General features: G+C 68.3%; 49 protein-coding genes (2 of these 49 cut by a window edge). 18 read left to right on the forward strand and 31 right to left on the reverse strand.

Features of this window, described 5'->3' with window-relative positions; translation table 11 throughout:
* Positions 1-370, reverse strand: the 5' portion of a protein-coding gene (locus tag AB0F41_RS15280) for an NUDIX domain-containing protein (protein ID WP_357424059.1). 104 nt of this gene lie to the left of the window's left edge; the window shows 370 of its 474 coding nt (coding positions 1-370); the start codon lies at positions 368-370; its stop codon lies off the left edge, out of view.
* Complete coding sequence (locus AB0F41_RS15285; RefSeq protein ID WP_357424061.1) at positions 354-1,118, reverse strand: hypothetical protein; 765 nt, start codon at positions 1,116-1,118, stop codon at positions 354-356. Before AB0F41_RS15285 ends, AB0F41_RS15280 begins: the two co-directional genes overlap by 17 nt.
* Before the next feature lie 203 nt (positions 1,119-1,321).
* On the opposite strand from AB0F41_RS15285, the gene AB0F41_RS15290 reads away from it, so the two are divergent.
* From AB0F41_RS15290 to AB0F41_RS15300, 3 genes are all read left to right on the forward strand, one after another.
* Positions 1,322-1,585 carry a hypothetical protein gene (locus AB0F41_RS15290; protein WP_357424063.1) on the forward strand — a complete coding sequence of 88 codons (264 nt, stop codon included), beginning with the start codon at positions 1,322-1,324 and terminating at the stop codon, positions 1,583-1,585.
* A 49-nt stretch (positions 1,586-1,634) separates the two neighbouring features.
* Positions 1,635-2,678, forward strand: a complete 1,044-nt coding sequence (locus AB0F41_RS15295) for an aminoglycoside phosphotransferase family protein (RefSeq protein ID WP_357424065.1) — start codon at positions 1,635-1,637, stop codon at positions 2,676-2,678.
* A 375-nt stretch (positions 2,679-3,053) separates the two neighbouring features.
* A complete protein-coding gene (locus tag AB0F41_RS15300; RefSeq protein ID WP_357424067.1) occupies positions 3,054-4,526 on the forward strand; it encodes an ATP-binding protein in 1,473 nt (490 codons plus the stop codon).
* Between the two features lie 7 nt (positions 4,527-4,533).
* Here AB0F41_RS15300 and AB0F41_RS15305 read toward each other — a convergent pair whose 3' ends face one another.
* From AB0F41_RS15305 to AB0F41_RS15325, 5 genes are read right to left on the reverse strand one after another with little or no spacing between them, the layout of a single operon-like run.
* On the reverse strand, positions 4,534-6,228 hold the full coding sequence (locus AB0F41_RS15305; protein ID WP_357424069.1) for an AMP-binding protein: 1,695 nt from the start codon (positions 6,226-6,228) through the stop codon (positions 4,534-4,536).
* The gene (locus AB0F41_RS15310; RefSeq protein WP_357424071.1) at positions 6,225-7,574 is read right to left on the reverse strand and encodes an MFS transporter; all 1,350 of its coding nucleotides are present in this window, start codon (positions 7,572-7,574) and stop codon (positions 6,225-6,227) included. The genes AB0F41_RS15305 and AB0F41_RS15310 overlap by 4 nt, the downstream gene beginning before the upstream one ends.
* Entirely contained in the window at positions 7,571-8,104 is a 534-nt protein-coding gene (locus AB0F41_RS15315) for a 3-isopropylmalate dehydratase (RefSeq protein WP_357424073.1), read from the reverse strand. Before AB0F41_RS15315 ends, AB0F41_RS15310 begins: the two co-directional genes overlap by 4 nt.
* Positions 8,101-9,345, reverse strand: coding sequence for an aconitase family protein (locus AB0F41_RS15320; protein WP_357424156.1), 1,245 nt, complete (start codon positions 9,343-9,345; stop codon positions 8,101-8,103). The genes AB0F41_RS15315 and AB0F41_RS15320 overlap by 4 nt, the downstream gene beginning before the upstream one ends.
* A gap of 17 nt (positions 9,346-9,362) precedes the next feature.
* Positions 9,363-10,229, reverse strand: a complete 867-nt coding sequence (locus tag AB0F41_RS15325; RefSeq protein ID WP_357424075.1) for an isocitrate lyase/PEP mutase family protein — start codon at positions 10,227-10,229, stop codon at positions 9,363-9,365.
* Between the two features lie 159 nt (positions 10,230-10,388).
* On the opposite strand from AB0F41_RS15325, the gene AB0F41_RS15330 reads away from it, so the two are divergent.
* Complete coding sequence (locus AB0F41_RS15330; RefSeq protein ID WP_357424077.1) at positions 10,389-11,177, forward strand: IclR family transcriptional regulator; 789 nt, start codon at positions 10,389-10,391, stop codon at positions 11,175-11,177.
* Positions 11,178-11,222: 45 nt separating this feature from the next.
* On the opposite strand, the gene AB0F41_RS15335 is transcribed toward AB0F41_RS15330, so the two are convergent.
* The 4 genes from AB0F41_RS15335 to AB0F41_RS15350 form a co-directional block, all read right to left on the reverse strand.
* A complete protein-coding gene (locus AB0F41_RS15335) occupies positions 11,223-12,248 on the reverse strand; it encodes a ketoacyl-ACP synthase III (protein WP_357424079.1) in 1,026 nt (341 codons plus the stop codon).
* A complete protein-coding gene (locus AB0F41_RS15340) occupies positions 12,245-14,122 on the reverse strand; it encodes a ThiF family adenylyltransferase (protein ID WP_357424081.1) in 1,878 nt (625 codons plus the stop codon). Before AB0F41_RS15340 ends, AB0F41_RS15335 begins: the two co-directional genes overlap by 4 nt.
* A gap of 234 nt (positions 14,123-14,356) precedes the next feature.
* Complete coding sequence (locus AB0F41_RS15345) at positions 14,357-22,450, reverse strand: amidase family protein (RefSeq protein WP_357424083.1); 8,094 nt, start codon at positions 22,448-22,450, stop codon at positions 14,357-14,359.
* Between the two features lie 280 nt (positions 22,451-22,730).
* The gene (locus AB0F41_RS15350; protein ID WP_357424085.1) at positions 22,731-23,636 is read right to left on the reverse strand and encodes a helix-turn-helix transcriptional regulator; all 906 of its coding nucleotides are present in this window, start codon (positions 23,634-23,636) and stop codon (positions 22,731-22,733) included.
* Between the two features lie 136 nt (positions 23,637-23,772).
* Between AB0F41_RS15350 and AB0F41_RS15355 the strand changes: the two genes are divergently transcribed.
* The 3 genes from AB0F41_RS15355 to AB0F41_RS15365 all read left to right on the forward strand — a co-directional run bounded on the left by AB0F41_RS15355 (position 23,773) and on the right by AB0F41_RS15365 (position 28,545).
* Entirely contained in the window at positions 23,773-24,678 is a 906-nt protein-coding gene (locus AB0F41_RS15355; RefSeq protein WP_357424087.1) for an MBL fold metallo-hydrolase, read from the forward strand.
* Positions 24,679-24,701: 23 nt separating this feature from the next.
* Positions 24,702-26,147, forward strand: a complete 1,446-nt coding sequence (locus AB0F41_RS15360) for a carboxylesterase family protein (RefSeq protein ID WP_357424089.1) — start codon at positions 24,702-24,704, stop codon at positions 26,145-26,147.
* Positions 26,148-27,000: 853 nt separating this feature from the next.
* Positions 27,001-28,545, forward strand: a complete 1,545-nt coding sequence (locus tag AB0F41_RS15365) for an alanine/glycine:cation symporter family protein (RefSeq protein ID WP_357424091.1) — start codon at positions 27,001-27,003, stop codon at positions 28,543-28,545.
* A gap of 126 nt (positions 28,546-28,671) precedes the next feature.
* Here AB0F41_RS15365 and AB0F41_RS15370 read toward each other — a convergent pair whose 3' ends face one another.
* From AB0F41_RS15370 to AB0F41_RS15385, 4 genes are all read right to left on the reverse strand, one after another.
* Entirely contained in the window at positions 28,672-29,358 is a 687-nt protein-coding gene (locus AB0F41_RS15370) for a hypothetical protein (RefSeq protein ID WP_357424093.1), read from the reverse strand.
* A gap of 78 nt (positions 29,359-29,436) precedes the next feature.
* On the reverse strand, positions 29,437-30,246 hold the full coding sequence (locus tag AB0F41_RS15375; protein WP_357424095.1) for a hypothetical protein: 810 nt from the start codon (positions 30,244-30,246) through the stop codon (positions 29,437-29,439).
* Positions 30,247-30,393: 147 nt separating this feature from the next.
* The gene (locus tag AB0F41_RS15380; protein WP_357424096.1) at positions 30,394-31,626 is read right to left on the reverse strand and encodes a cytochrome P450; all 1,233 of its coding nucleotides are present in this window, start codon (positions 31,624-31,626) and stop codon (positions 30,394-30,396) included.
* Positions 31,627-31,642: 16 nt separating this feature from the next.
* The gene (locus AB0F41_RS15385; protein ID WP_357424098.1) at positions 31,643-32,875 is read right to left on the reverse strand and encodes a cytochrome P450; all 1,233 of its coding nucleotides are present in this window, start codon (positions 32,873-32,875) and stop codon (positions 31,643-31,645) included.
* A gap of 330 nt (positions 32,876-33,205) precedes the next feature.
* Here AB0F41_RS15385 and AB0F41_RS15390 point away from each other — a divergent pair, with 330 nt between their 5' ends.
* From AB0F41_RS15390 to AB0F41_RS15400, 3 genes are all read left to right on the forward strand, one after another.
* Positions 33,206-33,454 carry a DM13 domain-containing protein gene (locus AB0F41_RS15390; protein ID WP_357424158.1) on the forward strand — a complete coding sequence of 83 codons (249 nt, stop codon included), beginning with the start codon at positions 33,206-33,208 and terminating at the stop codon, positions 33,452-33,454.
* Between the two features lie 173 nt (positions 33,455-33,627).
* The gene (locus tag AB0F41_RS15395) at positions 33,628-34,638 is read left to right on the forward strand and encodes a zinc-binding dehydrogenase (protein ID WP_357424100.1); all 1,011 of its coding nucleotides are present in this window, start codon (positions 33,628-33,630) and stop codon (positions 34,636-34,638) included.
* Positions 34,639-34,797: 159 nt separating this feature from the next.
* Positions 34,798-35,574, forward strand: coding sequence for an alpha/beta fold hydrolase (locus AB0F41_RS15400; RefSeq protein ID WP_357424102.1), 777 nt, complete (start codon positions 34,798-34,800; stop codon positions 35,572-35,574).
* A gap of 132 nt (positions 35,575-35,706) precedes the next feature.
* Here the strand turns inward: AB0F41_RS15400 and AB0F41_RS15405 are convergent, their stop codons facing one another.
* Positions 35,707-36,732, reverse strand: coding sequence for a zf-HC2 domain-containing protein (locus tag AB0F41_RS15405; RefSeq protein ID WP_357424104.1), 1,026 nt, complete (start codon positions 36,730-36,732; stop codon positions 35,707-35,709).
* Between the two features lie 138 nt (positions 36,733-36,870).
* On the opposite strand from AB0F41_RS15405, the gene AB0F41_RS15410 reads away from it, so the two are divergent.
* Positions 36,871-37,704 carry a response regulator transcription factor gene (locus AB0F41_RS15410; protein ID WP_357424106.1) on the forward strand — a complete coding sequence of 278 codons (834 nt, stop codon included), beginning with the start codon at positions 36,871-36,873 and terminating at the stop codon, positions 37,702-37,704.
* On the opposite strand, the gene AB0F41_RS15415 is transcribed toward AB0F41_RS15410, so the two are convergent.
* The 5 genes from AB0F41_RS15415 to AB0F41_RS15435 form a co-directional block, all read right to left on the reverse strand.
* Positions 37,633-37,860, reverse strand: coding sequence for a zf-HC2 domain-containing protein (locus AB0F41_RS15415; RefSeq protein ID WP_357424108.1), 228 nt, complete (start codon positions 37,858-37,860; stop codon positions 37,633-37,635). The genes AB0F41_RS15410 and AB0F41_RS15415 overlap by 72 nt on opposite strands.
* Entirely contained in the window at positions 37,857-38,513 is a 657-nt protein-coding gene (locus AB0F41_RS15420) for a sigma-70 family RNA polymerase sigma factor (RefSeq protein ID WP_357424110.1), read from the reverse strand. The genes AB0F41_RS15415 and AB0F41_RS15420 overlap by 4 nt, the downstream gene beginning before the upstream one ends.
* Before the next feature lie 101 nt (positions 38,514-38,614).
* On the reverse strand, positions 38,615-39,319 hold the full coding sequence (locus AB0F41_RS15425) for a flavodoxin family protein (protein ID WP_357424112.1): 705 nt from the start codon (positions 39,317-39,319) through the stop codon (positions 38,615-38,617).
* Entirely contained in the window at positions 39,316-39,771 is a 456-nt protein-coding gene (locus tag AB0F41_RS15430) for a hypothetical protein (protein WP_357424114.1), read from the reverse strand. Before AB0F41_RS15430 ends, AB0F41_RS15425 begins: the two co-directional genes overlap by 4 nt.
* Positions 39,768-41,000 carry a molybdopterin-dependent oxidoreductase gene (locus tag AB0F41_RS15435; protein WP_357424116.1) on the reverse strand — a complete coding sequence of 411 codons (1,233 nt, stop codon included), beginning with the start codon at positions 40,998-41,000 and terminating at the stop codon, positions 39,768-39,770. The genes AB0F41_RS15430 and AB0F41_RS15435 overlap by 4 nt, the downstream gene beginning before the upstream one ends.
* A 445-nt stretch (positions 41,001-41,445) precedes the next feature.
* Between AB0F41_RS15435 and AB0F41_RS15440 the strand changes: the two genes are divergently transcribed.
* Entirely contained in the window at positions 41,446-43,170 is a 1,725-nt protein-coding gene (locus AB0F41_RS15440) for an NAD(P)/FAD-dependent oxidoreductase (RefSeq protein WP_357424118.1), read from the forward strand.
* Complete coding sequence (locus AB0F41_RS15445; protein WP_357424119.1) at positions 43,163-44,644, forward strand: hypothetical protein; 1,482 nt, start codon at positions 43,163-43,165, stop codon at positions 44,642-44,644. Before AB0F41_RS15440 ends, AB0F41_RS15445 begins: the two co-directional genes overlap by 8 nt.
* Before the next feature lie 173 nt (positions 44,645-44,817).
* On the opposite strand, the gene AB0F41_RS15450 is transcribed toward AB0F41_RS15445, so the two are convergent.
* The 4 genes from AB0F41_RS15450 to AB0F41_RS15465 form a co-directional block, all read right to left on the reverse strand.
* A complete protein-coding gene (locus tag AB0F41_RS15450; protein ID WP_357424121.1) occupies positions 44,818-46,110 on the reverse strand; it encodes an MFS transporter in 1,293 nt (430 codons plus the stop codon).
* Positions 46,110-47,261 carry a PLP-dependent cysteine synthase family protein gene (locus AB0F41_RS15455; protein WP_357424123.1) on the reverse strand — a complete coding sequence of 384 codons (1,152 nt, stop codon included), beginning with the start codon at positions 47,259-47,261 and terminating at the stop codon, positions 46,110-46,112. The genes AB0F41_RS15450 and AB0F41_RS15455 overlap by 1 nt, the downstream gene beginning before the upstream one ends.
* Positions 47,262-47,366: 105 nt before the next feature.
* A complete protein-coding gene (locus AB0F41_RS15460) occupies positions 47,367-47,813 on the reverse strand; it encodes a hypothetical protein (RefSeq protein ID WP_357424125.1) in 447 nt (148 codons plus the stop codon).
* Positions 47,814-47,951: 138 nt separating this feature from the next.
* Positions 47,952-48,584, reverse strand: coding sequence for a TetR/AcrR family transcriptional regulator (locus AB0F41_RS15465; RefSeq protein ID WP_357424127.1), 633 nt, complete (start codon positions 48,582-48,584; stop codon positions 47,952-47,954).
* A 105-nt stretch (positions 48,585-48,689) separates the two neighbouring features.
* On the opposite strand from AB0F41_RS15465, the gene AB0F41_RS15470 reads away from it, so the two are divergent.
* The gene (locus AB0F41_RS15470) at positions 48,690-49,745 is read left to right on the forward strand and encodes a medium chain dehydrogenase/reductase family protein (protein ID WP_357424128.1); all 1,056 of its coding nucleotides are present in this window, start codon (positions 48,690-48,692) and stop codon (positions 49,743-49,745) included.
* Positions 49,746-49,809: 64 nt separating this feature from the next.
* Positions 49,810-50,403 (forward strand): ABC transporter permease, encoded by a 594-nt coding sequence (locus tag AB0F41_RS15475; RefSeq protein WP_357424130.1) that lies wholly within the window; start codon positions 49,810-49,812, stop codon positions 50,401-50,403.
* A gap of 149 nt (positions 50,404-50,552) precedes the next feature.
* Here the strand turns inward: AB0F41_RS15475 and AB0F41_RS15480 are convergent, their stop codons facing one another.
* Together AB0F41_RS15480 and AB0F41_RS15485 are read right to left on the reverse strand one after the other, a co-directional pair.
* The gene (locus tag AB0F41_RS15480) at positions 50,553-51,002 is read right to left on the reverse strand and encodes a VOC family protein (protein ID WP_357424132.1); all 450 of its coding nucleotides are present in this window, start codon (positions 51,000-51,002) and stop codon (positions 50,553-50,555) included.
* A 26-nt stretch (positions 51,003-51,028) separates the two neighbouring features.
* The gene (locus AB0F41_RS15485; protein ID WP_357424134.1) at positions 51,029-52,255 is read right to left on the reverse strand and encodes an FAD-dependent monooxygenase; all 1,227 of its coding nucleotides are present in this window, start codon (positions 52,253-52,255) and stop codon (positions 51,029-51,031) included.
* A 222-nt stretch (positions 52,256-52,477) separates the two neighbouring features.
* On the opposite strand from AB0F41_RS15485, the gene AB0F41_RS15490 reads away from it, so the two are divergent.
* A complete protein-coding gene (locus AB0F41_RS15490; protein ID WP_357424136.1) occupies positions 52,478-53,455 on the forward strand; it encodes a TetR/AcrR family transcriptional regulator C-terminal domain-containing protein in 978 nt (325 codons plus the stop codon).
* Between the two features lie 63 nt (positions 53,456-53,518).
* On the opposite strand, the gene AB0F41_RS15495 is transcribed toward AB0F41_RS15490, so the two are convergent.
* Entirely contained in the window at positions 53,519-53,836 is a 318-nt protein-coding gene (locus AB0F41_RS15495) for a DUF222 domain-containing protein (RefSeq protein WP_357424138.1), read from the reverse strand.
* Between the two features lie 530 nt (positions 53,837-54,366).
* Between AB0F41_RS15495 and AB0F41_RS15500 the strand changes: the two genes are divergently transcribed.
* Positions 54,367-55,266, forward strand: a complete 900-nt coding sequence (locus AB0F41_RS15500; RefSeq protein WP_357424140.1) for a dihydrodipicolinate synthase family protein — start codon at positions 54,367-54,369, stop codon at positions 55,264-55,266.
* A 130-nt stretch (positions 55,267-55,396) separates the two neighbouring features.
* Here the strand turns inward: AB0F41_RS15500 and AB0F41_RS15505 are convergent, their stop codons facing one another.
* The 3 genes from AB0F41_RS15505 to AB0F41_RS15515 all read right to left on the reverse strand — a co-directional run bounded on the left by AB0F41_RS15505 (position 55,397) and on the right by AB0F41_RS15515 (position 56,901).
* A complete protein-coding gene (locus AB0F41_RS15505; RefSeq protein ID WP_357424142.1) occupies positions 55,397-55,936 on the reverse strand; it encodes a hypothetical protein in 540 nt (179 codons plus the stop codon).
* Between the two features lie 13 nt (positions 55,937-55,949).
* Entirely contained in the window at positions 55,950-56,273 is a 324-nt protein-coding gene (locus AB0F41_RS15510) for a WXG100 family type VII secretion target (protein ID WP_357424144.1), read from the reverse strand.
* 187 nt (positions 56,274-56,460) lie between these two features.
* The gene (locus tag AB0F41_RS15515; RefSeq protein WP_357424146.1) at positions 56,461-56,901 is read right to left on the reverse strand and encodes a hypothetical protein; all 441 of its coding nucleotides are present in this window, start codon (positions 56,899-56,901) and stop codon (positions 56,461-56,463) included.
* Positions 56,902-57,245: 344 nt separating this feature from the next.
* Between AB0F41_RS15515 and AB0F41_RS15520 the strand changes: the two genes are divergently transcribed.
* Positions 57,246-57,671 carry the 5' portion of a recombinase family protein gene (locus AB0F41_RS15520; RefSeq protein ID WP_357424160.1) on the forward strand. It continues 153 nt past the right edge of the window, so the window shows 426 of its 579 coding nt (coding positions 1-426); it begins with the start codon at positions 57,246-57,248; its stop codon lies off the right edge, out of view.

The following is a 57,671-nucleotide window of genomic DNA, read 5'->3' on the forward strand; positions in this document are numbered from 1 at the left end:
CGACTTCGGTCGATTCCGCGCTGACCCTGATGGCGCCCCCCGTGACCCGCCCGTAGAACGTGATGTTGAATTCTTGCCTGATCTCGCCGTCGGCGTAGGCGATCACATGGTCAGGATCGGTGTATATCCCCAGGAGACCGGTTATTTCGATATCGAGGCCGGTCTCTTCCTTCGTTTCCCGGATCACGCACTGCTCCAGCGTTTCGCCGATCTCCATGGTGCCGCCGGGAAACGACCAGTTCCCCGAGTCTCTGCGGCGTTGCATCAGAACCGCGCCGTTGTCGTCGACTATCAGTGCCGAGCCTCCGGGAACCAGGCTGTTCGCCTCGGGCGCATCCGGGTCTCGGTAGTAGTCACGCCGTGATGCCATCGGGACCTACCTCTTGCAGGTACGGGGTCACTACTCCCCAGATTTGTTCGGTTTGGTCTTCGAACGAGGCGAACATACCGTGCGGCGACAGTTTGCGCAGATGCAGCGCCGGGTGCTGGTACCCACGGGCCCGCACCAGGTACGGGGTCACGATCATCTGATCATCGAACCTGAATACCGAGTTGTACAGGTGCGTCGTGTGCAATCCGATCCGGCATCCCGGCGCTGTGGCCAGCGGGCCGAGCATGCTCAACGCGTTCCGGATGCGGCCGGGTAGCGTCCCCTGCATCTGCTCGAGCGCATCACGTTCCGCGACGTGCGTACAATCCGGATCGGCGAACGCGAGTCGGACGGTGGCACCGTCGCGGCACTTGCCGGCGATCAGGTCGGAGGCATCCGGCATCAACTCGAGTACGAACGGATAGGCGTATCCGATGATGTCTATCCGCTGAGTCGCGCTCGTCAGCAGGGAGATCCAGACGTCATTCGGGATATCGGCACGGTGCGCGTAAGCGGCTACGACCTCGGCTGTAGCAGGTGCTCCCGCGCTGAGGTCCGGCCGAGTTTGCGGCCACAGGGTGGACTCGGATTCGTGCAGCACACGGGCAACGTCGGCCCTGGTCCGCTTGTGCGGCACCCGCCCGGCCAGCCACCGATTCACGGTCTTGGCGTCGACGCCGACCGCGGCGGCGAGTGTGGCCGAATCAATCTGTGCCCGAAGCATTGCCGATTCGAGGCGCTGGCTCATGCCCGAACCATACCGGGACATTCAGATGGTTTGAAGTGTCCGGAGAAACGTCCCGGACGTAGTTCAGATGTCCGGCCAGTGTCCATACGTTGATTCGCGACCCCCGTGGTGTGTGTCGGCGCCGCGCCACGGGGAGTCCGCCAACGATATGAACCGAAGGGGAAACGATGCGGCCAGCCGCGTTCGGATGGGTGGATGACGATGTGAGTACCGCGCCCGAATGGGACCGGGCGCAGGTTCGGCGATTGGCCGACCGTCTCGGCTATCGGATCATCTGGCCCGATGTGCGTTCGGTGCTATCGGTCGTGGACCAGGTGCGGAACGCGGGGGTCGACGCGGTGATACTGCCCGCGCCGGATCACCTCGGCGCGCTCGAACTGAACCGGGTGATGGACGTGGCCGACGTGGAGACGGTCCTACCCCGGTTGTCGTTCGCACGGTGGTACGCGGCCGGGACTCCGCGGTGACAATGTTCGGCTTGGCGGTGGCTGTCGGGCTGCCGGTCGCAGTGATCGTGTGGTCGGTGTTCTGGCCGGTGAACCGCCGGTAGCGCAGCCATTGAAGCCTCCCGACACCACCACGACCTCTAGCGCTTGCCTGCTGCAGTCAAGGAGGTACCCCAAGGTGACAGTGCCTCTCGTTCCCGAACGGCTCGAAAGGGCGATCATCTTTCTCCGGGGTGAAGACGACGGCCGGGTGTGGCTCGACGCGTTGCCCGAACGGATCGCGAGCTATGCCGATCGATGGCGTCTGAGATTGGAGAGCATCGCCGATAGCGGAGCCATGTCGTGCTGCGTGTATTCGAGCACCGAAGACGGAACGGCTACGGTACTGAAAATTCCCGTCGACCAGGAATCCGGGGCCACCGAGATGGCGATGCTCGATCGCTGGTCGGCTTCGGGTGTGACACCGGAAATTCTGTACTTCGACCAAGACTCGGGCGTCTTCCTGATGACCCGGATAGTGCCGGGTGAAATTGCCTGGCCCGTGCACGGCGCCGGCGATTCGGCGCAATTCGGTGAGCTGCTGAGCAGGCTCAACACTCCCGGTCTGCCCGAACCGCCCGAGCTCAAGGACCTCGCCGATATAGCTTGGATGCGGATCGACTGGGCGCGGGAACGTTTCGCGGACGAGCGCTATGCCGACGCCATGGAACGTTTCGGTGCTGCAACTCATCTCGCAAGGGCAGAGAAGCTGCTGGAGGTACTGCTCAGCACTACTACCGAGCGTCATGTGCTACATGCGGACCTGCAGGCGAAGAACATTCTCCAAGGCCCGGGTCGGTGGTACACGATCGATCCACTCGGCGCGGTCGGGGATATCAATGCCGAGGCGGGGTTATGGGTTGCGATCCAAGACGGGCCGGAGTCGATTCCGCAGCGGCTGAGCGCGCTTTGCGATCACCACCTGCTCGACGAAAACCGGCTGTACGCCTGGACATACGTGTTGGCTGTCGCCGAGTATCGCTCTTACCTCCCGGCGTGCGGCGATCGGATCGAGTCGTTCGTCCAAGCGGTGGATCCCGCGGAGCTGACACATCGTGTTCAGCCGGCTCGGTGAAGCCGCGGTTTCGGTGTTGGCGAGCCGACTCGCCATGTGAATTCTGATCGACCGGTGGTTCTGGGTTCGTCGAGGAATCGTTTCAGATCGCGGATCGCATCGTGGAAGGTCTCGCGGCTGCCGGCAGTTCCGTTCAGGCCGCGAGTGCTGCAGTGCGCGATCCTGCGGCCGGGGAAACGCAACGCCGAACCTCCCGCAGTGCTGGTCGACGAGGTGCGGGCCGCAGTGGAGAAGCAGATTCCATCCCGGGTGCCGCCGAGGCAATCAGCGGGTGGTGTGAATCGGGTGAGATCCTGCCGCAGCGACGCGAGCTGATCCACGACAGTCCGGACTACTATAACTCCACCTATAATAGATCGAGTTATAATAGATCTCATGCTGAAGCCCGAGACCATGTTCGATCGCGAGCACGAGTGGTCAGAGCTGACCCGATTTGCCACCTACCCTGGGCCGCAGCCAGCGCTGGGTATCGTTTCGGGGCGTCGCCGGCAAGGAAAGACCTTCCTCCTCGACGCGGTATGCGAGGCAACCGGCGGGTTCTACTTCGCGGCCACCGAGGCCACCGAACCCGAGTCGCTGCACCAGCTCGGTAGCGCTCTGGCGCGGTATCTCGGCGAGCCGGTGCCGCGCCGGTTCGCCGGGTGGCCGGAGGCAATCGAGACAATCATGACCCTGGGCGCTGGTGACCGGCCCCGGACAGTGGTCCTCGACGAGTTTCCCTACCTGGCCAAGGCGTCACCCGAACTGCCGTCGTTGATCCAACGCGCATTCGATCCGGCCGGTCGGCGCCACGCCGGTGCCATCCGCCTGTTGCTGTGCGGTTCGGCCCAGTCGTTCATGAGCAAACTGCTCGTCGGAAGCGCCCCGTTGCGGGGACGCGCAAGCCTGGAGCTTGTCGTGCCGACCCTCGACTACCGGCTGGCGCGGGAGTTCTGGGAGATCGGCGACCTGTCGCTGGCGTTCCTGGTGAACGCCGTGGTGGGGGGTACGCCAGCGTACCGGCGCGAATATACGCTCGGTGACACACCGGCCGACCGCGAGGATTTCGGACCGTGGGTGGTCCGTAATGTGCTCAACTCGTCGAGGCCGCTGTTCCGGGAAGCGCGGTTCCTGTTGGCGGAAGAGCCCGAACTACGGGAAAGCGCGCTCTATCACGGTGTTCTCGCGGCGATTGCCGAGGGCAACAACACTCGGGGCGGCATTGCGAGCTTCCTCGGCCGCAAGTCCACCGACCTCGGGCACCCGCTTACCGTCCTGGAAGACGTCGGCATGGTCGCCCGCGAACAGGACGCCTTCCACGCCCGCCGGTCCACTTACCGGATCACCGAGCCGCTGCTGACGTTCTATTACGCGATCATGCGCTCGGAATGGAGCGACCTCGAACGCCCGGGGCACGCCACTGAGGTATGGGAACGCTCGTGGCCCACCTTCACAAGTCAAGTACTCGGTCCGCATTTCGAGCAGTTGTCGCGTGCGTGGTGCCGGTGGTACGCAGCCCCAGGCACCGTGGGAGGCAGGCGCACGCATGTGCTTTCCGGAGTTCTGCCCGACCCCGCGGGTAAGACCGGCCATCAGTTGGACGTCGTAGTGTTCGGGCGGGACGCCGGTGGTGCGGAACGGATCCTCGCGATCGGTGAGGCGAAGAACCATGCGGTCGTCGGGGAGAAACAGGTCAACCGGCTCGACCGGATCCGGGATCTGCTGGTTCAGCGCGATCCCCGCGCGTCGCGGCAGACCAAACTGCTGCTCTTCACCGGATACGACTTCACCCCCGAACTGCGCGCCGTGGCGGATTCCCGCGACGATGTGGAATTGATCGACCTCGAGCGGCTGTACCGGGGCGACTGACAGCATTTCATTGCGTTGTCCGAATGTCCTGCAGGTTCTCGCGCAGCGCTCGTCGGCGGATCTTGCCGGTTTGTGTTTTGGGTAGGTCGGCGAGTATTCCCACGGACCTGGGCCGTTTGTAGGGCGCGAGGCGTTCCCGGGCGAACGCGATCAGCGCGTCGGCGTCGGCGGTGTGGCCGTCTTTCAGAGAGACATAGGCGGCTACCGACTCGCCTCGGTATTCGTCAGCAACGCCCACGACAGCAGCTTCGAGTACGGCCGGGTGTTCGTAGAGAACATCCTCGACCTCGCGCGGCCATACCTTGTACCCGGACACGTTGATCTGGTCTTTGATCCGGTCGACCAGGTACACCCAGCCCTGTTGGTCGACGATCGCGCTGTCACCGGTTCGGAGGCGGCCTTCGGGTAGGGCGGCTTCGGATTCTTCTGGTTTGCGCCAGTATCCACGGATGACCTGTGGGCCGGTGACGACGAGTTCGCCTTGGCTGCCGGGTGGGAGAGGGTGACCTTCGGGGGCGACCACCTCGACATTCACTCCCGGGAGCGGTAGTCCGATGGAGAGAGTGCCGCTGTCCGGGTCGACCGGTGCGCTCGTTCCGGGCGGGACTGCGGTGACTGCCGAGGAGGTTTCGGTCATGCCATAGGCGTTGTGGATGTAGTGGCCGAAGCGTTCCCGGAATCGCTCGACCGTGCTCGGTGGCACCGGCGCACCCCCGCTGTACAGCGTCTTGATCGACCTCAGGTGTTCCGCCGAAGCGTATTCCGAGTTCATCATCGCGTTGAAGGCGGTGATGGAACCGATCGTGTACGTGACCCCGTGCTCGCGGATCGCATCGACCGCGACCTCGGTGTGGAAGCGGCCCGTGAAGACCAGGGAGGTGCGTTCGGTGAGAGCGAGGGCGCCGATAACTACCGCGCCCGTGATGTGGAAGAGCGGGGCGAGGGCGTAGACGACGTCGCCGGGGGTGATGCCGGCGAGTTCGGCGAAGCTGGTGGTTACCGCGCGGACGTTGGCGTGCGAGTTCATGGCGCCCTTGGGCGGGCCGGTGGTGCCGGAGGTGTAGGCGAGGAAAGCGAGGTCGTCGCCGTGTACCTGGATCGTCGGGGGTTTCCGGCCGGCGTACTCGTGCGCCAAAGTGAGTAGGTCCGCGGACTTCTCGCCGGCAGGGGTGGTTTCGGGTTTGAAGACGCGGGGGTCGTTGCGGGACTGGAGGTCCGATTCGGCGGTGCCGAGTACCCACCCGACTGTGGTGCCCTCGACGTCCTCCCGGACCTGCCGCACATCGCGGTCGGTGGTGATGATCCCGACCGGTTCCGCATCGCTGACCAGTTCGCGGAGTTCGCGGCCGCGATACATCGGGTTGAGCAGCAGGGCGATCGCGCCGAGTTTCCACAGGGCGAGCAGGACGAGCGCGTATTGCGGGATGTTCTGGAGGTGGATGCCCACCCGCTCACCGTGCCCCACGCCGCGGTCGGTGAAAGCGGCCGCGAGTGCGTCGGCGAGGTCGTCGGTCTCGCGGACGGTGAGTGTGGTGTCGAAGTAGACGAGGGCCGGGGCGTCGGGTTCGTGCTGGACTCGGTCGTTCCATGCCGCCACGAGTGTGGCGAACTGTTCGGTTACCTCTCGCGGGCGGGACGCCCCGCCCGCCGCACCCTCATCAAATGCGGCGGACGGGGCTTTCCCGGTGTTACCGGTGGTCATGCGGGCAGTTCCTTGCGGCTGGTTTCGCGGATGGTGGCGACGGTGAGCAGGCCGATGGCGCAGACGCCCATCACCCAGTAGGCGGGTGACATCGCGTTGCCGGTCGATTCGACGAGCTGGGCGGCGACGTAGGGGGCGGTGCCGCCGGCGGCGATGGTGCCGATATTGAAGCCCAGCGAGACGCCGGTGTAGCGGACCGTGCGGGGGAAGAGTTCGGTGAACAGCGGGAACGCGGGGACCTGGACTACGCCGTTCAGCACCATGTAGACGAAGTAGACGAGGCCGATGACGACGATGCTGCTGGTCGCGCCCATGATCATGAATGCGGGTAGGGCGATCACGACGTAGGCGAGGTAGCCGGCGATGAGGACCGGTTTGCGGCCCCACCTGTCGGTGGCCATACCGCTGAGCGGGAAGGTGGCGCAGGCCAGAGCGATGGCGATGGCGGAGGTCCAGTAGACGGAGTCTTTGGAGAAGCCGAGGTCGTTGATCAGGTAGACGCTGAAGTAGGTGAGGCCGATATAGCCGGAGCCGTTCATGGCGATGGCGACGCCGACGACGCGGGCGACGGACCACGGGTTCTTGGTGACGGTGTCGAGCAGCGGGCTCTTGGTCACCTGGTCCTTCTCGGCCATCTCCTCGAATTCGGGGGTGTCCTCGAGCTTCATCCGGACGCGCAGGCACACATAGGCGAGGGGGAGGGCGAGCAGGAACGGGATACGCCAGCCCCACGACTCCATCTGCTCATCGGTGGTGATGAGGGCTACGACGCCCACGACTGCGGCGGCCACGGCGAAGCCGAGGGTGGAGCCGACGGGGGTGAAGGAGCCGAAGAAACCACGCTTACGTGGGGGTGCCGACTCGGCGATATAGGTGGCCGCGCCACCGACTTCGCCGCCGGCCGAGAAGCCCTGGGCGAGACGGACCAGCACCAGCAGGATGGGGGCGAGGACGCCGACGGCCGAATGGGTGGGGAGCAGGCCGAGGATGCCGCAGGCCACGCCCATGCTGACGACGGTGATGACCAGGGCTTGGCGGCGGCCGCGGCGGTCGCCGAAGCGGCCGAAGAAGATGCCGCCGAGGGGGCGGGCCACGTAGGCGACACCGAAGACGGCGAGGGTCGACAGGACCGAGACCGCGGAATTCTCGGAGGGGAAGAACAGGGGGGCGATGGTGACGGCCAGGAAGCCGTAGACCGCGAAGTCGTAGTACTCGATGAGGGTGCCGACGCCGCCGGCGATGGCGGCGCGGCGGGCTACCGAGTTCGACTTCTTGGCTGCTGTCGCCGGCAGCGGTCCGGAGGGGTGGAGGTCACGGGACCCGACGCGAGGTGCTGTGTTCGTCATTGAATCTGTCTTTCGCGTGCGTGCTCGGCGAGCAGGAGTTCATACGAACCACCGGCTTCGATGACCTTGATGGTCCGCGGGCTCGGTGGGGTTCCGACCAGGTCGGTTCCCTCGGTCAGGCGCAGGGTGGCGGTGCGCCAGTCGAGGGCCACGGTGTCGTCGACCTTTACCGAGGTCGAGACGCCGGGGATCGTGATCAACGGCATGCCGTTGAAGGTCTCGCCGCGCCAGAAGCCGGGCGAGAAGGATTCCGCGACGATGGCCGAGATCCCCGCGTTGCGGAGGGCCACCATGGGTGGATAGTGCGGATGACCGTAGCCGAAGTTGCGACCGCCGACGATGATATCGCCGGGGCGGACACGGTCGGTGAAGGTGGGGTCGTAGGCCTGCATACACACCGAACGCAGGTGGTCGGGGTCGTAGGACTTGATGTTGGAGACGCCGACGACGAGGTCGATATCGAAATCGTCGCCGAAGATCCAGGCGACCTTGCCTTCGATCATGTCCGGCGGTGGGGGATAGGCGCTCACTGGACCGACTCCTGGATCGTGCCGGTGAGGGCGCTGGCGGCGACGGTGTAGGGGGAGCCCATGTAGATGTTGGCGTCGGGGCTGCCCATGCGGCCGGAGATGTTCAGGACGCCGGTGGAGATGCAGTTCTCGCCGGGTTGCAGGGGTTTCTGGTAGCCGAAGCAGAAATCACAGCTCGATATGTTGATATGCGCACCTGCGGCGCGGAGGACGTCGAGGATGCCCTCGTTCTCGGCCTGCTCGTACACCTTCTGTGAGGTGGGGACGACATTGAGTTCGACGCCGGGGGCGACCGTGCGACCGTCGAGGACCAGGGCGGCGGCGCGCAGGTCTTCGATGCGGCCGCTGGCGCAGGAGCCGATGAAGGCTTTGGTGATCGGGGTGCCGGCGAGTTCCTGGGCTGTCTTGGTGTTGACGGCGCGGGCCGAACCGGGCAGTACGACGCGAGGGGTGAGGGTCGCGAGGTCGATCTCGTAGCGGGCCGCGTAGGTGGCGTCGGCGTCGGGATACACCGGATCGAAGCTGCGGCGGGCGACCTTGTTCGCGTAGGCCAGCGACATGTCGTCGGGTTCGAAGATGGCGGAAACGGCGCCGGTGAACATCGCCATTCCGCACAGGCCCTGGCGGTGGTCGATCGCCATCGAGCGGGCGCCGGGGCCGCCGAACTCCATCACCTGATGGGCGCAGCCGTCGGCGCCGACCATATCGATGATGGTGTGCACGAGATCGCGGCTGTCGACGCCGGGCGGGAACTCGCCGACCAGGTCGAAACGGGTGGTGGCGGGGATATCGACGAAGACCTGGCCGGTGACCCAGGCTTCGATGAGGTCGCGGCGGATGCCCCAGCCGAGGGCGCCGAAGGCGCCGATACCGCTGATATGGCCGTCGAAGTGGACGAGGAATTCGCCGGGGATGGCGAGGCCGAGTTCGGCGGTGAGCTGGTGGCCGATACCGCGGCCCTCGTGCAGCTCGATGCCGTAGAACTCGCACCAGTCGCGGGTGACCTGGTGGACCTCGGTTTCCTTGTCGTTGCGCTTCGTCAGCATGTGGTCGATGAAGACGATGTAGCGGCTCGGGTCCTTCAGTTCGGTGATCCCGAAATCGTCGCGCATCTGGCGGAACATCACGTCGGTGTAGCCGGGGAAGTCGTAGGCGATCATGCGCGCCGGCTGCACCGGGTGGTTCTCACCGGCGCGGACCGTTTTCTGATCCGAGGCGCGGCCCAGGATCTTCTCCGTCATCGTGTAGCCCACGACGGTCACTGCTCCTTCGCGGGTAGGTACTTGTTCTGCATGGCCTCGACCTCGGGAAAACCGATCAGCTCGACGAACTCGTGGTGCTGGAGCGCGTCGGCGCTGACCTGGGCGGGGGCCTCGCCCGCGGCCAGGCGTTTCAGTGTCGCGCGGGCCGCCCCGGCGGCCGCCATCAGGACCTGGGTGGGCAGCAGGGCCAGCCGGACGCCGATCTGGTCGAGGATTTCGGGGGTGAAATCGCGTTCGGTCCAGGTGGAGGCGGTGAGGGTGGCCATGAGCGGGACGCCGACCTCCTCGTGGCAGCGCTGCCATTCCTCGACGGTCGTGAAGGTCTTGGTGACCGGCATGATCATGTCGGCGCCGGCTTCGACGTAGGCCTGGGCGCGGCGGATGGCGTCGTCACCGCGGGCGTCGGTGCGGGCGATCAGGAGGACGTCGTCGGGGATCGAATCGCGGACGGCGCGGATCTTGCCGGTGGCCTCGTCGACGGTGATCAGGTCGACGGGGTCGCCCACGCAGATGGGGCAGGACTTGGGGGAGACCTGGTCTTCCATGAACATGCCGCCGACGCCCGCGTCCACGAACTTGGTGGCGGTGCGGGCGGCGTTGACGGCGTTGCCATAGCCGGTGTCTATATCGGCGACCAGGGGCAGCTTCGAGGATTCGCGGATCGTGCGGACCGCCTGAAGGTTCTCGGTCTGGGTGTAGAGCTCGGCGTCGGGCAGGCCCAGGGCGGCCGAGACGGCGAAGCCCGAGGCGCACAAGGCGCTGAACCCGGCCTGTTCGGCGAGGCGGGCGGTGAGGCCGTCCCATACGCCGGGGGCGTAGACGAGTCCGTTGGACGTGAGGTCTTTCAAGGTCGGGCTGCGCACCAGTCCACTCTCCGTTTCGCAATGCGGAATGCGTTTCATTTCTCGATATGCAGACGGTAAGGTGGTCCCAGTCACAAAGTCAACCCCGATCGGCCGATGTGTTCGTAAGGTGGCGGCATCGATCGCACGAACCGTGGAAGCGAGTGAGTATCAGTGGCTGTGCCGGTGGAGTCCGAGGCGCCGGGAGGGCGCGATGTCGTGGGCGCCGTCCTCAAGGCATGCACGCTGCTCGGTCAGTTCAGCGCCGACCGGCCCGTCTGGACGCTGAACGACCTCACCACGGCCAGCGGGATGAACAAGACCACGGTTTTCCGCCTGATGGCCACACTTGTTCAGGCCGGGTGGGTGAACCGCACCGGCGAGGGCGCCTATCGGGTGGCGATGCCGGTGTTCGAGATCGGTTCCGCGGCGCTGGCGAAGCTCGATATACGTTCCGCGGCAAAGCCGTTCATGTCCGATCTGGCAACCACCTTCGGTAATACGGCGTACCTGATGGTGCCCGCGGAGCAGGGTGCGGTCTGCATCGACCTGCTCGAAGGGCGGAACTCGCTCGTTGTCGCCGGAATCAACGTCGGATCTGTCATGCCCTATCACGCCGCCGCGGGGCCGATCGTCATGCTCGCTCACTCGAAAGAGCTGCGAGACAGATGGATAAAGCCCGGACTGCCGGCGATCACCGAGCAGACCATCACCGACGTGAACCTGCTCGTCGAACATCTGGACGAGATCGAGGACGCCGGATATTCACTCAGCGTCTCCGATTACCTGCCAGGCGTTGCCGCGGTGGCGGCGCCGATCCTCGGGTCCGACGGCGCGGTGCTCGCATCGATCAGCGTGGGCGGCCGGGCCGAGGAGTTCGAAGGTGCCGCACTTGCCGCGAAGATCGAAAAGGTGTGTGCGGCCGGAGCCAGGATCACGAGAATCGTTCGAGCAATGCCACGCGGCTGAGCGGTCCTCGCATCGTCGGTAGGCCGATGTCGGCAACGGCCGGGGTCACGGGTGGCGCATGTACAGGGTTCCCCATTGGAATCCCGCGCCGATGGCCGAGAGAACGAAGGTATCGCCGGAGTTGATGCGTCCCTGTGACATGACCGTGTGCAGGGCCGTGAAAGCGCCGGCGGAACCGGTGTTGCCCAGCCGGTCCACGGTGACCGGCGCGCGATCCATCGACACGGCGATGCGGTCCATGGCAGCGGTGACTATCCGGAGATTGGCCTGGTGCAGGAAGAAATGATCCACCGCGTCCACCGTCGATCCCGCCCGGCGAACCGCATTCTCGATGCTGCGCGGCAACTGTTCGGTGGCCATCTCCCACACCGCGCGACCGTCCATGTGCAGATAGTGGTCACCCTCGGCCACGGTGCGCGCGCTGGCCGGCAGTCGTGAGCCGCCGGCGGGGATCTGCACGCTGTCCGAAAGTTCGGCGCCGAAATCCCATGACAAAAGGCCGGTTCCGGGCTCGGTGCCGCGGGTGAGGACAACCGCGACCGCCGCGTCGCCGAAGAAGACTCGCGTGGTGCGGTCGGCCGGGTCGGTGACGCGCGAGGCGCAGTCGGCCGCCACGACCAGCACGGTCCGTGCCGTGCTCTGTAGTAGATGGGCGGCCAGCAGCATCGCCTGCAGGCCGTTCGCGCAGGCGGCCTGGGTGATATCGATCGGCAGGGCGCGGCGGGCGCCGAGCCGGTCGGCGACCATCAGGGCCGTGGACGGCAGGATCTGATCGCCGGTGTAGGTGGCGATCAGAACTGCGTCCAGGTCTACGGCACGGACCCCGGATGCGGCGATCGCGTCCTCGGCGGCCGCGACGGCCATATCCGAGACTGCCAGCTCGGGTGAAAGGTGCCGCCTTTCGCGGATTCCGGTGTGCTCGACGATCCACTCGTCGCTGGTGTCCAGGGTCTCGGTGAGCTGCTGGTTGGAGATGACGGCCGGCGGCAGGTGCAGTCCGGTTCCGGCGATGGCGACCGGTACGGCCAGCGGGGTGTGCATCGAGAGCCGAGTGTCGGGCGGCGTTGTCACCGGGTCACTCCGCCCGGCACCGCGGTGTTGTGTTCCGGTGCGATGAGTTCGGCCAGGTCCACGTAGAAGCGCCCGGATTCGCATGCCAGTCCGAGCAGGATGCGGCGTGCGGCATCGGCCACCAGCGCGCCGCCCAATGCCACATCGGCGGCCAGCTGGGGCCAAGTGCTCAGCGTGACGCCGATCTGCCCGAAGGCCGCGGCGAGCTCCGGGCTGATCCGTTCGGGGTCTACCATTGCCAGCATCACCTCCGCGCGCTCGGCCGGAGTCAAATTGTCCAGTTCGGCGGAGCCGACGGCTCCCAGGCGGCCGTGCAGCAGCGGGCGGTCCGGCTCGAGATCGAACCGTTCGATATCGAGCATGCCGCGGTCGTTGCAGTCCATGACCACCGGGATGCGGCGCTCACGCGCGTATTCGCGGGCAGCGAGTTTGATTTTCGGGGTGTCGCATTCCTCGACCATGAGATCCAGGCCGTCGAAGAAACGATCGATGTTCTCCTCGGTCAGTCCGCCGGTGAAGATCTCGATATCCAGGTAGGGATCGACCTCGAACATCTGACGTGCGCTCAATACGGCTTTGTTGACCCCGAGGTGGTGCAGGCCGGCCCGCAACCGGTTCAGGTTCGACAAGCCCAGTTCGTCGAAGTCCGCGAGGCGGAAACGGCCCCCGATCCCGCCCGCGGCCAGGGTGAGCGCGGCGGAGTTGCCGACAGAGAGTCCGGCGATCCCGATCCGGCGGGCGAACAGCCGGCGCTGCTGGGGGCGCTGGATCTTCTCACGGTTCCGGTCGGTGCGCACCAGCCGGAATTCCTCGCACGGCAGGATGTGCACCAGTCGCCCGGACCACGGGTACCAGGCCCAGGTGCCGTAGGCCCATTGTTCGATACCGTCGAGCTGTTCGCGCACCGCGGCGGCCACATCATCCGGGGTGAACCGGCGGTGTGGTTCCCGGCAGCGAACCAACTCGTCGAGCTGCTCGCCGATGCTGTCGAACACCGACCGCACCCGGCCCGAATCCAGCAGTTCGGTCAGGGCGGCATAATCCTGTGCCCGCACCGGCTCGAAAAGCGTTGGCTGCCATGAGGTTTCGTCCGGGGTCGACACGCCACTCAGCCCGGCCGGTATCGGCCGCGCAGTCTCTGTGGCGGCGGAGGGGGTGATACCGCCGGCCTCGGTGGCGGTCAGGGTCGGGTGCCGAGGGAATTCCTCCGCCATCGACGCGACCAGTTCGGTGTATTCCCCGGCACCCGACGCGGGACGGTGCACGAGAATGATCACGTCCTCGGTGTACCGCTCCGTGTAGCGGCGGGTCCCCGGCACCGGTACGAACCCGAACCGGGCATGGAAGCTGTCCTGGCCATCGGCGGTGCCCGACGTGCCGATCATCAGACGTGCGCCGAGATGATGTGCGGCGCCGATGGCGACGGCGTTCAAGTACACGCCCAGCCCGAGCTTACGGGCTCGATGCTCGACCACCAGCCGGCTGTGTTCGAAAGTGTGGGCGGCGTCGACGCCCTCGGCCGCCAGAACCCGCTGGTACTGCTCGGCGCCCAGGTATTCCAGCGATTGGAACAGATGACCGGTGGCCGGAGTCGACAATCTGATATATCCCAGTGGCGGCCCGTCCGGATCCCGGCGGGCCAGGAAATGCCAAGCACCGTAATCCAACTGTTGATCGTCGGCGGAATCCTCGGCGACACCACCGAATGCCGGGCGCCGGCCTCGGTCGAACAGAATGCGGGCGCGCAACTCACGCAGGCCTACAAGGAGCTTCTCGTGATCATCGCCGGCCTCTGCCGGTATCCGGACCGCGCAGATATGCCAGCGAGAGCCATCGATATCGGTGGTTCCGGGCTCGGCGGGACGACTGGTCACGAGAGAACTCCTTGAAAGACGAGGCGCCGGATCGCAGTGTCGGAAGCGCTATTCGTGGTGAGGCGAATTCATCCTTCAATAAATCCGGGCCCGGCTCGCTTCGGCGGTCGAATTCGGCGCGGTCCGCACCACTTCAGGCGGGTGCAGCCCTGGCATCGGCCGCACGCCATCTGTCCGGGGCTGCCGCGGTGGCGCCGCAGATCTTGGGGCGAGACTGGTCGGTGGTTGCGTCGATCAGTGTGGGCGGCCGAGCAGAGCGCGCGCGACCGCGGGGTTCAGCTCCGAGGGTGGGCGGCGCACCGGCGCCGCCTGTTCGTAGGCGTAGGCCATCGCCAGCAGCGACGCCTCGGAGAATGCGGTGCCGACCAGGGTCATACCGTGGGGCTGCGCGGTGGCGGGATCGTATCCGATCGGCAGCGAGACCGCCGGATACCCGGCTTTCGGCGCCACCTGCCACGCGTTGGAGTGCGGAAAGACAATGGCGTCCAGCCGGTTCGCGATGAGCGCGGTGTCGATTACCGCGCGATACGTGGCGAGCTGGCGGTCGAGGCCGTCCCGGTACTTGCGGTAGGTGGCCGGATCGCCGAGATCGATCGCTTCGGCCTTCATCAGTACTTCCTGGCCGTACTCGATCGCACCGTCGCCGGCGTGGTCGATATTGAATCGGATCAGATCGGCCAACGTCTTGATCGGTGCGTCGGCCGGGAGGCGGGCGAGGTAACTCTCCAGTGCGGGCTTGAATTCGTACAGTGGGATCCGCTCGCCTCCGGGCGGGACCACGGAGACCGGTACGAGTTCGGCACCCTGCTCCCGGAGCACGGTGTGGGCTTCGGCGAGCTGGGCGAAGAGGGTCGAATCCTCGGCCACTCCGTAGACGGCATCGGGCGCGGTGATCGCTACTCCCAACCGCCTGCCACGCAACGCCTCTGTGGACAGCATTGCCGTGTAGTCGGTTCCGGCGAAGGTGGCACCGCGCGCGGTTGCGGGGTCGTCGGGGTCTGGGCCGGACAGAGCTGTCAACAGTGCTGCCGCGTCGGACACTGTCCGCGCGAGGGGGCCGGCGGTGTCCTGGGTGACCGAGATCGGCACGATACCGGTGCGGCTCACCAGGCCGACGGTTGGTTTCACGCCCACCAGCGAGTTGAACACCGCCGGGCAGATGATGGAACCGGCCGTCTCGGTGCCCACGGTGATCGCCGCGAGGCCCGCAGCCGCCGCGACGGCCGAACCGGTGCTCGAACCCATCGGATCCAGCTCGGTGCCATACGGGTTGAGGACCCGGCCGCCGAGCGCGCTGTATCCGCTCGGCATGCTGTCGGTGACGAAGTTTCCCAGCTCCCCCAGATTCGCCTTCCCGAGAATCACCGCCCCGGCTTCGCGAAGCCGGGCGACCAGAAACGAGTCTCGATCGGGATAGGAATCGCGCAGCGCCAGCGCGCCTGCCGTCGTCGGCATACCCGCGACGTCGATATTGTCTTTGACCAGGACCGGTATCCCGTGCAACGGCCCGCGAACCTGTCCGGCGCCGCGTTCGGCGTCGAGCCGGGCCGCGTCCCGCACCGCGTCCGGGTTCACCGCCCTGATCGCGTTCAACAGCGGGCCGGATCTGTCGAGGGTTTCGATCCGGCGCAGGTATGCACCGACCACGGCGACCGAATCGGTATGCCCCTGCTCCATCGCCCGGCGCAGCGCGGCCACGTCGGCGGTTTCCAGATCGATGGGGAACGAACCGGACCCCGCCGCCTGCTCCGGGGGGCCCGCCGCGTGCTCGCCCGTGGTGGTGTTCTCAGGGACGGCCGGTGCCGCCCGAGCTGCCCGCTCCTGGGAATTCGAGCCATCGAACGCGTTGGGCTGATCATCTCCGGGGCCGGAGGCGAACCACACCGCGCCCGGGGGGACATGGCGCTGTTTCAGTCCGGGCAGGATCGCCGGGGCCGGGACGGCAGGATCGAGCGGACCGTTTCTCGAGAGATTTGTCGCGAGGGGCTCGGTAGGGGGTCGCGGCACCGGGGCGCGGCGGTGGTGCTGCCTTCTCGATGCACCGGCTGCGCGGTCCTCGTTGTGCGGTGTGGACCCTGCCGCGGCCGTCCGTTGCCAGGGGGATGGCCGGGGGGCGGTATCGGCCGGCTCCTCTACCGATGATGTAGTCGAATCCTGCGCCGCGGCTGTGGTGGAATGATCGCTGCTCCCGCTCCACGGTGTATCCGCGGAGTTCTTCGTGCCGCTCGCGGCATCGCGCGGGGTCGCGTCGGGGGGCGTGGGAGTGGTTTCGGCCGGAGCCCGCACCGGTGGTGCCGCCACCGCGTAGGGGAGTGGTGTGCGCAGCCGCTCGGTGGCGGTGTGCTCGGTCTCCTGGGTGTGGTCGATACCCATCGCCAGCACCTCGGCCGGGAAGGCCTGGATCATCGCTGCCCGCTCGTGGGCGGTCAGCTCGGTGTTCCACCAGGCGACGAGATCGGTGCCGGGTGGACGCAGAGCCGGCGTGGTGAGCCATTCGGGGTCGGCCATCGCGTCGAGCTTGACCAGCGCGTTCGCCCACAGGAGACCTTCGGCGGCGAGGAACTGCCCGACCGATGGGTTCGATCCGACCAGTCGCCGGACCGCCCCCGCCAAGTCGGTCTCCTCCGTCCGGAAAATCAGTTCTCGGAGGATGTTCCCTGTCTCGCGGGAAATCCCGTGCCGCGCGACAGCGGGATCGATATGCCGGCCGAAAACGATATGAGCGAGCACATCGCTGAGCAGATATGCCGAGTACTGGCCGAAGTAGGTACCGAACCCACCCATCTGACCGAACAGGTGACGGAACCACTGGGACGGATAGAGGTTGCCGATCTCGGGTAGATGGACACCGGCCTCGGCGAGCACGTCCTGTTCGAACCGCGCGACGACCGTCCGGGCCTCCGCGCCCGCCGGGACCCGCGGTATCTGCTCGGGAGTCAGCGAACTCCAGGCCTTGTCGATATAGGCACCGGTCAGGCGGAAGACGGTGGTGGTGCCCCGGTACGCCGACAGCCATTTGTCGAGTTTCGCCAGGTCTTCCGGCGGCATCGGCCTCCCGGTCTCGTGATGCACCGCGAACCGGGGGAGCACCCGGGGGTGATTCCACAATTGCTGGAACACCTTGGCCACGAATTCGATCCAGCCGAAAACCAGATGACGTTCGGCCGGTTCATAGGGTCCCTCGCTCATCAGGAAGTGCAGGGCATGCCCGAACTCGTGGAACAGGGTGCTCACCTCGTTGGGAGCCAGCAGAGTCGGCATGCCGGCGATCGGCTTCTCGAGGTTGAGGTGCACACCCACCAGCGGCGGCCGTCCGCCGGGTGTATCTCTCAGCCGAATCGGGTCGGTCCATTCGCCGCCGTTCTTGCCGGCACGCGAGTACGGATCGAAATAGAAATCGGTCAGGTGGTTCCCGGTTTCGTCGGCGACCGCGAAGACTCGGACGTCCTCGTGCCAGACCGGCGGCTTTTCGGCCGCGGTGACCTCACTGATGGTCAACCCGAACAGATCCCCGGCGATGCCGAAAACGCCGTCCACGAGGATACAGTCGAGCTCGAAGAACTCACGCATACGCTGGCTGTCGAGCCCGACGCGTTGGGTGATGAGAGTCTCGACGGCCCGGCTCCGGTTCGACGGCCGGACCGCGTCTTCCCCGATCGCGGCGGCGAGAAGTGGGAGCTCCACCCGGGCCGCGGTGGCCGCCGCGGGCGCGATCTGATCCAGAATGTTTCCGACAGTGCGCACCGAATCGAAAATGCCCCCCGACAACACATAGTCGGCATAGTTCTCGTGACCCGTCATCCGGGCCCGCACTGCCAGAGCCCTGACTTGCCGGAGCACATTCGCCGAATTGTCGTGCGCGCCGCCGACGGCCAGACCCGCGACCTTCTCATAGAGCTCCCGGCTCAGCTCGGGGTCTTTCAAATAGGGCAGGTACGGATGCCAGATGGAGCTGGCTCCATTGGGTTTGGGCAGTGCGTATCCCCCGGCGGCGCCGGCGCGATCGCGGGCGCCGGCGATCTGCTCCGGTGTCAGACCGTCGAGCTTTTCGGCATCGGATACGCGGAGCACGAAATCCTTGGCCGCGTTCTCCTGATTATCCTTGTAAACGGTTTGCAGTTCCGACACTTCGCGGTCCAGCGCGGCGAGAGCGCGCCGGTCCTGGTCGGAGGCGAGGTAGGCGCCCGCGTCCACGAAGGCTTGATGCTTGCGCTCCAGGAATCCGCGGTCCCGCTCGCTGAGCTCGAAGTCATCGCGGTGTTCATGGAGGTAGGCGAAGATCGCCGCCAAACCCGGGTCGGTGAGCACCCGGCTCGTATGAGCCGCCTTCAACTCGGCGATCCTCGGCTCCAGCTGCGCGGTCGCGGTATCGCGGTCTACCGCGGCCTTCTCGCTGAACAGCGGTTTCACCGCACCCAGCAGCCGCCCCGAATCGATGAACGGGCGCAGGGTGTTCTCCGGGGTCCACGGTCCTGGATTGGCGACGATGGCTTCGATGGCGGCCGACTGCACCTCGATCGCGTCCTCGAACACGGGCAGGAAATATGCCGCCTCCATACGATCGAATGCGGGAGCCGCGGTGGGGTCCACCACTGCCGCGGACACCGGATTCGAAGCAGGGTCGAGGTCGTACGCCCGCTCGTCGTCTGCTTGTCGGTGGCTCGGCGGCGGAGACGTGGCCGGAACGTTCTGTTGTTCAAGGGCCGGCTCACGCCGCTTCTTCCCGGGTGCCGGGTCGCCGGTGCCGGCCTGGGCCCAGGGGACGGGGCGGGCGGTTTTCGCCGGTTTTCCCGGTGGTGGGGCGGGTGGGGCTGCGGGGCCGGTGGTGTGGTCGGGGATGCCGCTGAGGGGTGGGGCGTGGTCGAGGCTGTGCGGGTTGAGGCTCGGGCGCCGGGATGGGTCGGTGGGGGCGCCGGGGGTGGTGTCGTCGGGGCGTTTCGCGTAATGGCCCGGTAGCGGGGAGGTGTCGGTGGGTGCTGTGGCCGGGGTGGCGGGGAGGTGTGCGGGGGGTGCGGCCGAGAACCGTTGTGGCGGGGTGGCCCAGGGGGTCGCGGGGGGTTCGGCGTGTGGGTCGGATTCGCCGGGGGTTTCCTGGTCGGGGTCGTAGGGCTGGAAGCGGAGGCGCTCGGCGGGGATCCTGGGGCGTGATTCCGAGAGTTCTCGGGGCAGGACCGTTTCTCGGTTCGTGTCGTCGTCTTCGGTGTGGGGGACGCCGGGGATCTGGATGTAGTCGCCTTGGGTGCGCTCGTATTCCGGGGGCAATTCCATCGGGTAGGTGGTGCCGTATTCGCCGGGGTCGGGGATGAGGCTCGGGCGGGGCATGGTCACGAGTGGGCCGGGGGGCCGGGGGCGGAATTCCTCGGGTTCGGGGGGCTGTTCGTCGAACCCGGTGGTGCCCATGGCCGCGCCCCGGGTGGCGGTCGCGGGGGTGTCCGCAGGGCTGGTGGCGGCGGGCGCGCGGACGCCGGGGGTCGGATCGGCGGATACCGCGGATTTCGGGGTGGTGGTCGCGGTTTCCGGACTGCCGGAATCGGGGTGCGGTGCGGGCGCTGCGGCGGATCCGGCATCGTCGCGCGAGCCTGTTACCGCGGGCGGCTCAGCGGAGCGGTTCGGCGGTTGGGCGGCCCGGCCTGTCGAAGGCTCGTCGGCTATGGGCCCGGCGAACCGGTCGGCGGAGGCGGTCAGTCGATTCGGAGTGGTTTCGGCGACCGGGCCCGCCGACTTATCGGCCGGCTGATTCGCTCTCGGTTCGGTGGCTCGATGCGCCGGTTGGGTTGCTGGGTTCGCGGCCGCTTCCGGGGCAGTGACCGGGCCGAGGTCCGCTGATACCGGTGCCGAGGGTCGGTCGAACATCCGGGCCAGGTCTGCGAACGCTGCCTCGGTTGCCGGGTTCAAGGGCGCCGCTTCGGGATCGGGGGGCGGGGCCGCGTCTCGTTCCAAGAGGGCGGTGGCGCCTTCTGGGAGGTTGCCGAGTGGGTCCCAGGGCACGTCGAGGCCGGGGCGGAGTCCGTCGGGGCCGCCGGGTTCCGCGCCGTTGAGTGGGAGTACGGGTCGGCCGTCGATGAATTCGACTCCGTTGGTGATGACGACCTCGGGTAGTCCGGTGAGCCAGGTGCCGAGGGCGTCGGGGTCGTGGGTGACTCGGTCGGGGCCGATTCGGCGGCCTGTGCCGTCGACCGGGTGTTCGCGGATCCAGCCTTGGGAGGAGATATCGCGGACGATGTTGCCGACGCGTTCGTGGATTATGGTGTGCCCGGCTTCGGTTTTGGTGACGGTGAAGGCGTGCGCACCGTGTTTCATCTGGATCGCCGCGGCGACGTGCCGGGAGTCGGCGCCGGTGCGGATATCCTCGACGAGCGCGCGGGGTGTGTCCCAGCCGCCGGGTCGCATATCGCCGCCGAGTGATTTCACATAGTTCACCACCTCGACACCGCGGGCGGCTGCGGTGGTCGGCAGGGCGGACGGGTCGACGCCGCTGTAGCCGGTTTTCTGGTATGTGTCGGCGACGGCCTCAGGGGCGCAATACATTTCGCCGGGTGTGTAGCTCTCGGGTGCGGCGGGGCCGTTCCAGGCGCCGTCACCATAGCTCGGTGGGGGGCTGTCGGTGCTTCCAGGCGGGGGATTTGTGTCCCCGCCGCCGTCCGGCGCCGCGTAGGTGGATACGTCGGGCGCCGGGCCCGGCGGCCCGGCATCACCGACCGGTCCGGCCGGGGCGTCGGGAGCGGATATCGCAGGGCGCATCGCAGACCCGTCACCGATGCCTTCGGGGGCGGCCGCTACCGGTCGCGACGGTGTGTTCGAGGAGTCCAGCGAGATCCGTGGTGGGGCGGAGTCGGGGGTCGCGGCCACGGGCGCGGTAACGCGAACCGGTCTTGCTTCCGGCGCGGATACGCCACCGGCGGGTGGGTGAGCCGTTCCGGGCGCGGGTGTGGGTGTGGGGTGTGCCGTTGCGGGTGTCGGGCCGGTGGCTGTGGCTGGGCTTCGGTTTGTGGTGGAGGTGGCTGGTTGGGTGCCGGGGTCTTTCGGTGCGGTGCCGGTGTTGGCTTCGGTGGCGGGGCCCGCAGGGCGGGTGGTGCCGCGTTGTTCGGCGATGAAGGCGTCGGCGGCGTTGCGGGCCGGGCCGTCCGGGAACGCGGCCGGGTCGATATCGATAGTGCGGAATACTTCGTCGACCCCGCCGGCGAGGTCGCGGGGAACTTCTTGGCCTCGTGCCATATCCGTGCTGGACAGGTCCCGGGGTGGGGGCGCGTGACCGTCGCCGGTCGCGGTGACCGGCCGGAGTGGGCCGTCCGGGATGGTGGCGGTCGCCAGCCGGCCTACTGGTCGCGGGCCCCGGGCGGGGACGCCGGTTATCGCGGTATCGGTGGTCGGCGGGGCGGCGCGTCCGGCGGCGCGGGCGGCATGTAGTGAGGAGCTCACCGCCGTGACCAGTCCGGACCCGAAGCCTGTCGCCGCCATGTTCATCAGGTCCCGGCCGCGTAGTTGCCCGCCGGTGACCGCCCACGCCGCGATCCCGCCCGCCAGCCCGCCGGAGATACCGCCGAAGGCGCCGGCGGCCAGCGTCGCCAGCACCTGCCTGCGCATCCGCGCCGCTCTGGACGCGGTGTTCAGGCCGCGGCGGGTCACCGCGGCCGCGGCGGCGCGGCCGGCCGAGGCGCCCACCACGCCACCGACTCCGCCGGCCAGCACGGCGACTCCGACTTCGCCCCACGCGATTTTGTCGCGGTGTCCTTCGGCGACCTGCAGGCGTTGGGCTCCGTAGTTGACGCCGCCGCCGATGCCCATCCCGAGCGCGGCCGCGCCGAGGGTCATCGACAGGCGCGGGAACCGCACAATCCATCTGGCGAGGATCTGCGCCATCCAGGTCAGCATGTTGCGCCAGCCCAGGACGACGGCTTCTTTGGCGGCGAGTCGTTGCGCGAGCCCGATCACCGACCCGCCGGCGGCGAACATGACCAGCGACGCGGTGAGCTGGACGGTCAACGCGATGGCGATCCCTACCGCCAGGTATTGCTGGAATTCGAGGGCGTTGGCGGCTTCGTAGATTTTGCGGGCGAGTGTGTCGAGGCCTTCGGAGACCGCGCGCATGTCGGCGGCGTTGCGTGTCAGCAGTTCTTCCAGCGCCGCACTGGTTTCGCTGTCCATCGACGCGCGGACGGTGTCGAGGGTGAACTGGTCGAGTTCGCGGGAGCGGCGGGCCAGATTGTCCGCCGCCGCTGACAGGTAGTCGGCGCAGCGTCGCATCGCCTCCGGGTCGCCCACCGGGATATGACCGATGACGAGGTCGGCGACCCAGGGCGGGATACCGTCCGGAAGCTGGACCGTCACTACGGATCCGACCGCCCGCGCGCCTTCTCGACCACCAGCCGACCCAACACCCTCGCCGGCCCACAAGCCCGATCACCGAGTAACTCGACTCGTGGTGATTGCGCCATCCGACCGTCCTCAGTGCCTGTCTCTCGCCCGAAGATCAATTGTCTCGGGTCGCACCCTCGGAGCCGATGCTTGAACCCTCAACTGTGGGAAGTTGTGCGTAGTGCGGCGCGGGGACGACAGGCGCCGGCACCGCCCGGAATCGCGGTCCGGGGCGGCCGCGTGGGAGTGCTGCTCAGGACGGCTTTCCGGTCGACGGGGCCCGCTCGGGCACCGTCGGCGACGCCGGGCCGGGACTCATCCGCCGGAGCAGGATGAGCGCTTCCCCGGACGGGGAACCGGCGGGCGTGGTGCACAGGACCAGCGCCTGTTCCGGCGAGCGGGCGATCGAGAGCGTCTGCTGGGTCACCGTCATCGTGCCGACGGCCGGATGACGCAGTTCATAGGATGCTCCGTCGCAGGGTTTCACGCGATGGTCTCGCCACAGTGTGACGAATTCCGGGCTCTTCATCGTCAGCTCGCCGATCAGTTCCGCCAGCTGCGGGTCGTCCGGAAATTTGCCGACGGCGACGCGCAGGCTGCCGACGACCGTGCGGACCTTGCGCTTCCAGTCGGTGTACAGGTCGCGGCAGTGCGGGTCCAGGAACAGCATGCGAGCGATATTCGGCCGCCGGGCCGGATCGTCGGGATCGTGGAAATCCAGGTGACCTGCCAGCAGTGCGTGCCCGAGGGTGTTCCACGCCAGTACATCCGTGCGGCGGCCGAGGACCATCGCGGGGATGTCCTCGACCGCGCCGAGTAGTTCCCGGGTCTCCGCGGCGACCTTCTCGGGCCGGGAGCGGCGAGCCCGGGGTGCGCGGCGGGCGGCGTCGGCGAGACGGTCGAGATGCGCGCGTTCGTGTTTGTCGAGCAGCAGGGCGCGGGCGATCGCGCCGAGCACTTCCGCCGACGCCGCGCGGGACTGGCCCTGTTCGAGCCGCGCGTAGTAGGAGACGCTGACGCCGGCCAGCTGAGCCAGTTCCTCGCGCCGCAACCCGGCCACCCGCCGGCGCGGGCCGAGGTCCCGCAGGCCGACGTCCTCGGGGCGCAGCCGCGCCCTTCTGGCCTGCAGGAAATCGCCCAGTGGGCCGGGTCCGTCCATCACCCCAGTATGAGATCGCGGCCCAGACGCAGCCACACCCTGCCAGGGGTACGACGAACCGGCAGTGGTTCGTTGCTGTCCGCGCGTCCAGGCTCGGTGACGTCCGGCCCCGAACCACCGACCCGAGGACGACCAGATGGAACAGATCACCCTGGGCGACGTCACCGTCACCCGTATCGAGGAGTATTACGGCACCGTCGAGATGACGCCGGACGAGTTCTTCCCGGGCAGCCCCGCGGGCGCCTGGGACGAGCACCGGGACTGGCTCGCGCCGGATTTCTGGGATACCGAGACCGGTGAGTGCCGCTCGGCGATCCAGTCGTGGCTGCTGCGCAGCGAGGGACGCACGATTCTCGTCGACACCGGCGTCGGCAACCACAAAGAGCGGCCCTACGCCCCGGTGTGGAGCCGGCTGACCACCGGCTACCTCGACAATCTCGCAGCCGCCGGGGTGCGGCCGGAGGATGTCGATCTCGTGGTCAACACCCATCTGCATATCGACCACGTCGGCTGGAACACCCGGCTCGACGGCCGCACCTGGGTGCCGACCTTCCCGAACGCCACCTACCTGATGCCGCAGCGGGACTTCGAATTCTGGAACCCGGCCAACGACAACGATCCGGTGCTCGGCCGCGGTAACCAGAACGTCTTCGAGGACAGCGTCGCGCCGGTCCACGAGGCCGGCCTGACGCAGTTGTGGGAGGGCGGCCACCGGATCGACAAGAACCTGCGGCTGGACCCGGCGCCCGGACATACGCCCGGATCCTCGGTGCTCGTGCTGGAGTCACGCGGTGACCGGGCATTGTTCGTCGGCGATCTCGTCCACACCGCCCTGCAGATCGTGGAACCCGATACCAACTCCTGCTTCTGCGAGGACCCGGCCCAGTCGCGGGCGACCCGCCACACACTGCTGGGCCACGCCGCCGACACCAACGCGCTCGTGTTCCCCGCGCATTTCGGCGGCCGCGGCGCCGCGCAGGTACAGCGCAACGGGTCCAAATTCGCGATCAGGGACTGGGCGGGTTTCTCCCGCGTCTCGTAACGGCCCCACCCAGGAGATCGATCATGCCCCAGCACTCGTACCCGGTCGTCGAAACGCCCGCGGGCGCAGTCCGCGGAATCCGTGACGAAGCCGGCGAACTCTATCGCGGTATCCCGTATGCGGCGGCCCCGATCGGTGCCGGTCGCTTCGCCCGCCCGGAACCACATCCCGGCTGGTCCGGCGTCCGTGACGGCACCCGGCCCGCGCCGACGGCGCCCCAGCCCACCCGCGATTTCGGCCTTCTCGATATGACCCCATACTTCGGCCCCGGCTGGATCCCGGGGGCGGAGTACCTGACCGTCGATATCCGCACCCCGGCCGCCGACACGGGCGCGCGGCCCGTGATGGTCTTCGTGCACGGCGGCGGATTCGTCACCGGTTCGACCCGTGCCGCTCTCTACGACGGCCGCGCGTTCGCCCGCGACGGCGTGGTTCTCGTGACCGTCGGCTACCGGCTCGGCATCCCCGGATTCCTCGACCTGGCGGACGCACCCGCCAACCGTGGACTGCTCGATGTGCTCGCCGCGCTCGGCTGGGTGCGCGACACGATCGCGTCGTTCGGCGGCGACCCGGGCGCGGTGACCGTCTTCGGCCAATCCGCGGGCGCCACGCTCATCGCGGCCCTGCTCGCGACACCGGCGGCGAAAAGCCTGTTCCGGCGGGCGATAGTCCAGAGCGGCAGCGGAACCGGTGCCTTTACCCCGGAACAGGCGCGGCGGGTCACCGCGGCCGCCGCGGGTGCGCTGGGGGTCGCACCGACCGCGGCGGAGTTCGCCGGTATCCCGGACGAGCGATTCCTGGAGATCCTGCCCGCGCTCTCCGGAATCGACCTGCGTACCGACGACGCGACGGACCCGCTGGCCGGACTCAGTGCGTTCGCCCCGGTGCTCCCGACCCAGCCCGCCGACGATCTCGCCGCCGGGCCGGCCGCCGATATCGATTTGCTCATCGGCACGAACACCGAGGAAGGGCACCTGTACCTGGTGCCGCAGGGCAGCCTGGAAACCTCCACCGACGCAGACGTGTGCGAACTCGCCGGGCGGGTCCACCCGGACCCGGCGGCCGCGATCGCCGCATGCCGGGCCGGGAACCCGGCCGCCACGCCCGGAGAGCTACGATCCGCCGTCCTCGGAGAAGCCCTGTTCGGGGCGGGTACCACGCGGCTGACGCAGGCGCATGCGCGGATTTCGGGTGGTCGCACGTATGCCTACTCGTTCGCCCATCGATCGACGGCTCTCGGCGGGCGGCTCGGCGCGGCCCATACCGTCGAACTCCCCTTCGTATTCGATATCGCCGACGAACCCTGGTTGCACGGCGAGACCGGTCTGCTCGGCCCTGTCCCTGCCCCGGCCGATCTGGCCGGCAGAATGCACCGCGCCTGGGTCGCCTTCGCCCGCAACGGGACTCCGGGCTGGGCGGCCTACGGCCAGGGACGACCGAACGTGGAAGTCTTCCGGGATCGACGCTGAGTGCGGTGTGGTGGTGGCCCTTATCAGGTGCCACGCCGTCGGGTCCGGGGGCGAGGCGTAGGCTGAGGTGGTCCGCGCCGCGGGCGGTGATCGGCCTGCGGTCCGCCTGGTCGCCCACACCGATCCGTCCGGATCGAGTCAGGACGTGGATATGGCGCGACCGAACGTTTACTTCCTCGCCCGGGGGCACCGGGCGCCGCGGTGGGCGGACACGCGGCCAGGGGGATACCGAACGCAGCACCCGACGCGGATAGAGATCCGGAACAGATCGGCCGAGCCGGGTGCGTCGCACCCGGTACCGGCCGAACACCACCGGCGGCGGCCGGGTGGCAACCCCGGCCGAAACCTCCGGCGCACCGAGCCGTGCGCCTCCTCCCGGAAAGAGACCGACACCATCGACGATTCGACGAAAGAACGATCTGTGCACACCAGCGGAACCGACTTGTTCAGCAATCCCGAAACCACCGAGCGCAGCCCCGCGCCGGAGACCCGGACCGATTACCGGCCGGTGTTCCTGACCGCCACGAACCATGCGCGGTCGGCCGACACGGAGCCCCGAGAGGCCGGCACCGCGCACTGAGGGTGCGAGTCCGCCCCGCCCTCGGGCGGGGCGCGCCGCGCGAGAACCGTTTCACCACCTGAACGTGTTCCGTCCCGGGGACCGGTCGTGCCGCCGGCCGAGGACGCCGCCGGTGATGCCTGGCCCGTGGAGGAACCGGTCGCCGGCGCGGTGATGTGGAACCAGGCCGCGGACCGGTCGAGATCTCTTACACGGGTGTCACCGAACGGTCATTCCTGACATGGTCACGTATGCGACCATGCGGATCGACGCAGATTCGAAGGAGTATCCGTTTTGGCAGAGTTTCTCGATACGGTCAATGGTTACGTATGGAGCGACGCGCTGGTCTACCTGTGCCTGGCGGCGGGTATCTATTTCTCGGTGCGGTCCCGGTTCCTGCAGTTGCGTCAGGTGCCGGAGATGATCCGATTGATGGTGAAGGGGGAGAAATCCGCGTCGGGGGTTTCGTCGTTCCAGGCACTGGCCATATCGCTGTCCGGGCGGATCGGAACCGGGAATATCGCCGGTGTCGCGACCGCCATCGCGTTCGGCGGGCCGGGAGCGATGTTCTGGATGTGGGCGATGGCCTTTCTCGGGGCCTCGACATCGTTCGTGGAGTGCACCCTCGGCCAGATCTACAAGACCCGTGATCGGATCACCGGCGAATACCGTGGTGGACCGGCGTATTACCTGAGCAGGGCGATGGCGCATACCAAGGCGGCCCCGGCGTTCAAGGTCTACGGGTTCCTCTTCGCGGGGGTCACCGTGCTCTCCTGCGGTGTGCTGCTGCCCGGGGTGCAGTCCAACTCCATGGTGTCGGCGATGCAGCAGGCGTGGGAGATATCGGAGTGGGTGGGGGCGGCCGGTGCGGCGCTGGTGCTGGCGGTGGTCATCGTCGGCGGTGTCAAACGGATCGCGGCCTTCGCGTCGGTGGTCGTGCCGTTCATGGCCGTGGGCTACATGCTGGTCGCCCTGATCGTCGTCGTGGTCGACGCCGGCGAAATACCTTCGGTTCTCACCACGATTTTCGGGGCCGCCTTCGGTACGGGCGCGGCATTCGGCGCGATCATCGGCGCGGCGGTGATGTGGGGTGTCAAACGCGGTATCTACTCCAACGAGGCGGGGCAGGGCAACGGTCCGCACGCCGCGGCCGCCGCCGAGGTTTCGCACCCGGCGAAACAAGGATTCGTCCAGGCCTTCGCGGTCTACTTCGATACGCTGTTCGTCTGTAGCGCAACAGGTTTCCTGATCCTGTCCACCGGCGCCTACCGAGTCTTCGAAGGCGGGACCGCCGATGGGGCCACCCTCGCCGACGGCGGCGCCCTACCCTCCGATGTCGCCGTCGGACCCAGCTTCGTCCAGGTCGGCTTCGATACGCTCTGGAGCGGCGCCGGATCGACCTTCGTCGCGGTATCGCTGGCGTTCTTCTGCCTGACCACGATCATCGCCTACTACTACATCGCGGAAACCAATCTGCGCTTCCTGCTCGACAAGTACGGCACCGCGACGATTCCGTTCCTCCGCCGGTCGGCCGGGTGGAGTGCGACGGTTGTGCTGCAGGCGCTCATCCTGATGTCGGTGGTGGTCGGCGCGGTATCGACCGCGGCGGAAGCCTGGGCGCTGGGCGATATCGGGGTCGGGCTGATGGCCTGGCTCAATATCGTCGGGATTCTCATCCTGCAGCAGCCCGCGTACAAGGCGCTGCGCGACTACGAGAAGCAGCAGCGAGCCGGGGTGGATCCGGTGTTCGATCCGAAATCGCTGGGGATCGCCGGCGCCACCTTCTGGGAGAGCTACGAACAGTCCAGCGATAAGGAACGGGCGCCGGCCCGAGCGTAGGTCCGCACCGGATCGCCCGGGAAAATACGTGCCCGGGCGGACGCTCCGCTCGCCGGATTGCGCGGTGCGGCTATCCAGGCCGCGCTCAGGGCGCCACCGGACGAATGGTGCTGTCTTGCTCAGCGGTCACTTCTTGCGGCTGTCCCAGGAAACGTGGAACCAGCCGTCGAAAGAACGCAGCAGAGCCAGCTGGGCCGCCGCCAGCCGCCAGTCCACCTCGGGTGCGCGCAGCTCCAGCCGGTCCATCAGGGGTCTGAAATCCAGGAGCAGCCGGCCGTCCCCACGCCATTTGACGCGCCGAGGGGAACGGGGGACGTCGCCGTTCTGGAACATGGCGGCAACAACGACGAAGGGCAACAGCGGAAAGAGCAGCCAGCACATCGGCCACCAGAGGATCCGGCCTTTGTAGCCCACCGCTTCACCGCCGTCGGCCCGGCGCATCGTCCAGCGGGTGCGTACGCCCTTGCCTCTGAAGGCTTTCTCTCGTACGAGCGTGCCGATGACTGCCCCGTGTGCGTCGAGGACCTGATACGTCGCTACTCCGCGGTCCGCTGACCTGGTCAGCAGGGTGGCGACCCGGTGGGTACGGTGCTCGTCGGCCCACAGGACGAACGAGCGGGCCCCGGTTTTGCGTGCCGCGAGGTAGTCGGGGATTCCGCCGGGCGGCAGCTCGCGTTCCACATACGCGACCGTCCGGGGCGTCCGGGATTCGTCGACGAGATCGATCGTGTTCCGGACGACCACGGGCGCGCCCGCACGCTCCAGGTCCGTGAGCATCACGGGCGGAATCCTCATGGTCAGATGGGTTGTCACCCGGCATGCTCCTTCGTGCTGTTTTCCGGTAGACGTGCGGAAGGCCGCCCCGGTGCGGGACCGCTGCCCGACCGGCGGTCAGGCGCCGCCTTCGACGGTGACTGTGAGGGCGGCGGGACCCAGGCCGGGCGCGGCGGTTCGTGCCAGTTCGCGGGCGGCATCCGGGTCCGTTGTTTTCGCCACGACAATCCGCGCGGAGGCGGGTTCCAGAACTGCACCGGAGACCGGATACTCGGCGACCACCGCCTCATACGCGGCGATCGCGTCGGTCGGCCGCGCGCCGTTGGCATCGGTTCGGACGCGGATGCCGCCCCGCGCGCCGCGCCGCGTGAGCACCTCGACCGAGGTCACATCCGACAGGGGCCGGTGGGGGCCGGTGCCGCCGGTCAGATTGTCGAACGCCGCCATCGCTGCGGCGGAATCAACCGCGGTGACCTCGACCTGCCAGCGGTAGCCGATCTTCGACACCGACCGGTGGATATCGCCTTCCGGCACGAGTTGGTCCGCCGCGAGCGATCGCCACAGCGCCATGACCTCGCGGGTACGTGTCTCGTCCGCGTCGACGGTGACGGTGAAGCCGCCCGCGGCTATCCGCCCGGTGACCGAGCCGTGGCGCGCGACATAGTCTCTCAGCTCGTATGCCCGCTCGACCACCCGGTCGGGCGGGGTGCCGTCCGCGAGGACGAGTACTCCGGTCGCCAGTCCGGCGAAGGGCAGGGTGTTGTAGCCCTTGACCTCGACCTTCTCGACGTCCGGTTTGCCGGCCCAGTGCTTTTCGAAATCCGCGGCGAGGGCGGTGCCCTTGTCGATCGCACAGCCCGAGCACAGCGGCAGGGCGAGGACGAACGCGATGATCGGTATCGACCACCGCGCGGCGCGGCTTCTCACTGCTGGCTCCTCGGCGGCGGGTGGGCAGGCCGGAGCGGATCGAACTCCGGCCGGGCCTGCAGTAGTCGTGACCGACGTAGCTTACGGCGCCGTTCACCAGTGGGAAGCGCTCCGGATCGCCAACATGCAGGTCGGCGGCCCGGTGCGTCAGCGGGTCTGGTTCAGGTACACCGGCAGATGACGGTGGCCGTTGGAGATGAAACTCGCCACCGAGCCCAGTTCCTCCGGCGGCACCGCGAGTGCCATCTCGGGGAAGCGTTCGAAAACGGCCGGTAGGGCCACCGTCGCCTCCAGTCTGGCCAGCGGTGCGCCCAGACAGTGGTGGGCGCCGTAGCCGAAGGCGAGATGGTCCTTGACCGGGCGGGCGGGATCGAACTCGTCGGCGGTGGCGCCGTGAACGTTCGGATCGCGGTTCGCGGCGGCGTAGCCGGCGAGGATCGGATCGCCGCGGGTGATCGCGACACCGCCCACCGTCAGGTCCTGCACGGCGAACCGGAGCGGGACATGCGCCAGCGGGGCCTCGAAACGCAGCACCTCTTCGATCAGGTCGGGCCACGAGATACGGCCGGCGGCCAGGCCGGCAAGGTGCCGGGGCTGCACGAGCAGCTGAAAGACGGCCTGGTCGAGCAGGTTCACCGTGGTCTCGTGACCCGCGCCGATCACCAGCATCAAGGTATCGGCCAGTTCCTTTTCGCCGAGCGCGGTTTCGGGATCATCGGAGGCGGCGACCAGCAGGCTGGTCATATCATCGCCCGGGTTCTCCCGGCGATAGGCGATCAAGGCGTACATCAGCGCGTACAGGTCCGCGTAGTTCTCCTGGGACTGCTCGGGTGACAGGGAGGTATCGAAAACCCCGTCCACGCATTTCCGCAGATTCGCGTGCATATGTCCCGGTACGCCCATCAGCTCGCAGATCACCCGGATGGGTAGCGGGTAGGCCAGCTGTTCCCGCAGGTCCACGACCGTGCCGGGCGGTATCGCGGCGAGCGCGCCGAGCAGGTCCTCGGTGATCTCGGCGATCCTGGGTTTCAGGGCGGTGGTGCGCCGATGGGTGAACGCGGGTGCGACGATCCGGCGTAGCCGGCGGTGATCGTCGCCGTAGGCGGTGAACATGTTCTGCACCGCGACCCAGGGGGTCAGCGGCCAGTCGGCGGGGATCTCACCGTTACGGAAGGCCGGCCAGTGCTGCGCGGCGTTCTTGGAGACCTCCGGCCCGGCCAGCAGCTCTTTGAGCAGTGCCGCATCGGTGACCGACCAGGCGTGTACCCCGCCCGGGAGTTCGACGGCGGCCACCGGACCCAGGTCCCGGAGCCGGGCACTCTCGGCCTGGATATCCGCGCCCGCCGGGTCGAGAACTACCGGGGTGATGTGCTTTTCCATCGAGAACTCCTCGTGACTACCCGAAGCCGCCGATCGGCGGGCTCGGCGGAAACTCGACCGGCAGCGACACCAGGGCCCGGTAGAACGGGTCGGGCCGCCACTGCAATTCCGGCTGCGGGACCCCCAGCGCGAGTTCCGGCAGCGCGTCGAGGAGCTGGTCGATGGCATCCTGCACGATCAGCATGGCCGGCGACTGGGCCGGACAGGCATGCGGACCCAGACCGAACGCCAGATGAGACCGGTTGTCGATGATCTCACCGCGGCGGATGGCGGGGTCGTTGTTGCAGGCGGCCATGCTGATCACCACCGGCTGATGAGCCGGGAGCCAGGTCCGGTCCACCAGGATGGGCTGGCGTGGATAGCTGATGCAGAAGTTCGCCATCGGCGGATCGTTGAACAGCACATCGTCGAGCGCGTCCCGCGTCGACAGGCTGCCGTCGAGTACGGTCGCCGCGAACCGGTCGTCGGTCAGCATCAGCAGCAGAGTGTTCACGATCAGATCCTGCGGCGGTTCGAGCCCCGCCCCGTACAGCAGCACCAACTGCTGCATCATCTCCTCGTCGTCCAACCCCGCTTCGTGCTGTACGAGCCGGCTGGTGACATCGTCGCCCGGTGCGGCCCGTTTGCGGTGGACGAGTTCCAGCAGGGCGTCGGCCAGCATCGCGTTACCGGCGGCGGCGTCGTCCATCCCGAAGATCAACGCCATACCTTCCGACGCCCGCTGTCCGATCTCCGGCGGCACGCCCAGCATGGCGCTGAGCGAAGCGAAGACGAGCGGTTGCGCGTACTGGCTGAGCACATCGCAGTAGCCGGTCTCGCAGAACGAATTGATCAGCGGGACCGCGAGCTCCTCGACGGTCGCGTGCAACCGGTGCATATCGACGCCGCCCAGTGCGTCCGCCACGGCCGAGCGGTACCGAACGTGCTCGGAGCCCGCGCTTCGAATGGGATTGGGCCGGTACTCCAGCATCGGCAGTACCGGGCAGTCGGCGGGCACGGTGCGCTGCCAGTTCCGTGGGTCGGCGGGGAAATGTTCCGGATCGTTGAAGATTCGTAGCGCGGCGTGATAGCCGATCACCAGGGTGGCCGGTATCCCGGGCGCCAGCTCTACGGGGGCCAGCGATCCGTAGCGGTGGCGCATCTCGCGGTAGTGCGACGGCGGGTCCGCCGCGAATTCCGGCGAATACAGGGCGGTTCGCGGTCCGGCGAAATCGCCGGGCATCATGGTCGACTGAGCGTGCCTGTCCATCTTCCAGGTCCCCCGGGTTCCAGATGGTTGTCTCGGCGCTGGTCGTAACGACCACCGACTGATCTCGTGACTCCGCTCTCGGACTATAGTGCCGCCTTGCGAGTCCCGCAGCACCACAACCATATTCAGTGGCCGCAGCGTGAAACAGGTGGCCTCGATATAGTCCGCCGCGGCCGCGCGGGTCGGCCACATGTGGGTGGCATGCGGGCCGGGCGAATTCGGATGTGTCAGCGCGACATCCATTCCAACCTCCACTGTCGGGTGTCGGCACAGTGCCCGGCCGGGGGTGTGACGTGACATTCGCTGTAACGGTGGGCGGGGTGGCTGCCACTGGACGATCTGCGCACTTCCGACGGTCCCGCGCTGCGGGTGTGGCTCAGCGACCGGCCGGTGGAACCGGGTCTGGGAACCAATCTCGACGACGGTGCCTACGTCGATCTCGGTGCGCTGAAGGGGAACGAGGGCAACCAGAACTACGCGGTGCCCCCGGGCACCGATCTCGACGCGCTGCGCACGGTGACCATCTGGTGTGAGCGGTTCTCCGTTTCGTTCGGGGCCGCCGCGCTGAGCCCGGCCTGAGCCGGGGGCCGGACCGGCCGCGACCGAGCATTGTGTCGTCCGCCCCCACCCGCGTTACGTGGCCGCTCGAACCATAGGCCCGGCGAGCCGGAGCCGTACACACCGTCATGGCCGGCGCCGGGGCATATCGTCCGAAGCGTCCCATCCGACAGTGAGGAGAGGAGCCGGATCCCGTGCTTGCCGCGAGGTTGTATCCAGGGGCAGAGGCCGATAAGCGTTTCCGGGTCGAGGAGGTGCCGACTCCGGTGCCGGGGCCGGGGGAGGTGCTGATCAAGGTGGGGGCGGCCGGTGTGTGTCTCTCCGATGTGCATCTGATCGAGGGCATGTTGACACCGCTGTTCCTGCACGAGGAGGCGGTCGTCCTCGGACACGAGGTCGCGGGGACCGTCGACCGGCTCGGCCCCGGTGTCGCCGGACCGCAGGTCGGTGACCGAGTGCTGTTGCAGGCCGGTGAGATCCGCGACGGCGTCACCTACACGCGGGGTGTCGACTACGACGGCGGCTGGGCCGAATACGCACTCGCCTCCGTCGATACCGTGGTGCCGATTCCGGACGAGCTGCCTTTCGAGGAGGCCTGCTTCATCCCGGACGCGGTATCGACACCGTGGGCGGCGATCACCGCCACCGCGCAGATCCGCCCGGCCGAGCCGGTGGGTCTGTGGGGAATCGGCGGACTGGGCGCACACGGTGTCCAGTTGCTGAGACTGGCCGGCGCCGCGCCCATCATCGCGGTCGACCCACTGCCCGCCGCGCGGGAGCGGGCGCTCGAATTCGGGGCCGATATCGCCCTGGATGCCGCCGATCCGGACCTGCGGAGCGCTGTGCTGGCGGCGACCGGCGGCGTGGGGCTCGCGGCCGCGTTCGACTTCGCGGGTGTGCCCGCGGTGCGTGAGCAGGCGGTGCGCTGTCTGGCGCCGGCGGGCCGGCTGGTGCTGGTCGGGCTGACCGATAAGCCGATCACCGTCACCGACGGAACCGCTTTCAGCTACTTCCAGCAGCAACTGCGCGGGCACTACGGTTCGGCGCCGGAGCATGTGCTCGAGCTGGTGAATTTGCGGCGGCTGCACCGTATCGACTTCTCCCGGTCGGTCAGCGGGGTACTGCCGCTGGCGGATGCCCCCGCGGCGGTGCGCGCCCTGGAGACCAAAGAGGGCGACCCGATCCGGCTCGTCCTGGTGCCGTGATCTCCCGCTGAGACCGATACCGACGGGACTCGCCCCGGCCGCCGGATTCCGGTGGGCCGGGGCGTCGCCGTTCGGCCGCGCGACCCTGTAACGATCCGATTCCCCACTGCCACTGTGCGGTATGCGATACGAGATCATCCCGGCGGCGGGCGCGCCGTCGTGAACCGGGAACGCGTCTACTTCGACGGCATCACCGGTACCCGCCTGGCCGGTGTACTCGAACGTCCCCCCGACGCGCCGAAGGTGGTCGCGCTGTTCGCGCACTGTTTCACCTGCGGCAGGAATTCCGCGGCCGCCACGGGGATCGCTCGGGAACTCGTCCGGCACGGGATCGCGGTCCTGCGCTTCGATTTCACCGGTATCGGCGCGTCGGGCGGCGAATTCGCCGACACCACCTTCGGCACCAATATCGGCGATCTCGTCTGCGCTGCCGACCATCTGCGCGCCACGGTGGCGCCTCCGGCGATTCTCATCGGGCATTCACTCGGTGGTGCGGCGGCCCTCGCCTGCGCGGAATCGATTCCGGAGGTCCGTGCCGTCGCGACCATCGGGGCGCCCGCCGAACCCGCCCATGTCGAGCATCTGTTCGAGGCCGAATCGGCGGTGATCGAAGCGGCCGGTGAGTCGACCATCCGGCTGGGTGGCCGGGATATCCGGATCCGCCGGGAATTCGTGGCGGATCTGCGCGAGCAGAAGCAGCTGGCACGGATCGCGCGACTGCGCCGCGCCCTGCTGATTCTGCACTCACCCCAGGACAGCGTGGTCGGTGTGGACAACGCCCGGCGCATCTACGACGCCGCCGCGCACCCGAAATCGTTCGTCTGCCTCGACGGCGCCGACCATCTGCTCACCGACCGCGGTGACGCGGCGTACTCCGCGCGGGTCCTCGCGATATGGGCGGCTCGATACCTCGACAACTCACGACAGGAGCAGTAATGACCCAGAGCGATGCGGGCCGCGCGGAACTCGGGCGGATCGCCAAACCGGCGGTAGCAGGGGCGGTCTGACCCGCTCGCCGCACACCCGGCTTCGGACCGGGGTGCGCAGCGGGCGACCGGATACCGCGGGTCAGGCCCCCGGGCCGGTGACAGCGGGTGCGGCGGCGAGGAGATCGGAGGCCAGCGCATGGTCGCCGTCGGCCCGGTAGGTGACGGTAGCGGGATCGCGGCGGCCGCCGGCCAGTAGGCAGAAATCGACGATATCCATATCGATGGAGGTCACCGGGCCGCGCCGGTCACCGGATGCCAGTGGGACCGTCCACCGGCCGCCGCCCGGGCCGGAGAGGGTGATCTCGGCAGTGCCGCCGGCCGGCTCGCGGCGCCCCGCCCGGAACGCGGCCGGCAGCATACGGACACCCAGGTCGGCGATGGACGTCAAGGTCTCGGGCTTCGGAACGGGCACCGGCACCTCGGCGGTCTCCGCGATATCGGTTGTGCGTATCCAGGTTTCCAGCGCGCGTGCGCGCACCGCGTCGGGGAGGGGTAGTCCGGCGCGCAGCGGGATCATCGTCGACGGCGGCGTACTGCCGAGCGCCGCGCAGATCCGGGCTGCCTGCGCGAACCACCGGGTCCGCACCCGGCTCACCGGCAAGGTAGGCAGAGGGGTGAGCGTGGTGGGCTCGTCGGGAGCGTGAGCAGTGTCCGGCTCGCCGAGATACCGGGCGAGCACGTTGTCCGCGGCGGCGAGGCAGGCGACCGTCTCGCGGATCGACCGAACCGGCTCGCCGGGATTTCCCCGGGCGGTCACCGGCCGGAGCCAGTCGGCGTCCGGCAGGTCGCGCAATACCGCGTCGAGCATCAGCACCTGCGCCGCGTAGGGGCAATAGCGGGCGGCCGCTGCCACGATTCCGGTCCAGCGGTGGGCAGCGGACTCCCGGAACGCGCCGAGTAGATGGTCGCGGGTCGTGGTGCTCAGTCCGGTAGGTGGCTCGTCGGCCAGGCCGCCGATGACCGATACCGTGCCGCGGATCTGCTCCAGGTAGGTTTCGCACGCCGCGCAGGCGGCCAGGTGCTCGATGAACCGCACTTCGCTCGGCTCGTCCAGCGCTCCGTCGAGGAATGCCGTGACGAGTTCTGCCGCTTCGTCGCAATCCATTGCCTGCAGCCTTCGGGTCGGTTGCCACCTGCGGATATCCCGCGCATTCTATCCCGGCGCGGGCAATGTCCGTAACGAATCCCGGACCCGGCGCCACTGTGCGCCGTGGAGAACAGTTCAGTCCTGACGGGGTGCCGGGTGGCGAGTGCATCCGGTGCCGGGCGCCGGCGTACGGCACGGCCACGAGTGCTGGTCGTCGACGACGATCCGGTGACCCGTGCGGTGGTGCGGACCTACCTGGAACGGGACGAGCTGACAGTGCTCGAGGAAAGCGACGGCGAGACCGCGCTGGCAGCGCTGAGCGGGGGCGCCGATTCCGGCGGCGACGAGGATTCCATCGACCTGGCGGTGCTCGAGGTATGCCTGCCCGGCCGCAGCGGTCTCGATATCTGCCGGGAGATCCGGGCCGGATCACACCGGCCGGATCTGCCGATCATCCTGCTGTCCGCCCTCGGCAGTCAGGACGGACATCGGGTGCACGGCCTGGAAGCGGGCGCCGACGACTGTGTCGCTAAACCGTTCAGTCCGCGGGAGTTGGCGCTGCGGGTCGCCGCGGTGCTACGCCGGTGCGGGGTGTCGCCGGCGCCGGCCGGCGCGGAGCTGCGCGACGGCGGTATCCGGGTGTGGCCCGATTCCCAGGTCGTTCTCGTCGACGGCGCGCGGGTGGAGCTGACCCGCCGGGAATGTCAGTTGCTGATCTTCCTGCTCCGGCATCCGGGCGCGGTGTTCGCTCGCCGGGAGCTGCTGTCCCGCGTCTGGGGCTGGGAATACGGAGATCTGTCCACGGTGACCGTGCATGTGAAGCGGCTGCGCGCCAAGCTCGGCGCGCAACAGCGCATTACGACGGTGTGGGGCTCCGGATACTGCTGGGGGCCGGTCGCGTCGCTCGGACCCGGCGGTTCAGTGCCGCCAATCGCGAAAGGCGGCCAGAAGTTTTCCACGCGCCGCCTCGGAGATGCTGTCGGGCGGTAACTCGCCCACGGTCCGGATGGTGCGGCGGAACTGGTCCAGATAGACGTCGCAGCCGTCGCACAGCGCGAGATGTTCGACGAAGCGCTGTTCGGCCGTTTCGTCCATCGCGCCGTCGAGGAAGGTGGTGACCAGTTCCACGAATTCGTCGCAGTTCACGGGCGCACCGCCCGCTGCACCTCGAAATAGTCCTCCAGCGCCGCCCGCACGACCGCCCGGGCCCGGTGCAGGATCACGCGCTGATTGCCGGGCGAGATATCGAGCATCTCGCACACCTCCTCCGAGCTGTATCCTTCCACATCGCGCAGGGTGATCACGATGCGGCTGCGCTCGGGCAGGGTGGCGACCGCGGCGCCGACGGCCCGCAGGATCTCGGCGCGTTCGGCGGCGTTTTCCGGTTCCGACCAGCGCCGCGGCTGTTCGCCCGGCAGCCAGTGCCCCGGATACGGATCGCCGACCGGCCGGAAACGGCCGGGGTCGACGGTGGGTCCTTCGTCGTCGGAGGTGAGGCTCCCGAAAGGGATGGTCCGGCTCTCCTTGGTGCCCCGCTTCTTCGCGGTGTTCACCAGGATCCGGAACACCCAGGTCTTGAGCGCGGCGCGGCCCTCGAAATTGTCGATTCCGCGGATAACGGCCAGCCAGGTCTCCTGGACGACCTCCTCGGCGGAGGCGTTGGACGAGACGAAGGACCGGGCCAGCCGCAGCATCGAACCGGACCATGCGTCCAATACCAGCTGGAAATACTGTTCGTCGCCGGCGCGGAGCCGATCGGTCAGGACATCGTCGGGCGGCAGCGTGCCCTCGGAACTCACGGGAGGTCTCCTCGATCGGAATATGACTCCCAGGCACTCTAGCCGCACCGGCGGGGTGCCGCCCGGTGCCACCGATGCCCCGTGAGGGCCGGGTGCCGCGGCTACCGGTATTCGGGATTCTCGAAATCGAACCGGGCGCCGGCGTCCCATTCCGACCGCTGATTGCCGTGCGCCGGGATACCGCCGTTGTCCTTCAGCAAACGTGCCAGATGGATGAGGTTCCAGGTCATGAAGGTGGTGTTGCGGTTGGTGAAATCGTTGTCCGGGCCGCCGGATCCGGGATCCAGATAGGACGGACCCGGGCCGGCCTCGCCGATCCAGCCCGCGTCGGCCTGCGGCGGGACGGTGTAGCCGAGATGCTGCAGGCTGTAGAGGAGGTTCATCGCGCAGTGTTTGACACCGTCCTCGTTGCCGGTGAGCAGACAGCCGCCGACGCGGCCGTAATAGGCGTACTGGCCCCGGTCGTTGAGAACTCCGGAACTCCCGTACAGCCGTTCCACGACCTTCTTCATCACGGAACTGTTGTCGCCCAGCCAGATCGGGCCCGCCAGCACCAGAATATCGGCGGCCATCACCTGCTCCTGAAGCGCGGGCCACTCGTCCGACGGCCAGCCGTGTTCGGTCATATCCGGATAGACACCGGCAGCGATATCGTGGTCGACCGCTCTGATATGGGATACCTCGATCCCGTTCTTGCGCATGATGTTCGCGCTGATATCGACCAGCCCCTGGGTGTGGCTGGTGTCCGGCGAGCGTTTCAAGGTGGCGTTGATGAAAAGCGCGCGCAGGTCGTGGAATTCGGTCATGGCCGGGTCCTCGGGTCGGGGGTTTTCTGCGTGAGGGTGCGGTGCGGTGTCCGGGCACGGAGATGGCGGCGGGCGATATCGAGGGCGACGACGACCCAGACCACGATCAGCGCGACCAGCAGACCGGTGGGATAGTCGCGATCGAGGACGGTCGGGTTACCCGCGATCGCACCGGAACGGCGCAGGACCGGGATCGAGATCACCAGCAGGGTGGCGGTGCACAGACCGCCCCATACGATGGAGGCCCACCAGTTCGGCGGCAGCCACGCCCGGACGGCCACGGCGACGACCGCGCACACGGGTGCGATGAGCGCGTCGTGCACGAGGATGCCGCCGAGGAACCAGGTGGCGGTCGACATCAGGTCCCGGGAGTTCTGCTCCAGGACCAGATCCGCTCCGTACCAGGCGAGCCAGATGCCGCCGAGGACGAGCAGTATCCGTACGGCGGTCATGCGCGTACCTCGATTCTGGACAGCCATTTGGTCTGCAGGACGCCGGGCCGGTTCGGGGCGATCAGCCGGCAGGGGTATCCGTGGTCGAGGGAGAGTTCTTCGCCGTTGAGGCGGAGCGCGACGAGGGTCTGATCGTCGACCACATGGGTATCGGGGAGCAGGGTGCGGCTGTAGAGGCCGCCCCGTTCGAGGGACTGCAACGCGATATCGCCGCCGCGGTAGCCACCGGCGGCGTCCAGCAGATCGCGCATCCGGATCCCGGACCAGGTCGCCGATGCGCTCCAGCCCTCGACACAGGCGATCGGCAGGATGGCCGTGGTCTGCGGTAGCGCCTCGAGTTCGGCCCGGGAGAAGACGCGCTCGGTGGTCCCGGTGACCACCGTGAGGCGATAGCCGGATTCCTGTGCGCGTTCGGTGACACCCGCGGCGTGGGCGGTGCGATTCACCGGAAGCCCCTGGGGCCCTTCGCCGGTCCGGGGTGACAATACCGAGACCCAGCGCAGCCAGGGCACCGATTGCCCGGCCACGACGAGTCCGGCCAGCGCCGTGGCGGCGGCCGTGGCGCCGAAGAGGCCACGCCGGGAGAAGCGGGTGCCGGAGGGCGGTGCGGTGTAGGGCGTTTCGGATTCGGTACCGGTGGCATCGCCCGCCGGGTGGGCCGGTTCGGTTCCGCCGGCCGGGCGGGCCAGCGCGGTCCGCACCACCGGGAGTTTGACGGCCAGGTGGACGGCCAGCGCGCCGGCCGCGATATAGGCCATGGCGTAGTGGGTGCTGGTGAAGAAGAACTTCCACGGATAGAACTGCGCGGTGTTGAACAGCCCGGTGACCAGCAGGAAGATCATCGATCCGACCAGCAGCGCGATCGATCCGCGTTCCAGCAGCCGCAGCGGATTGCCGATCAGCGGCCGGGCGAACAACCGCGGGAACACCGACCACAGCTTGACCAGTAGCAGCGGTATCGCCATCACGCCGGAGATCACGTGCGCGCCCTGGGTGACGCGGTAGAGCCACGGCGGGTTGGCGGGCCAGTGGAACCAGACCGGCGGATGCTGCACCCAGTGGCTGATCAGTCCGGTCGCGAAGCAGACCACGACCGCGATGCCCAGCGCGATTCCGATCCGCGCCGCGATGGCGGCGGAACGCTCCGGTGAGATTCGCCGGGTGATGGCGGCCGGGAGGAGCAGGCTCTCCTCCGGTTCGGGATCGTGCCGGGTGGCTGCCGGACTCATGTGCTGTCTCCCGTCGGAACCACTCCCGGCCGCCGCGACGATGCCGGAGCATCCGCACCCGTGATAGCCGGATATTCGCTGTCGATTGCGATCACGGATCCGACGTTACGGTCGGCGGCCGGTGGAAATCACGCGAAAAGTGGTGAACAAAGTATGACGGCGTGTGCTCGGCGGCCGGGCCTGTCCCCGGCGGACCGGCGGGCCGGTCCGCCGGGGACGTCACTGTTTCGTCATCGAATTCGCATGTCTCTCAGACGATTTTTTCAGAGATGATCGGGTGACCCGGTAGTGATCCGATGCGAGGGGGCGGTCCGGGATCGGATGTAACGCGGATGCCGATCGTGACCACTGTGCCGGGAATCCTATCGGGCTCGGTGCCGGTGACACCCGGTAGCCGGTTCGTGTCCGGCGGCTGTCGCGCCGCGTCCTGGAGAGGGAGAGTGAGATGGAACCGACAGAGGCGGGGACGCTGCCGCGTCTGCTGCTCGGCGTGGCCACGGGGGTGCCGGCGGGCGCCGCGGTGGGGGTGGTCGCGACCATATCGGCCGGGGAAACCGGCGGGCCGTCGTGGACAGCGTGGCTGGTGCACGCGGTGGTGTTCGGGGCGGTATTCGGCCTGCTGGTCTCGGGCCGGAAGCAGACCGCCGCATCTTCTTTCGCGGTGGGCCTGTTGCTGGGTCTGGGCGACTGGATCCTGTGGCAGCTGACCTTCACGGTGCTGCTGGCCGGAGACGTCCCGCGGTGGTCGCTGTCCGAGGTGGTCGCGGGCTACGACGAACTCGTCCGGGCCGTTTTGCTGGGCGGGCTCACCGGGCCACTCCTGTACGGGCTGACGGTGCTGTGGGACCGGCGCGAAGCCGGACGACCGGTACCCCGCCCGCCGCATATCGTCGTGGTCGGCGGCGGGTTCGGGGGTGTGGGCGCGGCCCGCCGGCTGGACACCCTGGTCGGCCGCGGGCTGCGCGCCGAGGTCACGGTGATCAGTGAATCGAACTTCCTGCTGTTCACACCGCTGCTGGTCGAGGTCGCCTCGAGCACCCTCGAACCGCGGCATATCAGCGCGCCGGTGCGGGCCGCGTTGCGTAACGCGGCGTTCCTGCACGGCCGGGTGGAATCGGTGGACCCCGATCGGCGGGAACTGGTGGTGGCCGCCGGCGGCGGAGGCGGGCAGCGGGTGCACTACGACGAGCTGATCGTCGCGGTCGGCGCCGTGCCACGATTCTTCGAGCTGCCGGGGGTGGCCGAACACGCGTTCGCGATGAAATCCATCGATGACGCCAACCGTTTGCGTAACCAGGTGCTCGCCGCGCTGGAACAGGCGGATCTGGAAACCGATACCGCCGAACAGGTCCGGTTGCTGACCTTCGTGGTCGCCGGCGGGGGATTCGCCGGGACCGAACTGGTCGCCGAATTGTTCGACCTGGTCCACGGCGTTCTGCACCACTACCCGCGGCTGCACGAGGCGGCGCCGCGGTTCGTGCTCGTGCATTCCGGTGACCGGTTGCTTCCCGAACTCTCCGCGGACCTCGGCGACTACGCGCTGCGCACGCTCACCGCCCGGGGTATCGAGTTCCGGCTCGGGACGCGGGTCGTCGAGGCCGGGCCGGGGTTCGTGCGATTCTCCGATGACGAACAGGTCGAGACGCGCACCTTCGTCTGGACCGCCGGCAACCGGCCGGGCGCTCTCGTCGAACGAATCGGATCGGCGGGCGCGAGCGGCCCGCTTCAGGTCGACGAATATCTGCGGGTGACCGGTATGAACGGTGTGTGGGCGGTCGGGGACTGTGCCCGTATTCCGGTGCCGGGCCGGCCCGGCACCTACTATCCGCCGACCGCTCAACATGCCATCCGGGAAGGTAAGGCGGTGGCGGACAATATCGCCGCGGTGGCCGGCGGACGCAAACCGGCGCCGTTCCGGTACGGCGGGCTCGGAGTCCTGGTCTCGCTGGGCCACCGGCGGGCGGCGGGACAGGTGTTCGGCCGCCGAGTGTCCGGGCAGTTCGGATGGTTGCTGTGGCGCGCGGTGTATCTGGGCAAACTGCCCGGAGCGGAGAAACGGCTGCGGGTCGCCGTCGATTGGCTGCTGGATCTGGTCTTCTCCCGCGATATCGCGCTCACCTCGGCCACCCTCGTTTCCACGACCGCACCGGACAGGGATCGACATGTATGACCAATCTTCGGTAACCCGCACGCCCGCAACCGATGTGCCCGGTCGCCCGGAACTCCCGGATGGCCGGTCGATCACGCCGGTGCAGGGTGCCCGAGCCGGTGCGCTGGCAGGCGCCGCCGGTGGGGTCGCGTTCGGCGTGATCATGGCGCTGATCGGTTTCCTCCCGACCGTGGCGGCCCTGGTCCGCGCCGACAGTCCGGTGGTGGGCACGGCGGTACATATGGTCATCGCCGTGATCCTGGGAGCCGGATTCGGTGCCCTGGCCGTTCGTCAGACCCCCGACGGTGGTGATCTGCTGTTCTGGGGATCGATCTACGGGGTGGCGTGGTGGTTCGCCGGTCCACTGACGCTGTTGCCGGCCCTGTCCGGGAATCCGGTGCGCTGGAGCGTTTCCGCGGCCCAGGAGCTGTTTCCGAGCCTGGTCGGGCATCTGCTGTACGGGGCCGTGACGGCGGCCGTCTTCGCCTGGGCCACCCGCCGGTACCGGGACCGGCGGGACCCGGATACGGATATTCGGGCCGCCGCCGTCGCGGCGCTGGCCGGGGTGGCCTGCGGCGTGCTGTTGTCGCTGGTACTGCGGCCCATGCAGGGTGGCGGCTATTCGCTGGTGATCGCCGGATCGTTCCTCGGCGCCGGCTACGGGCTGCTGTTCGGGGCCCGGCGGGAGGGAACCGGTCCGGCGCTGATCCGCGGTACGGTGTACGGCCTGCTGTGGTGGGTGGTCGCCGGTCTGACCCTGCCGTCGCTGCCGGCCGGTGACGGCCTCGACTGGACCGCGCGGGCGGCCCGCGACGCGGTCCCGGCACTACCGGGTTATCTGCTGATCGGGGCGGGGACGGCCGCCGTATACGGACTGGTCGACGGATTCCTGCGGGCACTGCGCTCCGGCGACGTCCGGGACCGGTACGCCGACCGCCTCATCGCCGGGAGAGCGGTATCGGTACTGCATGGGATCGGCGCCGGCCTGGTGGGCGGCGCGGTGTTCACCGCCGTGATGGTCGCGGTGGGTTTCCTGCCCACGGTGGCGGCGCTGGCGGGTTCGGAATCGGTGGGCGTCGGGCTGATCCTGCACCTGCTGATCTCGATGACCCTCGGCGCCGGCTACGCGATCCTGTTCCGCGGCAGGAGTTTCGACGCCGCGGCCGGAATCGGCTGGGGTGTGTCCTACGGCCTGCTGTGGTGGGTGCTCGGCAATCTGCTTCTGTTGCCACTGCTGCTCGGGGAGTTACCGCAGTGGTCCGCCGAGATGGTGGCGGCGGCCTTTCCGTCGCTGATCGGTCACCTGCTGTACGGGGCGGCACTGGGTCTGGTGTACCAGCGGCTGGAAGCGTGGGTCGCACCGCCGTCGCCCGGCCGCAGCCGGGCGGTATCGGACCGGACGCGAGCCCGCGACGATCAGCTCCGCACGGCGGCCCCGGCACTGTGGAGCCTGACGGTGTTCCTCGCGGCCTTGGTCCCCGTGCTGGTCTCCTGACGGAGAGCCGCTGCGCCACAGCCTGATCCGCTGTGCCACAAGGCGAGTCTCTGCACCACAGGGAGATCCGCTGCGACCGACTGTCACCGTGCAGGCCGAGACGTACGGCCCCGAAGGGCAGCCCCGTCCGGGACCGGACGGGGCTGCCCTACGGGGCATCGCCGAGCGTCGGGTCAGGACCCCACGGTCCGGACCTCGCCCGGGGCCGCCGTGCCCGGTGGTCCGGGTGCGGCGGCGGGGTCGTGCGGGTCCGGCCGGCGGTCGAGGCGGGCCAGCGCGGCGGTGGTGGCCGCGCCCACCGCGATTAGCCCTGCCCAGACGGCCCACGGGGCTCCGGCGTCGCGGGCCGCACCGAACACCGCGCCGGTGGCGAGGTTGCCGACCAGGATTCCGATACCGACGATCGTGTTGTAGAAGCCGTAATGAGTGGCGACCAGGCGTCCTTCGGCGAGGGTGACCACCGTATCCATCTCGAAGGGGAACACGGTGGCGGTGCCGACGGCCAGCGCCGCGGCACACAGCAGCAGTGCCGCTACCGCCGCCCCCGTCCCGAGGACCTCCGGCCCCGGGATCAGTGTCAGCGGCAGAAACGCCACGGTCAGGACGGCCATCCCGATCACCAGGGCGCGTCCCCGGCCGAAGCGCGCCCGGAACCACGCCGTGATCCGCATCTGACCCGCGATCGCGATCACCCCGGAGACCGCGAACACTCCGGCGATCAACCACTGCGCGTGCTCCGGGGCGAGGCTCTCGGCCTGGAGTGGAAGCGCCAGATACACCTGGAACGACAGGACATACGAGCCGGTCATCGCGGCCGCGAACGCGACGAAGCGCCGATTGGCGACCAGCGCCCGCCACTGCGCCAGGACCGGGCCCCGCTCTCCGGCGGTGTGCTCACGCCGCACCGGCAGCGCGAACAGCTGGGCCACCGTCAGTACGGCGAACACGGCCGCGGCCACCGCGGCGGTGGTGCGGAAATCCAGCGACATCAACGCCATACCCACGAGCGGGCCGGCCAGGATGCCCGCCTGGTAGAAAATGTTGAACAGCGCGAACGCCTGCACTCGGCGCGGTCCGGCCTCCGCGGCGAGATACGCGCGGACGGCCGGGTTGAAGAGCGCACCGGCGAAACCGGTCGCCGCCGAGGCGATCAGCAGCGCGGGCAGGTTCGTCGCGAACACCAGGAGCGCGAAACCGGCTGTGCGGAAAAGGCATCCGGCGACGATGAGCGGTTTGTAACCGAACCGGTCCGCCAGGGTGCCGCCCACCAGGAACATGCCCTGCTGGGAGAAATTGCGCACCCCCAGCACCAGGCCGACCGCCCATGCCGCCAGCCCGAGCGGCCCGGCCAGATAGCCGGCCAGATACGGCATCAGCATGTAGAAGCCGAGATTGATGCCGAACTGATTGATCATCAGCAGGCGGGCGGGGGTGTCGAAACTACGGAAATCGGCCGCGGCGCCCATCAGCGTTCCTCCTCGGTCGTGGTGGCAGCGGCACTGGTGGTGGCAGCGGCGGCGGCGCGGGGATCTCGCACGTGCCGGCACCGCGTCCAGGACCGCACCGGGCCCTCGGTCGGCGACGCCACGACCGCCGGACCCACCGGTGCTTCGGTGCGCAGCAGATCGTGCGCGCGGCAGTAGTCGTCGTTGTAGACGGTGTCGAAGTAGCGTTGCGGTCCGTCCGGGAACACCGCCGCGATGCGGGTGCCCGGCTCATGGGTCCGGGCGGCCCAGCCCGCGACGAGGGCGACCGCGCCCACGCTCCAGCCGCCGCTGATGTGATAGGTCCTGGCCAGGGCACGCGCCGACCAGACCGCCTCGGCGGGCGCGACCCAGTGGACCTCGTCGAAGGCGTCGTAATCGACGTTGGCGGGATGGATGCTCGAACCCAGTCCGCGCATCAGCCGCGGTCCGGCCGGTAGCCCGAAGATGGTGGAGTCCACGGTGTCGACGCCGATCAGCTCCAGCGCCGGATGGAACCGGCGCAGTACCCGGGAGACCCCGGCGGAATGCCCGCCGGTGCCGACCGCGCATACCAGCACATCCACCCCGCCGAGCTGTTCGATCAACTCCAGCGCCAGCGATTCGTATCCCGCGATGTTGTCGGGATTGGAGTACTGATCCGGGCACCACGCTGTCGCCTCGGCGGACAGTAGTTCCGCCACCCGGTCGCGGCGGGCCTGCTGCCAGCCGCCGGACGGATGGGGTTCGGTGACCGTATCCACGGTGGCGCCGTAGGCGGCGAGCATCCGGGCCACGATCGGTTCCAGGCCCGGATCGGTGACCAGGGTCACCGGATGCCCGTGGGCCACCCCGGCCAGCGCCAGCCCCAACCCCAGCGTTCCGCTGGTCGACTCCACGATCCGGGCTCCCGGCGCGAGCTCGCCCCGGCGGCGGGCGCATTCGACCATATGCAGCGCGGGGCGGTCCTTCATCCCGCCCGGGTTGAACCCCTCCAGCTTCGCCCAGAATCCGCGCGGCGCCGGGGCCAGCGGGCCGGAAACCCGCAGCACCGGTGTATTGCCGACCAGTGAATCCGGGGTGAGCGCGGCGCCCGGCGCGGCGATACCGCGGGCTCCGGCTCCGGCCCATTCGGGCAGCACAATATTGTCCATCGACCTCTGGTCGCTTTCTTGTATCGGGCACACCTGTGCCCTCGACGGTGAACGGCAGCGGACACCGGCCGGCCACCCGTGGTGGCGCGACCTGGCGCTGACCGATCAGCGTCGGGCGATACAGAACAGGGTCAGGATCCGCTGCCCGCCGAGTGCGGGGCGGGCGGTGGGCGGCCCCCTGGGCCGGCGGCAGGCGACGGCGGCGACCGAGATCGCGGCCAGGGTGATCAGTGCGAACGTGCCCAGCCAGAGAAAATCGAAGAGATCGCTCACCCGGGTCGGGAGGACCACCTGGGGTACGCAGTGCACCGTATGGGTGGGGCAGTGGGAGTCGAAGGCGCCGGCGGCGTGCGTATGCCCGGTATCGATTCCGGCGGTCGTGCCGGTCACCGCGTGCTGTGGATGGGCGTGCGCGGCCGGGGTCAGCAGATCGCAGTGCAGTAGTGACACCGCGGTCAGCAGTACCACCAGGACCGCGCGCACCCGGGGCAACGACCGGGACCGGCGCCGTGCGGGAACCGGCCCTGCGGCCCGAGCCTGCGTCGCGATCACCGATGTCCTTTCCCTGCGCCGTAATCGGCGTCCGCGGTAGCCGGCGCCGTTGCCCTGGTGGCCTGGATCCAACCTAGCGCAATCTCGCGGTGCGGCCTCCGACCCGCCGCCGCTGGCGGGAGGTCCGCTCCGGTGTTGTTACTCCGTGAGGTGCGCGAGCGTGCCGATGAGCCGTTCGGCGATATCCGGCGGCCACGGGAACGCGACGGTGGAGGCGCGCTGGTGGGCCAGGCCGTGCAGGCCGAGCCATAACGCGACGGTGTCGGAATGGGCGTCGGTGCTGGTGGATTCGCCGGCGGCGATACAGCGTTCGAGCGCGTCGACGAGCAGCGCCATGATCGTATCGCCGAGGGTGGCGACGTCTTCCCGCGTCACGGAGCTGTCGTGCAGATCCGGCATCCAGACCCCGCCGAACATGGTGCGGTAGCGACCGGAATGGGTGCGGGCGTAGTCGAGGTATCCCTCGCAGAGGGCCACCAGACGCCCCCGGGGCGATTCGCCCGCGGCGTCGAGTCCGATCCGCAGCTGTACTTCGAGGTCGGCGAAGGCGCTGCGCACCACCGCCAGCATCACGGCGGGCTGGTCGGGGAAATGGCGGTAGATCGAGGGCGCGGCGATACCGGCGCTGCGGGCTACCGAGCGCAGCGTGACGGCGTTCGCGTCGCCGGTCTCGTCGAGCAGGCCCACCGCCGCCGTCACGATCTCGTCGCGGAGCCGGCCGCCCTCGCCGCGCGGGTTACGGGTGCGTGTGGTCGTTCTGCTCGCTGCCATTCCGTCAGATTACATCGGCAAACTTACAGGCGTTAGCTCTTGCGGTTTTTCGGATAACGATCGTATGCTTACAACCGTTAGCTCATCGAGGGATCGGAACACGTCATGCGAAACAACACCGCCACCGGCCACATCACCGAGGTTGTCCTGCCCGGCACGGTCGAGCCCGCCGGCCTGCGGATCGCCACCCGCGACCTGCCCGCACCCGCGGCGGGCCAGGTCGTGCTGAGTATGGAGGCCACCGGCGTCTCGTTCGCCGAACAGCAGATGCGCCGCGGAAAGTACTTCGACCAGCCGCCGTTCCCCTTCGTGCCCGGATACGACGTGGTCGGCACCGTGACCGCGGTCGGACCGGAGGTCGACACCACCTTGATCGGCCGGCGGTTCGCCGCGGTCACCAAGATCGGGGGCTGGTCCTCGGCGCTGCTGCTGGCTGCCGCCGACCTGATCGAGGTACCGGCCGGTATCTCTCCGGCGGCCGCCGAAACCGTGACCGTCAACGGCGTCACCGCCTGGCAGATGCTGCACCGGACCGCCGCGGTGCGGGCAGGTGCGACGATCGTGGTGCTCGGAGCCAACGGCGGCGTCGGTTCCATCCTCGTGCAGCTGGCCCGGCACGCCGGGATCACGGTGATCGGCACGGCCTCCCCGCGTCATCACGACGCACTGCGTGCGGCGGGGGTGACGCCCGTGGACTACCGCGACCCGCAGATGTATCGCCGGATCTCCGAAATCGCGCCCGGCGGGGTGGACGCCGTCTTCGATCATGTCGGCGGCGACGGACTGGTCGATTCGTGGCGGCTGCTGCGCCGGGGCGGGACGCTGGTGTCCTACGGCACCGCCGCGACGAAGAATGTGGAGGGCAGCTCGCAACTTCCGGTGCTGACCCTGTTCGCCCGGTTGGCGCTGTGGAACTACCTGCCCAACGGCAAACACGCGCATTTCTACAACCTGTGGGCCGGTAAGCGCCGTATCGACGGTTTCCGGCGCCGGATGCGCGCGGACCTCACCGCGGTATTCGGCCTGCTGGCCGACGGTGCCGTGGCTCCGCGTATCGCCGCGGAAATCCCCCTGTCGGAGGCCGGTTCGGCACTGGCCCTCGCCGAATCGGGCACCGTCGCCGGGAAAGTAGTGCTCGTGCCCGACGCGCACCGGTCGTGATCACCCGCCGAGCAGCCCTGCCCTCGATCGACTCCACTTCCCAGCGCATCCGGAGGGACCCCTCATGACCACCGCCACCCGCACCGCCCCGGTCGCCGCCACTCCCGCCGTGGGCGGGACCGAGGTCGACAACCGCCCCGCCTATATCGGATTCGGACTCGGCTACATCCTCGGGCACGGTGCCGCCGCGCTCTCCCGGGGTGAACATCCGCTGGTCGAACTACCGGCCTGGTTGCCGCTCACCCTGCTCGGAATCGGCCTGGCGACCGGAACCGTCTGCGCCACCCTGGCCGCGGTCCGTGCCCAGCGCGGCGCCGGTGCGCACGAACTGCTCAGCGGCAAACTGCTCGGACTGTCGTGGATCGTCGGATTCGGTGCGCTGTTCTTGGCCATCACCGGTCTGACGGGTATCACCGGTATGCAGGATCTCCCGGCTCTGCTCTGGCCCGCCGGCTCCGGTCTCATCGTCGGCCTGATCTACCTGGGCGAAGGCGCGGTACGCCGCAATGTGCTGCACTACGCCCTCGGCGCCTGGCTCGCGTTCGTCTCCACCGTCGCGCTCGCCGTCGGCGACTCCGGGCTCTTCTGGGTGCTCGCCGTCGCGGGCGGCGCCGGTTATGCGCTCGCCGCCGGCCTGGAATGGCGACGTCTCGCGTAGTGACCCGCTCGGACGCCCGTTCCCGAAACCCGCCCGGACAGTTGCCGGGCGGGTTCTTTCGCGGTGCGCCCGGATGTCGGCCGCGGCCGAAGGTGTTCTCCGGCGCTGTCCGCCGGCTGGCCGTGCGATGCCGCGTGATGGCTCCGGGCTCAGTGTCCGCGGGCGTCGGCCAGACCCTGGATATCGATCTTTTTCATGGCGTGGATCGCGGTGAGGATTCGTCGCGCCGCATCCGGTTCCGCCTCGGCGAGCAGTTCACCCATCGCCTTCGGGATCACCTGCCAGGTGACGCCGAAACGGTCGGTGAGGGAACCGCCCGGCCCTTCCGCGCCGCCGTCGGTGAGACCGGCCCAGAGGGTGTCGACCTCCTCCTGTGTTTCGCAGTCGGCGTACAGCGAGACGGCTCCGGTGAAGTCGAACCGGGGCCCGCCGTTGTAGGCGATGAAGCGCTGCCCCGAGAGTTCGAAGGTGACCGTGGTGGCCGCGCCGTCCGGACCACGTTCGACAGCATGGATCGCGGAGTCGGCGAACAACTTCGTGTAGTGCGCGGCGGCCTCCTCGGCGCGGCCGTCGAACCACAGGAAAGTACTCACAGGCATGTCGGTTTTTCTCCTCGGTAGGGGATTCAGTGGATGAGGGCGGGACTGTCGCCGAGTTCGACGGTGGTGGACAGCTTGTCCATGCCACGGCCGACGAGGCGTTTCGGCAGATACGGCAGCAGCCGGACCGAACCGTTGCGCAACCAGAGCTGGGCCCGGGAAGCGGGCATCAGACCGCCGTCGCCGGAGCTGCGCGCGAATTCCTGCGCACGGTCGGCGAATTCGCGCATCTCCCGTTCGTAGGCCGGGTAGGCGCGCCGGTGGTCGCCGTCGGCGGCGGCGAGTTCGCGGGCCAGGACATAGGCGCCGACGAGCGCCAGGCTGGTGCCGATACCCGACATCGGGGAAGCGCAGTAGCCGGCATCGCCCAGCAGCGCGGTCCGGCCGCGGGACCAGCCCGGCACCTCGATCTGGTGGACCCGGTCGAAATAGAAGTCGGGTGTGTCCCAGATCGCGGGCAGGATCCGGGGGATCTCCCAGCCGTCGCCGCCGAAGGCCCGCAGCACGATCCGCTTCTGCTCGTCGAGGTCATTGCGGTCGTAGGAAAGCGGGGCCGAGCGCAGGAAGAACCCGGCGACCGCGGTCCCCGGTTCCGATCGCGGCCGCAATCCGGCGGTCCGGCCGGGCCGGCCGTGACCGGCGGGCATGGTGTACATCAACTGCCAGCCGTCGAGATCCACGGTGGTCGGGGTGGTGAACAGGCAGATGTAGCTGCCGAGGTCGCGGATATAGCGTTCGTCGGCACCGAATACCAGCCGCCGTACGGTGGAGCGGACGCCGTCGGCACCGATCAGCAGGTCGAATTGCCGTGCCGGCGCGTGCGCGAACTCCACCCGAACTCCGGTGTCGTCCTGTGCGACCGCGGTGACGGAATCGCCGAAGAGATACTCGACATCGCCGCGGGTCCGCTCGTAGAGGATCCTGGCGAGATCGGTACGCAGGAGCGCCATTTCGGCCACCGGTCCGCCCGAATCCCCGAACACCTCGGTGCTCATGGTCGCGACCCGCTTACCGGTGTGGTCGATGAAGGCCATCCCGCGGGCGCCGGTACGGGCCCGCCGGACCTGGTCGACGATGCCCGTCCGCTCGGCGACCTGCCGGGCGGTGCCACGGATATCGACGGCATGACCACCGCTGCGCGGTTCCGGGGCCCGCTCCACCACGGTCGGGTGGAAGCCGTATCGGTGTAACCAATACGCCAGGGTCGGGCCGGCGATTCCGGCGCCGGAGATCAGGACGTTCCGGCCGTGCATAGGGGTCTCCCTGGTTTCTCGTCGAATCGGTGGTCCGGAGGGGCGGGGCGGCGCACTCGCCGAATTTCGGCCCCGCAGGATGCGTACGCTGTATCGGTACATGTCCGACGGTAGCCAATATCGCTGATACAAGCCATGTCATAAGCGAATTGGTGTACTAGTCCACTTCCTTGGTGTTCTAGTACACTTGGTCCGGAAACCTGCCGCTGAAGTGGAGGAACCATGTCGAAGACCCCGCGTCCGGCGGCGCCCTACCTCGTGATCGCGGGGGAGATCCGCGACCGGATCCGCGACGGCCGGTTGAAGCCCGGCGATCGGGTGCCCTCCATCCGGCAGATCGCCGGGCGATGGGGCGTCGCGATCGCCACCGCTACGCGGGTGCTGGCCACATTGCGCGAGGAGGGGCTGGTCGAGGCGAAGGTCGGTGCGGGCACGGTGGTGAGCGCGCACGGCGGCCGTCGGCGACCGCCCGCGCCGGGCCGTGAGCGGTCACCGGCGCTCCGGGCGGCCGAACCCACGGATCGGACTGCGCAGCGAAAACGGCTGCTGCGCAGTGCTGTCGCCATCGCGGACAGTGAGGGACTGGAGGCGGTATCGATGCGCCGGCTGGCGGCAGACCTGGGTGCCGGGCCGATGTCGCTGTACCGGTATGTGGCGAACAAGGAGGAGTTGCTCACCCAGATGGCCGACGAGGTGTTCGGCGAACTGGAACTACCGGCACCGGGGGCGCGGGAGTGGCGGGCCGATCTGGAGATGAGCGCGCGCCGGCAGTGGCGGCTGTGCCGGCGACATCTGTGGCTGCCCCGCGTCATCTCGTTCACCCGGCCCCTGCTCGCGCCCAATATGATGGCGCAGACCGAATGGGTGCTGGCCGCCCTGGACGGCCTCGGCCTGCCCCTGCCGGTCCGGATGCACGAGGCGCTCACCCTGCACGCGCTGGTCGTCACCCTGGCGCTGTCGATGGCCGAGGAAACCGAGGCCGAGCAGGACACCGGTATCACGCTGGCCGGGTGGCAGGCCGCCCAGCGGACCAGGGCCCGAGACCTGCTCGACGGCGGTGGGTTCCCGCTGCTGGCGGCCCTGTCGGAGAGTGCGCCGACGGATTTGGAGGAGCTGTTCGAATACGGTCTCGCCCGCCATCTCGACGGGTTCGCCGTTTTCGTGGCGAACGGGTCGCGCCGCGGCGCCCCGCGGGGCTGATATCCGGCCGCTGCGGCACGGCGGCCGGGACGAGGAGATCAGCCGACGAACCGGGGCGCGAACTCAGCTCGCGACCGCCAGCACCCTCCGCATCTTTCTGGAAAGCGAGCGGGTCTGCGGGGCCGCGTATTCGATTCGCCGGCGCGCTTCGTGCGCACTGATTCGCAGCAGATCGGTCAACAGGTCCACGGTGTCCCGGTAGCCGGTGTCCGCGGCGAGGCCGCGACGCTCGGCTTCGGCGACGGCCGCGCGCATGGCAGCGTCCAGTCGCCTCCGCCGACGTTCGGTTTCGACGAGGGCGCGCAGCAAGTCGACATCGGCCAGATCCGGCCATCCTGGTGTTCGGGCCTTCGGCGCCAGCGCGGTCGAATGTATCGTCACCCGAGCGAGCCTACCGCACTGTAGAACGTATGTTCGATAATTCGCCTTGCGGGTCGTGCCCGAGTCGGTGATCCTGTCGGCGCGCGGCCCGGATCGTTTCCAAGACCGGCCATCCGGTCGGCGTATATACGCAGCGATCGGGAAGCTGTCCTCGACCACAACCGCGCTGCTTTGCATCGGGGCCGGCCGCGAAGGCATCCGGTCGATGCTCGGGGTGGTCGGCGGTCACCGCGATGAACCCCGTGGCGAGGGTGTGCAGTGCGAAGGTCTGGTCAGCGATGGTCCAATCGGAGCGGGCCAGACCGTGTGAGCGCCAGATGGGCAGAATCGTGCGCAGCATCGCCTCCGGTCCGAGGGCGTCGAGCAGGATTCCGGTGCGTGGGTCTACCGAGAGCACGCCGAGTAGATCGCTGTCGTGGCGCAGTAGCGCGTTGACGGGTGTGGGTCATGACCCGCGAACGCGGTATCTCGATAATCGCTGGCCGAGGCCCGGCCGCAGCAGTGAGCGCCGCTGGTGGTCCACTGTAGGCGTGCGCATATTCACCGGCCTGTCAGCCTTTCCGCTGACTCCCATGACGGAGTCGCAGATCGACGAGCACAGCTTCGTCGGGTTGGTCACCCGCATCGCGGCGGCCGGCGCCGACTCGGTTGGCGCGCTGGGATCCACGGGTAGTTATGCCTACTTGACCGCCGAGGAACGCAGCAGGGCCGCACGGCTCGCGGTCGAAGCCGCCGGTTCGACTCCGGTCATCGTCGGGATCGGTGCGTTACGGACTCGCGATGTGTGCCGTCACGCCGAATCCGCGCAAGCCGCCGGTGCCTACGCGGTTCTCCTGGCGCCGATGTCGTATCAGCCGTTGACCGCCGAGGAGGTATACGGGCTGTACGAGACCGTAACCAAGGAGCTGTCGGTGCCCCTCTGCGTATACGACAACCCCGGCACCACCCACTTCACCTTCACCGACGAACTCCACGCCCGGATCGCGCAGCTACCGAACATCGCATCTATCAAGATCCCCGGAGTCCCGGCCGGGCGAGCAGATGCCGCCGAGCGCATCGACTCGCTACGCGCGCGCATTCCGGCCACGATCACCCTTGGAATCAGCAACGATCCCACCGCCGCAACCGGTCTGAATGCTGGATGCGACCTCTGGTACAGCGTTCTCGCCGGAGTACTGCCCGCACCGTGCGTCGCACTCACCCGGGCCGCGCAGGCAGGGGATGCGGCCACCGCCGCAGAGCTCTCGGACCGTTTCGAGCCTCTGTGGACCATTTTCCGTAGCCACGGCAGCCTGCGCACGGTCTCGGCAATCGCCGAAGACCTCGGGCTCGTATCGACCCCCAACCTGCCCGCTCCGGTGCGCGGCCTCCCGCCCGACGTCCGCGAAGCCGTCTCGACAGCTCTTCGATCCCTGCGCGATCTGATCTGACCCGCAGAGACCCGCATTCGGTGACTCCGCGACCTGATCGGCCGACTCACCCTCCGCAATCACGCGGGACCGACCTGCAGCGCCGAGGCGGTGGCGGCAACAAGCCTCCACAATAAATCCTTCCACATCCTCAGCTGTCTCGCGCGGGGCGGCCGGCGTCGATCCATTTCTGGTGGCGTTTGACAGCGCGGTCATAGATCGAGGAGATCTCTTTTTCGGTGCGCCGGTTCAGGGCGAGGCTGATCATGTGCTGGGGGTCGTGGAAGGCGGTCCACATCGGGGAGTCGATAACCGACCGCGGTGTGGGCCGTTCGGGGTTCGGGGGCAGGGCGACCCAGGTGCCCTCGACGGCTCGTCGGATGGTTTCGCCGATGAAGTAGACGAAGCGCATGCCGATCTCGAGGTTGTCCTCGGAGAGCATGTCTCGCAGGTTGGCGTAGCGCTGCAGGAGCTGCTGTTCGGCGATGACGAGGCCTTCGCGGGTGTAGAGGTGGCCGTTGAGTTCGGGGACGTCGTAGTTGGTGAACTCGATGTCCATGGCCGCTTCCTGCATCCGCAGCCAGCCCTGGAAGCGTTCGTCGTGCTGGATCTCCTGGAATTCGGGGGTGGCCAGGCGCTGTTCGACGTTCTCGAGCATGTCCAGATCGACGTCATAGGAGGTGCCGGCCACCGGGTCCCGGCCTTCACAGGTTCAGCGAGCTCGGCGCTCGACTGCCCAGCTGCTCGGAATTGCCGTCATCGACCTTGCCCAACTCGGCTACCACACTCGGGATATGGCCGACGATCTCGCGGGCATCGGTGAGCAACTGCTCGACCTGGGTGCGGACCTGCTCGAAATGATCACGGAACCCGTCCGCGGCCAGACCGGCCCATCCACCGGAGATCAGGGCCTCGGCATCGGTGACCACCGAACCCAGCCCGGACTCCAGGGACTGGTGGATCCCGTTCAACGAGTTCACCGCGGCCAGCACAGCACCAGCGTCCAAAACGGTGTCATCGGCTGGCATCTCGTGTCCCCCTACCTGAACCAACCCGCCCGAGGGCGGAGAAGAATCCGACCGTATCACGGTCCCGACCAACCGCCCGGGCGACGATTCCCCTGATGCCGTCTGGCGAAGCGACAGCTCTGTTTTCGTCTCACAACCAAGGTTTCGAGACACCGGGCCCATGCTGTAGCGCGACCCGGTCCGCTTCTTACGACTGGTGGCCGGGTTTTCCCTCGAGGATGTGGGTGTAGGGATCATCGTCGGCGCCGACGCGCTCCGGCATGGGGTAGTAGGTCTTGATCAGCAGATCACCGTTGGTCTCCCACGCGAACGTCTCGATGCTGTGGACCGTCACGATGTCCTCGCCGGTGCCGAACCGGTTCTCGCACACCCAGGCCATCTCGTCGCCGTTGACCTGCACGGTCAGCATCGTGATCCGCAGCAGCTGCTGAAACAGATCCCAGCCGTGGGTGGTGGCCGCCTCGAACCCGGTTTTCTCCTCGGTGCCGACCGGGTCGAACATGCGAACACCGGCGGGGATGATGGTGCGCCAGGAGGCGACCCACTCGTCCTTGCGGCCCGCATTCCACAGTTCCGCGTGTTTCGCGGCATGCGCCAGCCGTGCTTGCCGGGTTGGAACCTTCGTCACGAGCGAGCCTCCCATCGTGTCGCGGCAGCCGATCCGGCAGCAGCGCCATTTCTGGACATCAGGGTAGACAGCTGTCCATATCTACTCAACCGCGAGGGCGATCGAGACCACTCCGGACCGGCTCGCACGGCTGTTCATAATCCCATCGTTTTATGAACAGTGGGCCCGAAACGGGCCGCGGCGCGGAAACGCCCAGGTCGACCAAAATCGGCGACTGTTCAACAAACGTGTCGTAAAGTCCAGATGTTCAACAAAAGCACAGCACCCTTTTGTGTACGATCTGAGGGGTGACGGATACCGATGCGCTCGAATCGCTTTCCCTCGACGGCGATGCCCTGGACCCGATCGGTGGGGGAGGAGCACTGATCGGGTACGCCCGTGTCTCGACCCGGGACCAGAACCTGGACCGGCAGACCCGCGCGTTGAAGGCGGCCGGCTGCAAGAAGGTGTTCGCCGACAAGAAGTCCGGCAAGGATGTTGAGCGCGAACAGTTGGCGGCGTGCCTGGAATACATGCGCGCCGGCGATACCCTCGTGGTCGCGTCGCTGGATCGGCTCGGCCGCTCCCTGCAGGACCTGATCTCGATCGTGGCCGATCTGCGGCGCCGCGGGATCGGGTTCCGGTCGCTGCACGAAGCCCTCGACACCACCACCCCCGGTGGGCGCCTGGTGTTCCACGTCTTTGCCGCGCTGGCCGAATTCATCCGCGAGCTCATCGTCGACGGCACCCACGAAGGCCTCGCCGCTGCCCGGGCCCGCGGGCAGCGCCTC

Origin of the sequence: Nocardia sp. NPDC024068, from assembly GCF_040638875.1 — a bacterium.
In the GTDB taxonomy this organism is placed as follows: Bacteria; Actinomycetota; Actinomycetes; order Mycobacteriales; family Mycobacteriaceae; genus Nocardia.

Bases quoted from the DNA above. Each gene is read 5' to 3' on its own strand.
- AB0F41_RS15285 (WP_357424061.1), bottom strand. From the start codon at position 1,118: ATGAGCCAGCGCCTCGAATCGGCAATGCTTCGGGCACAGATTGATTCG.
- AB0F41_RS15300 (WP_357424067.1), top strand. From the start codon at position 3,054: ATGCTGAAGCCCGAGACCATGTTCGATCGCGAGCACGAGTGGTCAGAG.
- AB0F41_RS15305 (WP_357424069.1), bottom strand. From the start codon at position 6,228: ATGACCACCGGTAACACCGGGAAAGCCCCGTCCGCCGCATTTGATGAG.
- AB0F41_RS15310 (WP_357424071.1), bottom strand. From the start codon at position 7,574: ATGACGAACACAGCACCTCGCGTCGGGTCCCGTGACCTCCACCCCTCC.
- AB0F41_RS15320 (WP_357424156.1), bottom strand. From the start codon at position 9,345: ATGACGGAGAAGATCCTGGGCCGCGCCTCGGATCAGAAAACGGTCCGC.
- AB0F41_RS15350 (WP_357424085.1), bottom strand. From the start codon at position 23,636: ATGGACGGACCCGGCCCACTGGGCGATTTCCTGCAGGCCAGAAGGGCG.
- AB0F41_RS15355 (WP_357424087.1), top strand. From the start codon at position 23,773: ATGGAACAGATCACCCTGGGCGACGTCACCGTCACCCGTATCGAGGAG.
- AB0F41_RS15360 (WP_357424089.1), top strand. From the start codon at position 24,702: ATGCCCCAGCACTCGTACCCGGTCGTCGAAACGCCCGCGGGCGCAGTC.
- AB0F41_RS15380 (WP_357424096.1), bottom strand. From the start codon at position 31,626: ATGGAAAAGCACATCACCCCGGTAGTTCTCGACCCGGCGGGCGCGGAT.
- AB0F41_RS15385 (WP_357424098.1), bottom strand. From the start codon at position 32,875: ATGGACAGGCACGCTCAGTCGACCATGATGCCCGGCGATTTCGCCGGA.
- AB0F41_RS15405 (WP_357424104.1), bottom strand. From the start codon at position 36,732: ATGGATTGCGACGAAGCGGCAGAACTCGTCACGGCATTCCTCGACGGA.
- AB0F41_RS15425 (WP_357424112.1), bottom strand. From the start codon at position 39,319: ATGACCGAATTCCACGACCTGCGCGCGCTTTTCATCAACGCCACCTTG.
- AB0F41_RS15430 (WP_357424114.1), bottom strand. From the start codon at position 39,771: ATGACCGCCGTACGGATACTGCTCGTCCTCGGCGGCATCTGGCTCGCC.
- AB0F41_RS15435 (WP_357424116.1), bottom strand. From the start codon at position 41,000: ATGAGTCCGGCAGCCACCCGGCACGATCCCGAACCGGAGGAGAGCCTG.
- AB0F41_RS15440 (WP_357424118.1), top strand. From the start codon at position 41,446: ATGGAACCGACAGAGGCGGGGACGCTGCCGCGTCTGCTGCTCGGCGTG.
- AB0F41_RS15445 (WP_357424119.1), top strand. From the start codon at position 43,163: ATGTATGACCAATCTTCGGTAACCCGCACGCCCGCAACCGATGTGCCC.
- AB0F41_RS15450 (WP_357424121.1), bottom strand. From the start codon at position 46,110: ATGGGCGCCGCGGCCGATTTCCGTAGTTTCGACACCCCCGCCCGCCTG.
- AB0F41_RS15455 (WP_357424123.1), bottom strand. From the start codon at position 47,261: ATGGACAATATTGTGCTGCCCGAATGGGCCGGAGCCGGAGCCCGCGGT.
- AB0F41_RS15465 (WP_357424127.1), bottom strand. From the start codon at position 48,584: ATGGCAGCGAGCAGAACGACCACACGCACCCGTAACCCGCGCGGCGAG.
- AB0F41_RS15470 (WP_357424128.1), top strand. From the start codon at position 48,690: ATGCGAAACAACACCGCCACCGGCCACATCACCGAGGTTGTCCTGCCC.
- AB0F41_RS15475 (WP_357424130.1), top strand. From the start codon at position 49,810: ATGACCACCGCCACCCGCACCGCCCCGGTCGCCGCCACTCCCGCCGTG.
- AB0F41_RS15480 (WP_357424132.1), bottom strand. From the start codon at position 51,002: ATGCCTGTGAGTACTTTCCTGTGGTTCGACGGCCGCGCCGAGGAGGCC.
- AB0F41_RS15485 (WP_357424134.1), bottom strand. From the start codon at position 52,255: ATGCACGGCCGGAACGTCCTGATCTCCGGCGCCGGAATCGCCGGCCCG.
- AB0F41_RS15490 (WP_357424136.1), top strand. From the start codon at position 52,478: ATGTCGAAGACCCCGCGTCCGGCGGCGCCCTACCTCGTGATCGCGGGG.
- AB0F41_RS15510 (WP_357424144.1), bottom strand. From the start codon at position 56,273: ATGCCAGCCGATGACACCGTTTTGGACGCTGGTGCTGTGCTGGCCGCG.